Source organism: Herminiimonas fonticola (assembly GCF_003293745.1).
Classification (GTDB): domain Bacteria; phylum Pseudomonadota; class Gammaproteobacteria; order Burkholderiales; family Burkholderiaceae_D; genus Oxalicibacterium; species Oxalicibacterium fonticola.
In genome coordinates this window covers 113151-168978 of the sequence record NZ_PTLZ01000001.1, presented here as the reverse complement: position 1 = coordinate 168978, position 55828 = coordinate 113151, and the positions used below count along the sequence as shown (strand labels likewise).

General features: G+C 52.4%; 58 protein-coding genes and 1 riboswitch (2 of these 59 only partly in view). Of the genes, 32 read left to right on the top strand and 26 right to left on the bottom strand.

Features of this window, described 5'->3' with window-relative positions; genetic code table 11:
• A protein-coding gene (locus tag Hfont_RS00840) for a hypothetical protein (RefSeq protein ID WP_112990370.1) crosses the window boundary here: on the bottom strand, positions 1-129 show its 5' portion. Its footprint begins 93 nt before the window's first position; the window shows 129 of its 222 coding nt (coding positions 1-129); the start codon lies at positions 127-129; its stop codon lies off the left edge, out of view.
• Between the two features lie 10 nt (positions 130-139).
• A riboswitch (TPP riboswitch) is annotated at positions 140-240 on the top strand.
• Positions 241-314: 74 nt separating this feature from the next.
• Here Hfont_RS00840 and Hfont_RS00835 point away from each other — a divergent pair.
• A complete protein-coding gene (locus Hfont_RS00835; RefSeq protein WP_112990369.1) occupies positions 315-2507 on the top strand; it encodes a TonB-dependent siderophore receptor in 2193 nt (730 codons plus the stop codon).
• A gap of 56 nt (positions 2508-2563) precedes the next feature.
• Here Hfont_RS00835 and Hfont_RS00830 read toward each other — a convergent pair whose 3' ends face one another.
• The gene (locus Hfont_RS00830; RefSeq protein WP_112990368.1) at positions 2564-3094 is read right to left on the bottom strand and encodes an AAA family ATPase; all 531 of its coding nucleotides are present in this window, start codon (positions 3092-3094) and stop codon (positions 2564-2566) included.
• On the bottom strand, positions 3091-3699 hold the full coding sequence (pnuC, locus tag Hfont_RS00825) for a nicotinamide riboside transporter PnuC (RefSeq protein ID WP_112990367.1): 609 nt from the start codon (positions 3697-3699) through the stop codon (positions 3091-3093). Before pnuC ends, Hfont_RS00830 begins: the two co-directional genes overlap by 4 nt.
• Positions 3700-4059: 360 nt before the next feature.
• On the opposite strand from pnuC, the gene Hfont_RS00820 reads away from it, so the two are divergent.
• The 7 genes from Hfont_RS00820 to Hfont_RS00790 are packed head-to-tail and all read left to right on the top strand — an operon-like array spanning position 4060 to position 12154.
• Positions 4060-4833 carry a CerR family C-terminal domain-containing protein gene (locus Hfont_RS00820; RefSeq protein ID WP_338322763.1) on the top strand — a complete coding sequence of 258 codons (774 nt, stop codon included), beginning with the start codon at positions 4060-4062 and terminating at the stop codon, positions 4831-4833.
• Complete coding sequence (locus Hfont_RS00815; RefSeq protein ID WP_112991627.1) at positions 4833-6311, top strand: efflux transporter outer membrane subunit; 1479 nt, start codon at positions 4833-4835, stop codon at positions 6309-6311. Before Hfont_RS00820 ends, Hfont_RS00815 begins: the two co-directional genes overlap by 1 nt.
• A 25-nt stretch (positions 6312-6336) precedes the next feature.
• Positions 6337-7596, top strand: a complete 1260-nt coding sequence (locus Hfont_RS00810; protein WP_112990366.1) for an efflux RND transporter periplasmic adaptor subunit — start codon at positions 6337-6339, stop codon at positions 7594-7596.
• An 8-nt stretch (positions 7597-7604) separates the two neighbouring features.
• The gene (locus Hfont_RS00805) at positions 7605-10715 is read left to right on the top strand and encodes an efflux RND transporter permease subunit (protein WP_112990365.1); all 3111 of its coding nucleotides are present in this window, start codon (positions 7605-7607) and stop codon (positions 10713-10715) included.
• 38 nt (positions 10716-10753) lie between these two features.
• Positions 10754-11110 carry a glutaredoxin gene (locus tag Hfont_RS00800; RefSeq protein ID WP_112990364.1) on the top strand — a complete coding sequence of 119 codons (357 nt, stop codon included), beginning with the start codon at positions 10754-10756 and terminating at the stop codon, positions 11108-11110.
• 10 nt (positions 11111-11120) lie between these two features.
• Complete coding sequence (locus tag Hfont_RS00795) at positions 11121-11873, top strand: PIG-L deacetylase family protein (protein WP_241522974.1); 753 nt, start codon at positions 11121-11123, stop codon at positions 11871-11873.
• A gap of 41 nt (positions 11874-11914) precedes the next feature.
• Positions 11915-12154 carry a hypothetical protein gene (locus Hfont_RS00790; protein ID WP_112990363.1) on the top strand — a complete coding sequence of 80 codons (240 nt, stop codon included), beginning with the start codon at positions 11915-11917 and terminating at the stop codon, positions 12152-12154.
• Positions 12155-12182: 28 nt separating this feature from the next.
• On the opposite strand, the gene Hfont_RS00785 is transcribed toward Hfont_RS00790, so the two are convergent.
• Entirely contained in the window at positions 12183-12530 is a 348-nt protein-coding gene (locus tag Hfont_RS00785; protein WP_112990362.1) for an antibiotic biosynthesis monooxygenase family protein, read from the bottom strand.
• A gap of 66 nt (positions 12531-12596) precedes the next feature.
• The gene (locus Hfont_RS00780) at positions 12597-13112 is read right to left on the bottom strand and encodes a hypothetical protein (protein ID WP_112990361.1); all 516 of its coding nucleotides are present in this window, start codon (positions 13110-13112) and stop codon (positions 12597-12599) included.
• A gap of 257 nt (positions 13113-13369) precedes the next feature.
• Between Hfont_RS00780 and Hfont_RS00775 the strand changes: the two genes are divergently transcribed.
• On the top strand, positions 13370-14473 hold the full coding sequence (locus tag Hfont_RS00775) for an acyltransferase family protein (protein ID WP_112990360.1): 1104 nt from the start codon (positions 13370-13372) through the stop codon (positions 14471-14473).
• A 13-nt stretch (positions 14474-14486) separates the two neighbouring features.
• On the opposite strand, the gene Hfont_RS00770 is transcribed toward Hfont_RS00775, so the two are convergent.
• The 5 genes from Hfont_RS00770 to Hfont_RS00750 all read right to left on the bottom strand — a co-directional run bounded on the left by Hfont_RS00770 (position 14487) and on the right by Hfont_RS00750 (position 18834).
• Entirely contained in the window at positions 14487-16187 is a 1701-nt protein-coding gene (locus tag Hfont_RS00770) for a phosphoethanolamine transferase (protein WP_112990359.1), read from the bottom strand.
• 166 nt (positions 16188-16353) lie between these two features.
• Positions 16354-17592 (bottom strand): sensor histidine kinase, encoded by a 1239-nt coding sequence (locus Hfont_RS00765; protein WP_112991625.1) that lies wholly within the window; start codon positions 17590-17592, stop codon positions 16354-16356.
• Positions 17582-18265 (bottom strand): response regulator transcription factor, encoded by a 684-nt coding sequence (locus Hfont_RS00760; protein WP_112990358.1) that lies wholly within the window; start codon positions 18263-18265, stop codon positions 17582-17584. The genes Hfont_RS00765 and Hfont_RS00760 overlap by 11 nt, the downstream gene beginning before the upstream one ends.
• Before the next feature lie 61 nt (positions 18266-18326).
• Complete coding sequence (locus Hfont_RS00755; protein WP_112990357.1) at positions 18327-18521, bottom strand: DUF1653 domain-containing protein; 195 nt, start codon at positions 18519-18521, stop codon at positions 18327-18329.
• A gap of 31 nt (positions 18522-18552) precedes the next feature.
• Positions 18553-18834, bottom strand: coding sequence for a hypothetical protein (locus tag Hfont_RS00750; protein ID WP_112990356.1), 282 nt, complete (start codon positions 18832-18834; stop codon positions 18553-18555).
• A gap of 188 nt (positions 18835-19022) precedes the next feature.
• Here Hfont_RS00750 and Hfont_RS00745 point away from each other — a divergent pair, with 188 nt between their 5' ends.
• The 3 genes from Hfont_RS00745 to Hfont_RS00735 all read left to right on the top strand — a co-directional run bounded on the left by Hfont_RS00745 (position 19023) and on the right by Hfont_RS00735 (position 21873).
• The gene (locus Hfont_RS00745) at positions 19023-19745 is read left to right on the top strand and encodes a response regulator (protein ID WP_206604442.1); all 723 of its coding nucleotides are present in this window, start codon (positions 19023-19025) and stop codon (positions 19743-19745) included.
• Positions 19742-20821, top strand: coding sequence for an ATP-binding protein (locus Hfont_RS00740; protein WP_112990354.1), 1080 nt, complete (start codon positions 19742-19744; stop codon positions 20819-20821). The genes Hfont_RS00745 and Hfont_RS00740 overlap by 4 nt, the downstream gene beginning before the upstream one ends.
• A 146-nt stretch (positions 20822-20967) precedes the next feature.
• The gene (locus tag Hfont_RS00735) at positions 20968-21873 is read left to right on the top strand and encodes an EF-hand domain-containing protein (RefSeq protein ID WP_112990353.1); all 906 of its coding nucleotides are present in this window, start codon (positions 20968-20970) and stop codon (positions 21871-21873) included.
• A gap of 6 nt (positions 21874-21879) precedes the next feature.
• Here the strand turns inward: Hfont_RS00735 and Hfont_RS00730 are convergent, their stop codons facing one another.
• Both Hfont_RS00730 and Hfont_RS00725 read right to left on the bottom strand, forming a co-directional pair.
• Complete coding sequence (locus Hfont_RS00730) at positions 21880-23025, bottom strand: PQQ-dependent sugar dehydrogenase (protein WP_181666424.1); 1146 nt, start codon at positions 23023-23025, stop codon at positions 21880-21882.
• Positions 23026-23142: 117 nt separating this feature from the next.
• Positions 23143-23373 (bottom strand): DUF6139 family protein, encoded by a 231-nt coding sequence (locus Hfont_RS00725; RefSeq protein ID WP_112990352.1) that lies wholly within the window; start codon positions 23371-23373, stop codon positions 23143-23145.
• A 339-nt stretch (positions 23374-23712) separates the two neighbouring features.
• Here Hfont_RS00725 and Hfont_RS00720 point away from each other — a divergent pair, with 339 nt between their 5' ends.
• Positions 23713-23922, top strand: a complete 210-nt coding sequence (locus Hfont_RS00720; protein WP_112990351.1) for a hypothetical protein — start codon at positions 23713-23715, stop codon at positions 23920-23922.
• Here Hfont_RS00720 and Hfont_RS00715 read toward each other — a convergent pair.
• From Hfont_RS00715 to Hfont_RS00700, 4 genes are all read right to left on the bottom strand, one after another.
• On the bottom strand, positions 23905-24714 hold the full coding sequence (locus Hfont_RS00715; RefSeq protein WP_112990350.1) for a ParA family protein: 810 nt from the start codon (positions 24712-24714) through the stop codon (positions 23905-23907). The genes Hfont_RS00720 and Hfont_RS00715 overlap by 18 nt on opposite strands.
• A gap of 203 nt (positions 24715-24917) precedes the next feature.
• Positions 24918-27200 (bottom strand): TonB-dependent receptor, encoded by a 2283-nt coding sequence (locus Hfont_RS00710; RefSeq protein ID WP_112990349.1) that lies wholly within the window; start codon positions 27198-27200, stop codon positions 24918-24920.
• A gap of 79 nt (positions 27201-27279) precedes the next feature.
• Positions 27280-27504: a hypothetical protein gene (locus Hfont_RS00705; protein WP_112990348.1), complete on the bottom strand. Its 225-nt coding sequence runs from the start codon at positions 27502-27504 to the stop codon at positions 27280-27282.
• Between the two features lie 84 nt (positions 27505-27588).
• Positions 27589-27981: a DUF2946 domain-containing protein gene (locus tag Hfont_RS00700; protein WP_112990347.1), complete on the bottom strand. Its 393-nt coding sequence runs from the start codon at positions 27979-27981 to the stop codon at positions 27589-27591.
• A gap of 228 nt (positions 27982-28209) precedes the next feature.
• Between Hfont_RS00700 and Hfont_RS00695 the strand changes: the two genes are divergently transcribed.
• The 5 genes from Hfont_RS00695 (at position 28210) to Hfont_RS00675 (ending at position 30991) form a co-directional block, all read left to right on the top strand.
• The gene (locus Hfont_RS00695) at positions 28210-28872 is read left to right on the top strand and encodes a DUF2238 domain-containing protein (RefSeq protein WP_112990346.1); all 663 of its coding nucleotides are present in this window, start codon (positions 28210-28212) and stop codon (positions 28870-28872) included.
• Positions 28873-28922: 50 nt separating this feature from the next.
• The gene (locus Hfont_RS00690; protein WP_181666398.1) at positions 28923-29342 is read left to right on the top strand and encodes a VOC family protein; all 420 of its coding nucleotides are present in this window, start codon (positions 28923-28925) and stop codon (positions 29340-29342) included.
• A 30-nt stretch (positions 29343-29372) separates the two neighbouring features.
• A complete protein-coding gene (locus Hfont_RS00685) occupies positions 29373-29927 on the top strand; it encodes a DUF1003 domain-containing protein (RefSeq protein WP_112990344.1) in 555 nt (184 codons plus the stop codon).
• A gap of 39 nt (positions 29928-29966) precedes the next feature.
• Positions 29967-30419, top strand: coding sequence for a thioesterase domain-containing protein (locus Hfont_RS00680; protein WP_112990343.1), 453 nt, complete (start codon positions 29967-29969; stop codon positions 30417-30419).
• 233 nt (positions 30420-30652) lie between these two features.
• Complete coding sequence (locus tag Hfont_RS00675; protein WP_112990342.1) at positions 30653-30991, top strand: DUF3144 domain-containing protein; 339 nt, start codon at positions 30653-30655, stop codon at positions 30989-30991.
• A 104-nt stretch (positions 30992-31095) separates the two neighbouring features.
• Here the strand turns inward: Hfont_RS00675 and Hfont_RS00670 are convergent, their stop codons facing one another.
• Positions 31096-31398, bottom strand: coding sequence for an antibiotic biosynthesis monooxygenase family protein (locus Hfont_RS00670; protein WP_112990341.1), 303 nt, complete (start codon positions 31396-31398; stop codon positions 31096-31098).
• A gap of 232 nt (positions 31399-31630) precedes the next feature.
• Here Hfont_RS00670 and Hfont_RS00665 point away from each other — a divergent pair, with 232 nt between their 5' ends.
• Positions 31631-32110, top strand: a complete 480-nt coding sequence (locus Hfont_RS00665; RefSeq protein ID WP_112990340.1) for a CreA family protein — start codon at positions 31631-31633, stop codon at positions 32108-32110.
• A 24-nt stretch (positions 32111-32134) separates the two neighbouring features.
• On the top strand, positions 32135-33157 hold the full coding sequence (locus Hfont_RS00660; RefSeq protein ID WP_112990339.1) for an AI-2E family transporter: 1023 nt from the start codon (positions 32135-32137) through the stop codon (positions 33155-33157).
• 54 nt (positions 33158-33211) lie between these two features.
• Here Hfont_RS00660 and Hfont_RS00655 read toward each other — a convergent pair whose 3' ends face one another.
• The gene (locus Hfont_RS00655) at positions 33212-34462 is read right to left on the bottom strand and encodes a TIGR03862 family flavoprotein (RefSeq protein ID WP_112990338.1); all 1251 of its coding nucleotides are present in this window, start codon (positions 34460-34462) and stop codon (positions 33212-33214) included.
• A 193-nt stretch (positions 34463-34655) separates the two neighbouring features.
• On the opposite strand from Hfont_RS00655, the gene Hfont_RS00650 reads away from it, so the two are divergent.
• Both Hfont_RS00650 and sugE read left to right on the top strand, forming a co-directional pair.
• Positions 34656-35228, top strand: coding sequence for a DNA-3-methyladenine glycosylase I (locus tag Hfont_RS00650; protein WP_112991623.1), 573 nt, complete (start codon positions 34656-34658; stop codon positions 35226-35228).
• Positions 35229-35866: 638 nt separating this feature from the next.
• Complete coding sequence (gene sugE, locus Hfont_RS00645; RefSeq protein WP_112990337.1) at positions 35867-36187, top strand: quaternary ammonium compound efflux SMR transporter SugE; 321 nt, start codon at positions 35867-35869, stop codon at positions 36185-36187.
• A 59-nt stretch (positions 36188-36246) separates the two neighbouring features.
• Here sugE and Hfont_RS00640 read toward each other — a convergent pair whose 3' ends face one another.
• The 3 genes from Hfont_RS00640 to Hfont_RS00630 form a co-directional block, all read right to left on the bottom strand.
• The gene (locus tag Hfont_RS00640; RefSeq protein ID WP_112990336.1) at positions 36247-36780 is read right to left on the bottom strand and encodes an SET domain-containing protein; all 534 of its coding nucleotides are present in this window, start codon (positions 36778-36780) and stop codon (positions 36247-36249) included.
• Between the two features lie 330 nt (positions 36781-37110).
• Positions 37111-38811, bottom strand: coding sequence for a methyl-accepting chemotaxis protein (locus Hfont_RS00635; protein ID WP_112990335.1), 1701 nt, complete (start codon positions 38809-38811; stop codon positions 37111-37113).
• 115 nt (positions 38812-38926) lie between these two features.
• A complete protein-coding gene (locus tag Hfont_RS00630) occupies positions 38927-39424 on the bottom strand; it encodes a chemotaxis protein CheW (protein ID WP_112990334.1) in 498 nt (165 codons plus the stop codon).
• 433 nt (positions 39425-39857) lie between these two features.
• Between Hfont_RS00630 and Hfont_RS00625 the strand changes: the two genes are divergently transcribed.
• Positions 39858-41483: an NAD(P)/FAD-dependent oxidoreductase gene (locus Hfont_RS00625; RefSeq protein WP_112990333.1), complete on the top strand. Its 1626-nt coding sequence runs from the start codon at positions 39858-39860 to the stop codon at positions 41481-41483.
• Between the two features lie 86 nt (positions 41484-41569).
• Here the strand turns inward: Hfont_RS00625 and Hfont_RS00620 are convergent, their stop codons facing one another.
• Entirely contained in the window at positions 41570-42535 is a 966-nt protein-coding gene (locus Hfont_RS00620; RefSeq protein ID WP_112990332.1) for a magnesium and cobalt transport protein CorA, read from the bottom strand.
• Positions 42536-42695: 160 nt separating this feature from the next.
• Positions 42696-43715: a M15 family metallopeptidase gene (locus Hfont_RS00615; RefSeq protein WP_241522972.1), complete on the bottom strand. Its 1020-nt coding sequence runs from the start codon at positions 43713-43715 to the stop codon at positions 42696-42698.
• Here Hfont_RS00615 and Hfont_RS00610 point away from each other — a divergent pair.
• Positions 43714-45249 (top strand): B12-binding domain-containing radical SAM protein, encoded by a 1536-nt coding sequence (locus tag Hfont_RS00610; protein WP_112990331.1) that lies wholly within the window; start codon positions 43714-43716, stop codon positions 45247-45249. The genes Hfont_RS00615 and Hfont_RS00610 overlap by 2 nt on opposite strands.
• Positions 45250-45290: 41 nt before the next feature.
• On the opposite strand, the gene Hfont_RS00605 is transcribed toward Hfont_RS00610, so the two are convergent.
• On the bottom strand, positions 45291-45506 hold the full coding sequence (locus Hfont_RS00605) for a DUF3717 domain-containing protein (protein WP_112990330.1): 216 nt from the start codon (positions 45504-45506) through the stop codon (positions 45291-45293).
• A gap of 164 nt (positions 45507-45670) precedes the next feature.
• Between Hfont_RS00605 and Hfont_RS00600 the strand changes: the two genes are divergently transcribed.
• The gene (locus Hfont_RS00600) at positions 45671-47353 is read left to right on the top strand and encodes a SulP family inorganic anion transporter (protein WP_112990329.1); all 1683 of its coding nucleotides are present in this window, start codon (positions 45671-45673) and stop codon (positions 47351-47353) included.
• 142 nt (positions 47354-47495) lie between these two features.
• Positions 47496-48056 (top strand): DUF2062 domain-containing protein, encoded by a 561-nt coding sequence (locus Hfont_RS00595; protein WP_162845849.1) that lies wholly within the window; start codon positions 47496-47498, stop codon positions 48054-48056.
• Positions 48057-48164: 108 nt separating this feature from the next.
• Here Hfont_RS00595 and Hfont_RS00590 read toward each other — a convergent pair whose 3' ends face one another.
• Entirely contained in the window at positions 48165-48917 is a 753-nt protein-coding gene (locus tag Hfont_RS00590; protein ID WP_112990327.1) for a TerC family protein, read from the bottom strand.
• A gap of 315 nt (positions 48918-49232) precedes the next feature.
• On the opposite strand from Hfont_RS00590, the gene Hfont_RS00585 reads away from it, so the two are divergent.
• The 5 genes from Hfont_RS00585 to Hfont_RS00565 all read left to right on the top strand — a co-directional run bounded on the left by Hfont_RS00585 (position 49233) and on the right by Hfont_RS00565 (position 53691).
• A complete protein-coding gene (locus Hfont_RS00585) occupies positions 49233-49631 on the top strand; it encodes a gamma-glutamylcyclotransferase family protein (protein WP_112990326.1) in 399 nt (132 codons plus the stop codon).
• 77 nt (positions 49632-49708) lie between these two features.
• The gene (argS, locus tag Hfont_RS00580) at positions 49709-51448 is read left to right on the top strand and encodes an arginine--tRNA ligase (RefSeq protein WP_112990325.1); all 1740 of its coding nucleotides are present in this window, start codon (positions 49709-49711) and stop codon (positions 51446-51448) included.
• A gap of 10 nt (positions 51449-51458) precedes the next feature.
• Positions 51459-52100: an SPOR domain-containing protein gene (locus Hfont_RS00575; RefSeq protein ID WP_112990324.1), complete on the top strand. Its 642-nt coding sequence runs from the start codon at positions 51459-51461 to the stop codon at positions 52098-52100.
• A 26-nt stretch (positions 52101-52126) separates the two neighbouring features.
• Positions 52127-52789: a thiol:disulfide interchange protein DsbA/DsbL gene (locus Hfont_RS00570; protein ID WP_112990323.1), complete on the top strand. Its 663-nt coding sequence runs from the start codon at positions 52127-52129 to the stop codon at positions 52787-52789.
• 116 nt (positions 52790-52905) lie between these two features.
• Positions 52906-53691, top strand: a complete 786-nt coding sequence (locus tag Hfont_RS00565; RefSeq protein ID WP_241522971.1) for an SDR family oxidoreductase — start codon at positions 52906-52908, stop codon at positions 53689-53691.
• A gap of 305 nt (positions 53692-53996) precedes the next feature.
• On the opposite strand, the gene Hfont_RS00560 is transcribed toward Hfont_RS00565, so the two are convergent.
• The gene (locus tag Hfont_RS00560; protein ID WP_112990321.1) at positions 53997-54899 is read right to left on the bottom strand and encodes a hypothetical protein; all 903 of its coding nucleotides are present in this window, start codon (positions 54897-54899) and stop codon (positions 53997-53999) included.
• A 345-nt stretch (positions 54900-55244) separates the two neighbouring features.
• Between Hfont_RS00560 and Hfont_RS00555 the strand changes: the two genes are divergently transcribed.
• Positions 55245-55828, top strand: partial view of an SDR family NAD(P)-dependent oxidoreductase gene (locus tag Hfont_RS00555; protein WP_112990320.1) — the 5' portion only. The gene runs 202 nt beyond the window's last position; the window shows 584 of its 786 coding nt (coding positions 1-584); its start codon is at positions 55245-55247; its stop codon lies beyond the right edge, outside the window.

The window sequence follows — 55828 nt, the reverse complement described above, 5'->3', positions numbered from 1 at the left end:
TATGCATGCCAGTGGGATAAATCCAGCGCGGCATTCATCGCCCACCTGCATAAATTGATCTCGGTTAAGATCGGCGATATTTGCTGCAACTTTCGGTAAAAATGCCGTTCCGTACGCTACTTTTTCCATGTTAGTATGCGGTCCACGCTAGGGGTCCTGAAGACAAATGTCTTTGGGTGAGATGAAACCCTTGAACCTGACCTGGATAATGCCAGCGTAGGGAAGCGCAAAGCCACTCAAGGTTATTCCCCCAGAGACTCTTTGTTCGTTCCTTCGCGCGCTTGTCCATAACGCGATTGTTGAGTGAGCAAACTATGTCCGCATTTCCTTCCCGTCACAAACTGATAGCCTTGGCCGTTGCCTGCGCATTTGCGCCCGCTGCCTTTGCACAGACCGCTGACAAGTCCGATAACGTTTTGCCTGAGGTCGTCGTCACATCGGCACCTGCTGACGGCATCGCACGCAACGCAAGCGTAGGCGGCTTTTCCGAAGCACCGTTGCGTGAAACGCCGGCTTCGATCAGCGTCATCACTCTTGAGCAAATGCAGGAACGCAGCATTCGCACAGCGACTGATGCGGTCAAATACGATGCCAGCGTGCAGAACTCGTATAACGCCGTAGGTTTGTCTGACTGGTTTGCGATTCGCGGCTTTACGCTAGACATGGGAAGCAATTACCGCAAGGATGGCATGGTGATTCTTGCGCACTCTGCTATCCCGATGGAAAACAAGGAGCGGCTGGAAATCCTCAAAGGCCTGGCCGGTTTGCAGGCAGGCATTGCATCCTCAGGCGGCATTCTGAATTATGTAACCAGGCGTCCAACCGATACGCCATTACGTTCGGTTACGTTTGAAGTGCGCGAGCGTGGTTCGATTTACGGCGCGATCGATCTCGGTGGTCGTTCGGACAATGGCGTATTCGGCTATCGCATCAACGCTGCGGCAGAAGATACCAAGTCCTACGTGCAGGGATCGAACGGCGATCGCAAGTTTGTCTCCGGTGCGTTCGACTGGCGCTTGAGTTCGCGCGCCTTGCTGTCGGTCGACATGGATTATCAACACAAGTCGCAGCTGACCGTTCCAGGTTTTCAATTGCTGGGTCTGGATCAGCGCCTGCCGACAAGTGTGAGTGGCAAGACCATGTTGAATAATCAAACCTGGAGTTTGCCGGTTACTGATGACAGCAATAATCTGGGCGTTAAATTCGAGTATGAGTTGAATGACAACTGGCGTACCACGTTGCAGGCAAACAAATTTGAATTGCGTCGTGATGATGCGGTCGCGTTGTCTTCAGGATGTACAACGCCAGGCGAAATCTTAAATTTTGGCTACTGTGCTAACGGCGATTTCGGTTTGTACGATTTGCGCAGGGACAACGACAAACGTTCTGTGATGACCACGCAGGCCATGTTGCAAGGTAAATTTGCGACCGGAAGTATTGGCCATGAACTGACAACTGGTTTGTCGACCTTGAACAGAAGAGATAATTTTGCTGATTATTTGTTCAATCCGACAGTGGGTGGCTTGCAAGGCAACATCTACACAACACCACAAAGAGATTTGGTTCTTCAGCCAACCAATCCAGTAGGCTTGCGTCGCAAAGAAGAAGAGCAATCTTTCTTTGTGCAAGATGTGATGGCATTGAACGAACAGTTCAAATTGCATGCAGGTGCACGTTATACAAAACTCAAGCGTGTTCAGTTTAATTCTGGTGGTGGTTTGATACGCACCACGGATGATGACTATGTCTTGCCGAACGTTGCATTGGTCTATAGCCCAAGTAAAACCTTGTCGTTCTATGCATCTGCTTCACAAGGCCTGGAGCCGGGCGGCGAAGTTCCATCTGGCCTGCCTAATGCAGAATCTGTTTTGGATCCGTACAAGTCCAAACAACTGGAATTTGGTGTAAAGGCGGATATTTCGCCTGACCTGAGTGTGTCCGCTGCCTTGTTTCAAATCAAACGTCATAACGAATATGCGCATGCATCGACAAACGATGCGACGGCAGCCATTGATGCTTATCTAACCGCAGGTGAGCAAGTCAATCGTGGTATTGAATTTGCTGCGCAAGGTCGCGCTACACGCAATCTGATGTTGGGCGCAAGTTTCGTCGCTTTGCAAGCCAAGGCAGAAGGCACAGGCGATCCTGATATTGAAGGTAAACGCATTGGTAACGTGCCGAAATTCAAGTCGGCGGTTTACATGGACTACGCATTGCCGCAAATGCCAGCGGTAAAGCTGAATGCCACATGGATTTACTCGACGAGCAAGGTGTTTGCACCAAACAGTCAAATTGCATCGTTGGACAAAAAGGTCGATGGCTATCATGTGTTGAATCTGGGCGCGCGCTATGCAACCAAGTTCGGCAACACGGCAACGACCTTCCGCTTCGGTGTCGATAACGTCTTCAACAAATTCTATTGGGGAGATACCTCGAATGCATTTGGTGGTTACCTGATTCCGGGCGCGCCGCGAGTATTCCGCTTGTCGACGCAGTTCGATTTCTAAAGAGCGACTCCAGAATAAAAAACGCCGCCTTAGTGCGGCGTTTTTTATTGCCCGGTTCAAGTAACTTTGCGTTGTGTGAGATAGGCATCTACCTGTGCAATCCGTTGTTGCGTATCGCCATTTACCAGCAAGTACGTGATGCTGCCATCATCCAGTTTGCGCACCAATCTGGCGTGGATCTGTTGACGCACCGCATCTGATTCTCGCTGCAAACCATCCGGCATCCATGGTGTGGTGGGTGCCGTTACGATGGTCGCGGCATAATCATGTCGACTGGCCAGCGCATTCAATTCCGCATCGGCCTGCCCAAAATAGTATTCGCTATACACGGCGGTCATCAGCGGCGAAGTGTCGCAGAACAGAAAACGATGCGCGCGTGCTTCGTTTTCTGTTTCGCGCTCGCGTTGCGTGATGGCGATGGGTAGTTGTTCTTCGGTCCACGGCGTGCGTTGTCGCGACTCGACAAACTCGCGCAGATATTCGGGGACCCACACTGTTTGGTAATGTATGGCGAGCGCTGCTGCCAGGGTTGATTTGCCGGTCGATTCTGCGCCCAGGATGACAACGCGCTGTATGGACGTGCTCATGCTATTGGTTCTTTTGCAGTCAGCGATTTCTTCCACGCAAGCAGGCCGACGAATGCGAGGATCGCGAACAGCCCGTACAGCACGGCGGTGAGATACAAGTTCTTGTGCAGATACAAACCAATGTAGAGCAGATCGATGATGATCCACAAGTGCCAGTTCTCCAGCATCTTGCGCGTCAACAGATACTGCGCGACCAGACTGCCTGCGGTCAGGAAAGCATCGATATGCGGGACATCGGTATCCGTCAGCGTGCGCAGAATTGTGGCGACGATGGCATAAGCAAGCGCCCAGGTGAGCGCGACCATGGCCCAGGCTCTTGCGTTCAAGCGCGAAACGGTGACGCCCTGCCGATTGCTGCCGCCGAACAGCCACTGGTACCAGCCCCATACAGAGATCGCGACAAAGACAAATTGCAGCGCCATGTCGCCGTAGATTTTTGCTTCACAGAACACGATCGCATACAGTCCCGCCGATGTGATCGCAAACAGCCATGCCCACGGCGATTGCCGAATATTGAGCAACACCATTGCAATCGCGAGTGCAAACGAAAGTATTTCGAGCGGCGAGGTATCGATCAGGTTGAACAGGGAGAAGGAGTCATTCATGCAGAACTGCAGATCGAGATTGAATGTTAGTCGGCACATGCGTGCCGGGATCTCGCAGTATAGAGAAAAACATCCGGCGCAGCATGGGAATGAAATGCTGCGTTGTGCATGGATGCCGAATACATAAAATCATCAGATTTTTTTCGACACACTAGAGTTTGATTTCTACCTGCTCGCTCAAATCGGTAGGCCGGTTAGCGCAGTCAAGCACAGAAAACCACCGCGCTGACTGACGTTTCAAACAAGCAATACTAAATCCTGCCGGTTTGGCTTGGTCAAATTCCCGCCAATTGCAGGCTTCAATTGATTTAATGCAATCAGATGATTTAATTAAATCATCTGATTGATTTATGTGTTTTAATGTCGTTCATGAAACCTGCCATCAAACCCAATCCGTCTGTACCCCGTGCGCGTGCCTCTGCGAAGGCTGCTGATAGCAGTGACACACGCAAGCCGCGCTCCGATGGGGCCGAAGCACGCAGTCGGCTGCTGCTGGCGGCCTTGCGACTGTTCGCCGAAAAAGGCTTTGCCAAGACCTCGACGCGCGAAATCGCGCAAGCGGCCGGCGTCAATCTTGCTGCGATCAAATATTATTTCGGAGACAAAGCGGGCCTGTATCGCGTGGTCTTCAGCGAACCGTTGGGCACTGCTTGCGAGAGCGTTGATCTGTCCGATCCGACCTTGAGTTTGCGTGATGTGTTGCGCATCTTCTTCGAAGATTTTGTTGCGCCGCTCAAGCATGGCGACGTCGTGCAACTCGCAGTGCGCATGCATTACCGCGAGATGCTGGAGCCGACTGGTTTATGGATGGAAGAAATCGACAATCACATCAAGCCATCGCATGCGGGGTTGGTTGCTGTGTTGTTGCGTCATCTGAACTTATCCAAGGCGGATGATGACGTGCATAGACTGGCGTTCTCGCTGGCCGGCCTCGCGTTGCAACTCTTCATTTGTCAGGACGTGATCGATGCGATCCGTCCCAAGTTGATCAACACGCCGTCAGCTGTCGATCAATGGGCGACGCGTCTGGTCGATTATGGCGAAGCCATGGTCGCGATGGAAATCGCGCGCCGGCAGACCTTGGCTGGCGCTATCGCACCGGCGCCTTTTGCCAAAAAAGCAAAAAAATTATGATGAAAAAAACTCACCTCATCCTTTACGTCAGCCTGCCTGTACTGCTGAGTGCGTGCGCTCTTAATGCGCCACCTGAAAAAGTGTCAGTTACTGCGCCATCGCAGTGGTATTCGCCGTTGCCAAAAGCGCAGCCTGCGGACAGCAGCGCTGCCGGTTTGCCGCATCACGGTACGCTGACCGATTTGTCGCAATGGTGGCAACAACAGAACGATCCGTTGTTAGTGGAATTGATACAGTCCGCACAAACCGTGAGCCCGACTGTCGCTACCGCAGTGTCGCGCATCGAACAATCGCGTGCATCGCGGGTTGCTGCAGAAGCAGCATTGATCCCGAAGCTTGATGCAACAGCCAGCTCCAGTCGCAGCAATATGCAAGCGCCATTGCCAATGGGAACAACTACGCAAGCTGCCTTGCAGCCATCGTGGGAAGCGGATTTATTTGGCGGCAATCGCGCGACTAGTAGAGCGGCGCTGGCGCGTTTGCAAGGTGCACAAGCGAACTGGCATGACGCGCGCGTCTCGGTTGCAGCGGAAGTTGCAAATCGTTATTACAGTCTGCGTACCTGCAACAAGCTCGCGCTCGTCACAATGGAAGATACCGCTTCGCGTGCAGAAACCTCGCGCTTGTCTGACCTGAGCGCCAAGGCTGGATTCCAGGCGCCGGCAACTGCCGCATTGGCGCGCGCCAGTGCGGCGGAAGGTCGCGGTCGTGCGACTCAACAAACTGCATTGTGCGATCTGGATGTGAAAGCCTTGGTTGCACTGACGGCGATTGATGAGCCTGCTCTGCGCAAGAAAATCAGCGATACGCCTGCGCCGGATACTTCGGCAACGGTGCTGGATATTGCCAGTCTACCGGCACAAACACTGACACAACGCCCTGACGTTTTCATTGCAGAGCGCGAAGTTGCTGCAGCCAGTGCCGAAGTCGGTAACGCGCAGGCGCAACGTTATCCACGCTTGAGTTTGAGTGGCTCAATTGGCGTGGCGAGTTTCCGTTCAGGTGGTGTGACGACGAATATGGATACCTGGTCGGTGGGCCCGGTTTCCTTGACCTTGCCACTGTTCGATGGCGGTGCGCGTAGAGCAAACGTCACCGCAGCAGAAGCACAATACGACGCAGCAGTAATCAGCTATCGCAGCAGCGTGCGACAGGCAGTGCGGGAAGTGGAAGAAGCCTTGGTCAATCTGCAAAGCACGGCTGCGCGTAGTGAGGATGCGCGTGTTTCGGTAGAAGGCTATCGCGCATCGTTCAACGGTTTTGATGCGCTGTATAAAAATGGTCTGGCCAGTTTGTTGGATCTGGAAGATGCGCGCCGTCTGCGCCTGGCGTCGGAGTTGAACGCAGTAGCACTGGAGCGCGAACGCATGGCGGCATGGATAGCGCTGTATCGCGCTGCCGGTGGTGGCTGGGTCAATCCGGATTCTGCAGCAGCGTCAAATCCTGACTCCAATATCAGCACGAACGCACAAAAATAACGCGAAACAATAACGGAACAAAAATATGAAACGTTTCAAAACTAAAACCATCGTCATCGCCGCCATCGTGCTGGTCGTATTGATTGCGAGCATCGTCATGCTGATCGGCGGAAAAGCCGACGCGGGAAAAAAGAAGGAAGACGCTGGGCCTAAACCGGCGTTGACTGTCACCACCGCGCAGCCATCACAGGCGCGTTTGCCGATCAAGATGAGCGCCAACGGCACGATCACTGCATGGCAGGAAGCAATTGTCGGTAGCGAGTCGAATGGCTTGCGCCTGACCGATGTGCGCGTCAACGTTGGTGATGCCGTACGCAAGGGTCAGGTGCTGGCAACCTTCTTTGCCGCGTCTACGCAAGCCGATGTATTGCAGGCACGCGCCAGCGTGATGGAAGCCGAAGCCAATGCGGCCGATGCAAAGAATAATGCCGAACGTGCACGTACTCTGGAAAGCAGCGGCGCATTGAGTACACAGCAGATCAATCAGTATCTGACCACCGAACAAACTGCCAAAGCCAAAGCCGATGCAGCGCGCGCAACTTTGTCTGCGCAAGAACTTCGTTTGTCGCAAACGCAGGTACTGGCACCGGACGATGGTGTCATTTCGGCTCGTAATGCAACAGTCGGTGCAGTGGTTGGCGCGGGTACTGAGTTGTTCCGTCTGATTCGTCAGGGTCGACTCGAGTGGCGTGCAGAAGTGACCTCGACGGAGCTTGGCAGCCTGGCTGCTGGCACTGCCGCTTTAATCACGGCAGCGAATGGCACCAAGGTCAAAGGGAAGGTCAGAATGATTGCGCCTACTGTAGATACACAGAACCGTTCCGCCATCGTGTACGTCGATCTGTCACCAGCCCCAACAGGCGCATCGCCTGCGCGTGCCGGCATGTTCGCAACCGGTGAATTCGATCTCGGCATGTCGTCGGCGATTACCGTACCGCAACAGGCGATTGTGATTCGCGATGGCTTCAGCTATGTATTCCGTTTGAATACAGATAATCGCGTCACGCAAATCAAGATTCAACCAGGCCGTCGTTTGCTGGACAGTATTGAAGTGGTGTCCGGCATAGATGCGAATGCAGTCGTGGTTGCAAATGGTGCCGGCTTTCTCAATGATGGCGATTTGGTGAAAGTGGTTCCCGCCACAGCACCTGTAGCAACGCCAACTGTGGCCTCAGATGTTCCTGCTGCAGGCAAACCAGCTATTTCGCAGGATGCTGCAACTGTCAAAAAGGCCGGCAGCGTGCCAGCTGCGCCTACAGTTGGCGCACCACAGACGACTAAATAGGAGCAAGCGTGAATTTTTCTTCGCTTTCCATCAAGAATCCGATCCCGGCCATCATGCTGTTTGTGCTGCTGGGATTAGGCGGCCTGCTGTCGTTCAAATCGAGCGCGGTGCAGGATTTCCCCGATATCGAATTGCCGATTGTTACGGTTACTGCATCCTTGCCTGGTGCGGCACCGGCACAGCTGGAAACGGAAGTCGCACGCAAGATCGAGGATTCGGTCGCGACGCTGCAAGGTATCAAGAACATTTACACCAAAGTACTCGATGGTCTGGTGACCGTCACGGTCGAGTTCGTATTGGAAAAAAATATTTCCGATGCAGTGAATGATGTGCGCGATGCAGTGGCACTGATACGTGCCGACTTGCCTAGCGAATTGCGCGACCCTTCAGTTACTAAAGTATCGACCGCCGGTCGCGTCGTGCTGACCTTCACTGCTGCGCCCGCTGCGGGCAGTAAGATGGATGAACAGGAACTCAGCTGGTTCGTCGACAACACAGTATCGAAGCGTGTACTCAGTGTGCCTGGCGTCGGTGCATTCAAGCGTGTAGGCGGCGTCAATCGCGAAGTTCGGATTGAATTGGATGCCGCAAAAATGGCCGCCTTGAATGTCGCGGCCGTTGATGTGTCGCGTCGTCTGCGACTGGTGCAGCAGGAAGCGCCGGGCGGACGCGGCGATGTCAGCGGTGCCGAACAGGCAGTGCGCACCATCGGTACGGTCAAGAGTGCCGCCGAACTGGCACAAATGGATATTCCCTTGGCAGACGGTCATCACATCCGGCTCGATCAAGTTGCAAATGTGATCGACACGATAGCTGAACGTCGCTCGTCGGCATCGCAGGATGGCAAAACAGTAGTCGGCTTCGAAGTATTCCGTACCAAAGGCGCGAGTGAACTGGATGTAGCAAAAGGCACGCAAGCTGCAATCGCAGAACTGCAGGCCGCGAACCGCAACATCGTTTTCAAACAGGCCATCGACAATGCGAAACCGGTAGAAGAAAACTTCGATGGCTCAATGGAGTTGCTGTATGAAGGCGCGTTGCTGGCAGTGCTGGTGGTCTGGTGGTTCTTGCGCGACTGGCGCGCGACGCTGGTTGCAGCGGCTGCGTTGCCCTTGTCCGTCATTCCGACCTTCCTCGGCTTGAAATACTTTGGCTACACACTCAATACCGTGACCTTGCTGTCACTCGCGCTGGTGGTTGGCGTGCTGGTCGATGATGCGATTGTCGAGATTGAAAACATTTCGCGCCATCTGCGCATGGGCAAGACGCCTATGCAGGCGGCGATGGAAGCAGCCGATGAAATTGGTATGGCGGTGATCGCGACGACATTCGCATTGGTTGCGGTGTTCTTGCCGACTGCATTCATGGCGGGTATTCCGGGTTTGTTCTTCAAGCAGTTCGGTTGGACTGCAGTGCTGGCGATTCTGGCTTCACTATTGGTCGCGCGTTTGTTGACGCCCATGATGGCCGCTTACATTCTGAAGCCCGCGAAGGTACATGAAGAAAAAGACAGCTGGTTGATGCGACGCTATATGGTCGTGATGAAATGGGCATTGAATCATCGCCTGTTTACGGCGATTGCTTCTGGCGTGTTCTTTATCGCTTCCATCATGCTGGTGCCTTTGCTACCTACCGGTTTTGTACCGCCGGCCGATCGAGGACAAACGCAAATCAATATCGAACTGCCGCCGGGCAGCACGCTGGCAGAAACTACAGCGGTGACCGAACGCGTACGTCTCGCAGTATCGAAAGACAAGAACATCACCAGTATCTTCAGTTCGGTTGGTGGTGGCTCCAGTGGTGATGCATTTGCGCCAGGCGCATCAGCGGAAGCGCGCCGTGCCGTGTTGACGCTGACGACTACGCATCGCAACGACAGAAAAGAAACGATGGCGACTATCGAGTCTGGCATACGCGCCAATATTGCAGACATACCGGGTGCACGCTTCAACGTGGGTCCGCCGGATACCGGCGTCAAGATGCAATTGGTCTTGCGTAGTGAAGATCCGGTTGCCTTGCAGCAGGCTGCGCAAAAAGTCGAACGCGAGTTGCGTACTTTGAAAGGTATCGGTAACGTGAGTTCCAGTGCATCGCTGGTGCGTCCGGAAATCATCGTGCGTCCCGACTCCGCACGTGCGGCAGATCTGGGCGTGACGGCGGCCAGCATAGGAGAAACGGTACGCGTGGCGACGGCTGGCGATTACGATATGAACTTGCCCAAGCTTAATTTGAGTCAGCGTCAGGTGCCCATCCTCGTCAAATTGCCGGATAACGTACGCGCCGATCTGTCGGCAATAGAACGCTTGACGGTGCCGGGCAAGAACGGTCCTGTCATGTTGGGTACCGTGGCTAGCGTCACGATGGAAAGTGGCCCGGCGCAGATCGATCGCTTGAATCGCAGTCGTAACGTCACCCTCGATGTTGAACTCGGCAGCCGTTCCCTGGGCGATCTGAATGCCGAAGCACGCGCACTGCCATCGATGCTTAATTTGCCACCATCGGTGAAGATTGCCGAACTGGGTGATGCGCAAGAGATGTTGCTGCTGTTTGAAAGCTTTGGCCTGGCAATGCTGATAGGTGTGCTGTGTATTTACGGCGTACTGGTGTTGTTGTTCAAGGATTTCATGCAACCGGTCACGATTCTGGCCGCGTTGCCTTTGTCCATCGGCGGTGCCTTTGTCGCCTTGCTGATTACCGGTCGCGCCTTGTCGATGCCATCCATGATCGGTCTGATCATGTTGATGGGTATCGTGACGAAGAACTCGATTTTGCTGGTCGATTACGCAATTCTTGCGCGCCAGGCAGGCATGAATCGTTTCGATGCACTGGTTGATGCCTGCCACAAACGTAGCCGCCCTATCATCATGACGACGATTGCGATGGGTGCCGGCATGTTGCCGCTGGCTTTGGGTTGGGGGGCGGATCCTAGTTTCCGTTCGCCGATGGCGATTACCGTGATCGGTGGTTTGATTACCTCGACTCTGTTGAGTCTGCTGGTGGTGCCTGCAGTATTTACTTACATCGATGATCTGGAGCACTGGTTGAAACGGATGATGCGCAAGGCGCGTGGTATTAAACACGACGCATCAGCATCACCACAAATCGCGCTGGAAAAATAATTGCAGATGCTGCTTGATTAAAATTTTTAAGGAATCGCATGAATCGCCCTGTTTTAAGCTCGGACAAATTGTCGCCGGAAGTTGCTGCATACATTGCTGGCTATCATCAAAAAACCGTCAATGAAGTAGCGAGTGCAGTCACCACAAACAAGGTTGTGGTGGTTGGCATGGGAATTAATCCTTTTGTAAAAAAAGCGCGTGCGGCGTTAACGGAAGCTGGTGTAACTTTCAAATATCTTGAATACGGTAATTACTTTTCGATGTGGAAGCCGCGTCTGGCAATCAAGATGTGGAGTGGCTGGCCTACCTTCCCGCAAGTTTTTGTCGATGGAAAACTGATAGGTGGTTTCAAGGAAACAGTAGCGGCATTGAAGGCCGGTACGATCGCCAAGTGATAGAGGTGCCATGATGTTTTCATCATTACAGACAGCGACTAAAGACGTTCCGCTGAATCTGCGTCAGTTGTCTTTGCCATCGCCACTCACAATAGTGGTGCTGGCACCGCATCCGGATGATTTCGATGCAATCGCAGCGACGCTGCAGTTTTTTCATCAGCGTGGCGATGCGCTACATCTGGCGGTATTGACGACTGGTGTCAGTGGTGTTGAAGATGGTTATGCCGGTGCGCATACTGATGCGGACAAGGCGGCCTTGCGTGAGCAGGAGCAAACCGCAAGCTGTGCATTTTTTGGTTTGCCAGTGGAGCGTGTGAGCTTCCTGCGTTTGCCACCGGATGAAAAAGGTAATCCGCGCCTGGACACTGCCAATCACGAAAGCATTCGCGATTATCTGCTGCAACGTAAACCGGATCTGGTCTTCATGCCGCACGGAAACGACAGCAATGTTACTCATCAGCGCACCTACGCCTTGTTTCGCGCCGTAGCCTTGGCGGAAAATCTGCAGCTGTGGGCAGTATTGAATCAGGATGCGAAAACACTTGCGATGCGCACCGATCTTGTCACGACCTTTGATGCGGCGACTGCGACATGGAAAGCCGAGATGTTGCGCCTGCATCAGTCACAACATCAGCGTAATCTGAATACACGCGGCCATGGTTTCGACGAACGCGTGCTGACTATCAATCGAAAAAGCGCCTTAGTTCTGAATCTTGATGACGCAGAATATGCAGAATGCTTTGAGCTGGAACGTTTCGGCTAACTAAAAAATTTGCAGCAAAGAATAGCAATAGAGGATTTGAAATGGCTTGTAATCACAAAGAAGTACTCGATCTTGCAAAAGCGGGAAACTGGGAAGAGGCGCATGCCTTGGTGCAAGTGCATGGCGATGTGTTGTCGTGCCAGATACACGGCTATCTGCATAGAGTTGAAGGCGATCTGGGTAATGCCAGTTACTGGTATAGCCGCGGCAAAAGCAGTTTGCCGAAGAATACGCTGGATGAAGAATTCGATCGCTTGTACGCAAAACTTGCCGACGAGTGATAGCCGTAAGCGCCCTGCTTTTCGTGGCCTAGGCTTTATGCGCCTGACGTGAATCCGTAGGCGCTTCGGCTCTTTCATTGAGTCCGTAATCGCGCAGCACATGCGCAACACGTAGCCGGTAATCGGCAAAGATATTTGCTCTTCCGGCCGCCTGTACCTGGCGATGTTCTTCCAGATTGCGCCACTGCTTTACCGCTTCTTCATCACGCCAGTAAGACAAGGATAAAATCTTGTTGGGCTGGCTCAGGCTCTGAAATCGTTCGATGGAAATAAAGCCATCTATTTCATCCAGTAGCGGTCGCAATGATGCCGCTGCATCCATATAGTCTTGCTTGTGATCGTCGTGTGGAATGACTTCAAAGATAACGGCAATCATATGGGCGCTCCTTGATGATTTCTGTAGCAAAGTTATGCGACAGATATTTTCGCGAATTGTCTCAACTTACGGCCTGCGAAATTCGTTTTCTATCCACTGCTCTGCACTCGCACGCGTCAGCTTGAAATTGGGTGCGACACGTACTTCTGCGATTTGATCGCTGCTTTCATCGAGCGCGCTCAATACCGCATATGGATCATCTTCATCGGGCACGATATCCAGATTAACGGTAATCGTTGCCGACGCTGTATTCACGACGACACTCTTGTGCAAAGTCGCATGCAGTTGTTGTTCATGACGGCGCAAGACTTCCGATGCGGTCTTGACCAGCGTATGAAAGGCCGGTGTATCCAGCGGCTTGGGATTTTTCTTGTCGCGTCCCATAGTCCACGGACCAACCAGCGCTGGTTCGGCTTCGCCATCCTTGATCATTTCGACTGCCCAGCCTTCATCGTCATCATTCTTGATTACGCGCGCGGTCCAGCCATCGTCGCGCCACAAGCGTGCTTCGTGAATTGAGTCCTTTTGATTCTGTTCGGAATCATCCTGAATTACATCTGCATTGATTACATCGTTGCTCATTGGGCGTATTTGGTTTCGTCTGTTCAGGGTGCATATCATAGTGGCTTTTGTGCGGGCTGTATGCGAGCGTTTCAGGTCGCGGGGTATGGACAGATTGCACACAAAACAAGGGCAGAATGAGTCTGGGAGCGGCTTGGGCCTGCAAAATGCGCCAACTGCGTGTAGACTTGCGCCCTTGCGCAGCTTGTCGGTCATAAGATCAGCCTGCCACACACGCCGACGGCGTCAAGAACCATACTCCTAGAAGTCAGAATTTCATGCGTACTACCTCAAGAATGCCTTGTGTGGATGCACTCAAGGCGATTGCCTGTTTGTTAATCGTATTGCATCACCTCGCGTTTTACGGCCCGATGTCGGATGCTGCCTATACACTCGTGCCGACTTTGATCGATCTGTTCTACCAATATGGCCGGATGGCGGTGCAGGCTTTCTTTGTGGTCGCAGGATTTTTGATGGCCGCGAAATTCGCGCCGCATGGCAAGGCCTTGCCGACTCAGCCGGCGCAGGTGATTTATCAGCGCTATCTTCGTCTGGCGATTCCATATCTGGTAGCTCTGGTGTGCGCCATCGTGTGCGCCGCGTTGGCGCGGGAGTGGCTGACGCATGATTCGATTCCGGATGCGCCGACCTGGATGCAATTACTGCCGCATGTGTTTTTCCTGCAGGATCTGGCGGGGCAAGATGCACTGTCAGCTGGGGTCTGGTATGTGGCGATTGATCTGCAACTCTTTTCGCTGGCGGCATTGCTGATGTGGGGTGCCGGCCGGATGGAGGTGCGCTATGCAAAATTGCGTTTGCTGGGACCGATCGCGATCGCCTTGCTGACTGCAGCATCGCTGTTCTTCTTTAATCTGCACAAAGAGCTGGATACGACCGCGTTCTACTTCTTTGGCTCTTACGGTTTGGGAGCGCTCGCTTACTGGGCTACGCGTCGCCAGGATGGCATGTGGTGGTTGGCGCTGTTGACGACCGCGGTGATGGCGGCTTTGCTGTTTGATTTCCGCTCACGCATTCTGGTGGCAGGCGGTGTGATGCTGATGTTGGGTATTGCGCGTCAAACCGGGGCAATGGAGGCGATGCCTATGCCGCGCTTCCTGGTTTATCTGGGACGTATTTCGTATTCGGTTTTCCTGATTCACTTTCCTTTGTGCATGGTCGTGAACGCAGTATTTTTTCACTTCTTTCCGGAACAGCCGGCCGCCAATTTGATAGGCATGATGGTCGCATTAGCGGCAAGCATAGTCGGCGGTGCGCTCTTGTTCAAATGGGTGGAAAGCCGGCCGCTGAGCAACAGAAAGCGTCTGCTGGCGCCTACCGGTTTTCTGGTCAGTGGCATGCTGGCGGCGCAGCAAGTCAGTTAATTTCAGCGTTGCTTCAGGCCTTGCAGCCTGCGCTCAGATCCAGTGCTTTGTCGTAATGTTTGGATTCGATTTGCAGCATGCCCAGGATGGAGTGAAACAGATTGTCCTGGCTGACCGGTGTGTTGGCCAATTTACCCATGCAATCCTTGCTGACGCCAAAGCTGGATGCAAATCCTTGCGACATCCACATCACCATCGGAATTTGCGTCTGTTCTTTAGGCGCGATCGAGTAAGGCAAGCCATGCAGATAAATCCCATGTTCGCCCAGCGATTCACCATGATCTGACAGATACAGCATTGCCGTATCGTAGGTGGTTTGCGTTTTCAAATAATTGATGGTCTTCGCCAGAAAATGATCGGTGTACAGCACGCCATTGTCATAGGTGTTGACGATTTCTTCCTTCGTGCATTTGCTCAGATCGGCCGTATCGCAAGTCGGGGTGAAGACGCGCATAGCCGCGGGATAACGTTTGTAATAAGCCGGCCCGTGGTTGGCAAGCTGATGCAGGACGACGAACAGATTGCCGTTCTTCGCTTTCTGTATCTCTCCATCCATACCATCCAGCAGGATTTCATCGAGGCAGCGTTCGCTATCGCACAAGGCAGCGTTCTTGCTGTTGTCTAGATGTTGTTCTTCCAAACCATCGCAGACACCTTTGCAACCTGCCTGATTGTCGCGCCATAAGGTTTTTACGCCGGCGTGGTCGATGACATGTAACAGCGATTCATGTGCGCGTATGGCTGTTTCATCGTAGTTGTGACGGCCATAGGTTGAGAACATGCATGGCACTGACACTTCGGTGTTGGTGCCGCATGACGTTGCGTGCGCGAAGTTGATGACATCGAGCTTACTTAACTCAGGTGTTGTTTGATGCGCGTAACCGTTCATGCCCCAGTTCGCGGCGCGCGTGGTTTCGCCGACAACCAGCACAAAAAGCATAGGCTTGCTACGTTGCTTCCAGCCAGCGGCCATATGCGCATCCGCGCTGATAGGAATTTTAGGTGTGTTGGCCTGTGCGGTGTCGGCTGCGACAACGCGTGCCAGTGAGAACAGGTAATTACTCGGCGTGATCAGGAAACGCACTTCTTTTTGATTGCGCATCAACGAAGAAAAATCCTGAAATACCAGCATGATGGAACCGCCGGTGATGACGAGTGCGCCGACAAGGTAAGCGATGCGTATCAGTGTGGCTCGGCGCAATGGTGTTCTCTTCAAGCGCAATTTCCAAACCAGCAATGACGGCAAGACGCCATATACCAGCATATGTATACAGAAGTTCAGCGAGAACAGTTCGCTGGCTTCCTTGACGTCAGTGCGCAGGATGTTTCTGACCATTTCCGAGTTGAAGAAAACGGTGTACTTGTCCATGTAATACGTCGCGGCTGCAGTGACGATCAGCAGCACAGTCAAGAACGGCTTCGCGCTCCAGCGATTGAGTGCGATGAACAAGCCTATGCTTTGCAAAGCCGTGATCGCGACGAAAATCACAATAGCGAACAGCCATGAAGCAGCATGCGACCAGTCGCGCTGCGCCAATGCGGCGGAGAAAAAAAGATGATTGCAGGTGATCGAAAAAAACAGACTAGCAAGAATCGCTAGTCTTTCAACGCCTACGGCGGGGAGACGATCAAACAGGGAAAAGGACGCGTGGCTGCCATCGCGTGGAATGGCAGTCGGGCTACTTGCAACGGGAGAGGTTTTCAAGGCGCACACTGACTTCTGTAATAGAAGTCGCTACGCTATCGAGGGCGCCGTTAAGTGTGCGTTAAGAGTCAAAAGCGGGGCAAAACTACCGCGAGCAAAGTGATATTAAAAGAATGGATTGCCGTAAAACTTGTCTGGATGGCCAATTCTTGTCATTTTAAGCAGATGTTGCGCGCTAATTGGCTGGAAAAGTCAGAATGAAACGACTGCCACCATTCTCAGGCGCTTCATGCTCAATTTTCCAGGCAAGATGGTCGGCGACACGTTTGACTATCGCCAGACCGAGGCCAGAGCCGACGTAAGGATTTTCCTTGCCGCGCACGAAGCGTTCGAATAATCGTTCGCGCACGTTTTCCGGAATGCCGGGGCCATTGTCTTCTATCGTCAACTGTTGCGGAGTCAGCACGATTTTCACCGTGCCTTGCTCGGTGTACTGGCAGGCATTGCGTAACAGATTGCCGATCGCGACCCCAGCCAGTTCGGTGCGCGCATAGACCCATACGTCACCCGCATCTTCGAACACTATCTGCACCGGTTTATCGCCCAATAATTGCTGGCAGCGTTCAATCTCGCGTTCGATCAAATGCGTGAGAGATAGCTGACTGCCCCCTAATGTTTCCGGCGATTGCGACAACAGCAGTAATGCGCCTACGCGTTCGGCTGCTTCTGCGGCAACGCGGCGTATGCGTTCGGCGACTGCTAGTTGCTCCGGTGATTCTGCGAGTTGCACTTTCAACAACTCCGCCGCGCCCAGCACGATGGTCAGGGGGGTGCGCAGTTCGTGGCTGACATCCCCGGTAAACAATCTTTCATCAGCGAGAAAATGCTGTAGCTGATCAGTACGTTTGGCGAAGGCGCGTGCCAGTGTACCGATTTCATTTGGTGTATCCAGCGAGGGTAATTTGGATGGTTCATCATTGCGCTCCACCGCTTCGGCCAGTGCCGTCACTGGTGCAATGATGAGTTTTGAAGAGGTCAGCCCCAACAAGACGGACAACAACATACTGGCGAAAAATCCTGCTGTCACCGCACTGAAAATCAATAATTCGGTATCTTCAAAATCGGTAGTGTCATCGCTGAGTGCAAAGCGATGCGCATTCATGGTGCGCACGACGACATGAAATCTCGTTTCGCCAATTTCAATTTCATGCGTGCCATTAGGCAGTTTGCGGAAGGTCTCGGGAATATCGTCATCGACATAAAAATTCATGTCGGGCGGCAGTTCGTATTCTTGCTTGCTTAAATACTGACCGATGATCTGGTTTGTTAATTTATCGAGGTTGTGATCGATCAGTTTGGCTTCTGCCATTTCGACGGCCACATAAGATGCAAGCGAAAAAAAGCTGCATAAAATGAATGCCATCAAGATGAATGCGCCGGCGATGCGGCGTCTGAGCGATTGCTTACTTTTCATTTTCATTCACCAGGCGGTAACCGCTGCCGGGCAAGGTGCGCAGCATAGGCGTAACAAACGGTCTATCCATGGCCTGGCGCAGCGCATGTATATGCGTACGCAATGCATCGCTATCCGGTGGATCATCGCCCCAGATTTCGCGCAGTAATTCTTCGCGCGTGATCAATGCCGGTGCCTTGCGCATCAGCGATTCGAGTAATTTGTAGCCGGTAGGTGTGAGTACAAGTTTATGACCGGCGCGCGTGGCTTCATAACGACTGAGATCGAAACGCAGTTCGCCGAATTCGAGGATGTGTTCTACCGTTTCATTGCGGGCGCGGCGCACGAGTGCCTTCAAACGTGCTTCAAGTTCAACCAGTGAAAATGGTTTGACCAGATAGTCATCGGCACCCACTTCAAAGCCAGTCAGTTTGTCCTTGACCGTGTCGCGGGCAGTCAGCATCAGGATGGGGGTGGCGAGTCGTCTATCCTTGCGCAATTGACGACAGACTTCAATGCCGTCGAGGCCGGGCAATTCCAGATCCAGCACGATGACGTCGTAGTGCGACTCGATGGCACGCGCGACACCGGCTGGACCTGTGAGTGCCACATCCAGTGTGTAACCCAAAGGTTCGAGAAAGCCATACAGATTGGCGACGATGTCCGGATTATCTTCGATGATCAGTGCGTACACGTTATCTTTCCATTCAAGCGATTCATTGAAAGTCGCGCTGCCCAGGTATCTGCCTATCTGTTTATGCGTCGATTGCGATAAAGCGTTGCACGGTTTTGCCGTCGTGCTCGATCATTTCAAAAAACACTTCTTCCGGACGCGTCCAGAATGAGCCGTCGGCCGCGGTGTACACGATCATGACTGTTTCCGGATTCGATTCGAGTTTGGCGGCGCAGACAAAATCATAGATGCCGCCTTTGTAATGTCTGAATTGCATAATTTTTATCCCCGAAATTGATGACAACACGTCATTCCATTTTTGCGATCCAGCTGCCAACAACCAATACCAGGCCGATATTGATAGGGATATTGATACCCTTCGTCGCGCGACCATACGCCTTGAGTAAATTCATTACTGCAAAGCCGCCCCACAAAAGCAAATTGCCACCACCGCGCAGCCAGTCGGCTTGCCCGGTACCAGTCAATAATTGATGCGCGCCAGCCAGTGCCAGATACACGCAAAGTGCGGCAAGAACCAGGCGTGTGCTCTTCTTTTGAAGAATTTGTTCGAAAGTTTGTCCAGAAAACATATGAGCTCCATTTGATGTGCCGTTATTGTAAGTGAGTAAGGCGACAGACATCATTTATCAGCATATTTTTATCTGCGTGCGCTGCAAAAAATTGGCAGGCGGTTTGGCAAGCCGAACGCGCTTGTGAGATTATCCGCTCCATTAATGCTCGGCAAAATATGTCGGCACAACAGAAGATGGAATGTGGAATGAGCGAAACGACAACTGTGCTGATCGTCGATGACGACGAGGAAATTCGCGATTTGCTGGCGAACTATCTGGCTGGATTTTCCATCCAGGCGCAGGCGGTGGGCGACGGCGCAGCGATGCGCAGTGCGATGGAGACAGGCCACTTCGATGCCATCATCCTCGATCTGATGTTACCTGGCGAAGATGGTTTGTCACTGTGCCGTCAACTGCGCGCGAGCACAGATATTCCCATCATCATCCTGACCGCACGTGGCGAATCGATCGATCGCGTGGTAGGCCTGGAACTGGGTGCTGACGATTACGTGATGAAGCCGTTTGACCCTAGAGAGCTGGTGGCACGCATACACACGATTTTGCGCAGGACCAAGGATGGCAAAAAGCGCGAACAGGCAGCGGACGGCAGTGATGATCAATGGCATTTCGAAGGATGGACCATCAATCGCCTGGCACGTCAGCTGGTCACGCCGCAAAAAATGGTGGTGCCTTTATCGAATGCAGAATACCGTTTGTTGAGCGTCTTCATCGAGCGACCGCATCGTGTGTTGAGTCGCGATCAACTGATGGATGCAGCGCGCGGCCATAACGCGACTGCGTTTGATCGCAGTATTGATTTGCTGGTTTCGCGCCTGCGACAAAAGCTGGAAGAAGACCCGAAAGATCCGAAATTTCTGAAGACGGTGCGTGGCGAAGGTTATCTGTTTGATGCCAAGGTCGTACGATGAAACGATTGCTGCCCAACACCATTTTTTCGCGCTTGTTTGCGTTGATCGTGCTGGCGATTATCGTCAGTCACGTGATGACTTTTATTTTGGTCGTGAATTTTTTTGGCCGCGATTTTCCACCGCCGCCACCACCGCAGTTCAGTGCACATGCGGATTCCAGATCGGTAGAGTTCTCTGTGAATCGCCCGCCGCCGCCAAGCTTGCAGATTGCCGGATATAACGTGCCGCACTTGCCGCCGGGACTATGGATAGGCTTGATCATGCAGCTATTGACGTTGACCGCGACTGCATGGTTTGGCGCACGATTCCTTGCGCGGCCTATGCAGCAGATTGCGCACGCGTCGGCTCAGTTGGCGAACAATTTGTACAGTGTGCCTATGGCCGTGCAAGGCCCTGATGAAGTGCGCCAGACTGCGAGTGTGTTCAATGACATGCAGCGTAAAGTACGGGAGCAGATCGAAGAACGTGAGCGTTTTCTGGCCGCGGTGTCGCACGACTTGCGTACGCCACTGACGCGTATGAAGTTACGCATAGAAAATCTGGCCGAAAATTATGCCAAGCCAAAATTGCGCGACGATATCAGTGAGATGGCGGTGATGTTGGACGCGACGCTGGATTATTTGCGCGGACGAGTGTCGAACGAAGATTTGCAATTGCTAGACGTGCAGGCCTTGATAGAAGTCATCGTGGAAGATGCACGTGCAAACGGCGATAGCGTGCGCATGCTGGGTAATACCGAACCTTTGTTCACCAAGCCGATCGCCTTGCGCCGTTGCTTGATGAATCTGGTGGAAAATGCCTTGCGTTATGGCGGTGATGCCGTGGTGTCCTTGATCGATACGCCGACTACGCTGCTGATTGAAGTGCGTGATCACGGCCCGGGTATTCCGCCTGAAAAAATGGAGGCGGTATTCGAACCTTTCGTTCGGCTTGATCCTTCGCGCAACAAGGCGCTGGGTGGTGTCGGTCTCGGATTGTCGATTGCGCGCGAAGCCGCCATTCAATGCGACGGTCATCTGACTTTGCGCAATGCGCCTGACGGCGGATTGATAGCCAGCATTGCAATCACGCGCTGAAGCGACTAGCGCTTCTTTGTTGTTGCTTTGCCGAATGTATCAATCTCGATACAAAGTGCACATGCCATGGATACATTAACCTGACATCCTGAGTTCGCCTGCATGGGAATAGCTGTCTCTGCCGGCGTCAATCAAAGGGGAATCACATGGCAATCAGCGGCTTAGGTGGAAGCAGCAGCGGCAGCAGCGCATGGACAGTGCAGCGTCCTGACGCGACAAAAATAGCGAACGACTTGTTCGCCAAGGTGGACACCACCAACCAGGGTTATATCGACAAAGCAAGTCTGCAATCGGCGCTGGGGTCGAGCGCCGCGGACTCTGCGTCTGATGTCGATGAACTTTTCAGTCAGATTGATTCCGATAGTGATGGCAAGATCACCAAGCAGGAACTGACCGATGGCGTGAAGCAGCTGGCCGATGCGCTGGATGCGCAATTCGACAGTTCGCGTATCGCGCGCGCTGGTGGCGATCAACCGCCGCCACCTCCACCTTCGACTGATGATATTTTCGCCAGCCTGGATACCAAGAATCAAGGCTATCTCGACAAGGAAGAATTGCAGGCGGCTTTCGATGCCAAATCAACTGATACGGCTGCGAATGCAGAGAAGGTTGATCAAATTTTCAAAACGCTGGATGCGGATGGCGATAACAAGATCACCAAGGCTGAACTGGGCGCAGGCCTGCAACAAATGGGCGGGCCAGAGCAGCAGGCCGACAGTGCAGTCGGTGGTGTAGATGCAAGCGCAGCGACCGCATCGGCGAAGCCGGCCGGTGGTGCACGGCCATCCGGCTCCGGCTCGGGTGACGCATCCGAATCGGACAGTACTTCTTACGAAGCTGCTGATGCGAACAAGGATGGCACTGTCAGCTTGCAGGAACTGGTGGCGTATCAGGCGAGTCATCCGACTGCAACAACGACAGAGAGCGATGCACAAAACAGTATGAAGGCCGTCATGAAAATCATGGCGCAACTGACGCAGACTTACGGCCAGTTCGATCAGAGTGTCGCGAGTACGGCGAGCAGCCTGAATACGATTTCAGAAACCGCTTGAGCGTATTTATTGCACGGGTAGCAAACGCAACAGCTGCCCGCGTCCCTCATCCGTTAATACATACAGCAATCCATCCGGTCCTTCACGCACATCGCGTATGCGTTGCTCAAGATTCTGCAGCAAGCGTTCTTCGCGCACTACCTTGCCATCCTTGATTTCCAGTCGCGCCAGATAACGGAACTTGAGCGAACCGACGAACAGATTTCCCTGCCAGGCCTTGCCGTATTTATCGCTGCGCAAAAATGTCATGCCGGAAGGTGCAATCGATGGCGTCCATTGATGCAGCGGTTGTTCCATGCCAGCCTTGGCCGTCAGCCCTTCGCCTATTTTCCCGCCGCCGTAATTTTCGCCGTAAGTAATCACCGGCCAACCGTAATTCTTGCCTGCTTGCGGCTTATTGATTTCATCGCCGCCTTGCGGGCCATGTTCGTGCGTCCATAGCTGTCCATCAGTGCCCAGCGTGGCGCCTTGTACGTTGCGATGGCCTATGCTCCAGATTTCCGGTAGCGCGCCAGCCTTGCCTACATACGGATTATTCGATGGCGTTGAACCATCCTTGTTGATGCGTATGATTTTTCCGTGATGCGTGTTCAGGGTTTGCGCATCCTGCATGCGACTGAAGCGATCACCCAGCGTCAGAAATAAACTGCCATCGGTATTTTCAACAATGCGACAACCGAAGTGCGCACGGCTGTTGAACTTGGGCTGCTGGCTGAATAGTACTTTTATCTGTTCCAGCTTCTTGGCATCGTCAGACAAGCGTGCAGATGCAAGCGCAGTTGAATTGCCATTGCCGCCAGTTTTTGCATTCGCTTCTTCGCTGTAACAAAAGTAGATGGTGCGGTTGCTGGCGAATTTGCTATCGGTAATCACGTCTAGTAAACCGCCCTGGCTACCTGCATCTATTCTTGGTAAACCGGTAATCGGCGCGGATGGTGGTGAGCCAGCCTGCACCACGCGCAGATTGCCGGACCTTTCTGTGACCAGCATGCGCTGTTTGTCGATGAATGCAACTGCCCATGGATGATCGAGATCCTGCGCAATGACTTCGGTGCGCACGCTGCTGGTGTTGGCTTTGCCGGCATCTTGCGCCGTTGCAGAAATGATGGTGGCGTACGTAATTAGCAGCACTGCGCTTTTGCACATGCGCATGCAGACTGACGCACTAATCGTAGCGGATGCGTGCATATTTTTATCAGCGATAGCTAAAACCCGGCTGCTCATGTGCATGAGCTATGGCCGGTTGTGAACTAACAATACTGCGTAGATCTATAGATCTTTGATGCTGGTGATTGCGTATCCCTTGGCTTTGATTTGCCCTAGCGGATTGTTAATCGCGAAATCCTCCAGATGCGTTGCGCCATCTGCCAGATCGACTGCGCGATCTGTGGGTTCCCAATCCGTGTTGACGACTTCTTCCGGAATCAGCTTGCCTTCGGGTACTGCGAGATAGGAAAAGTGACCGGCGTGTTCTGCTCTTCTATAAATATCTATGCGCATGAGAAATCCTTGGAAAAGTGGAGGATGACCTTTTGTGACTGTACATCGACAGAATGATTGCGTGAAGCCCAAATCGAAATTTGTATGGATGACATGCAGTGGCCTGGATCTTGCCTTAGAGCCAGCGCTGACATTAATTTGTTGTCACGACTGCGTGAAAATCCGGGAAATGTGACGAATTTCATACATTTTGCACGTAGATGGACACTTTATATGACAAAAATGGTGTCTTTTTATAAAGAAACGTTACATCCAGACAATGAAAGTCTTGCACCATAGTGGTGTTGCTGACATTCTAGGAGGGGTAATGCGAACTATTCGATTCTGTGAGAGGTATTCATGTTGAAATTTGATTTTTCAGTGAAGACGCGCGAAGGTCAGAAAATAGAAAGTATCGTGATCGGTGGGATGGATCGCGCAGATGCCGAACGTAAATTAAAACAGATGTATCGTCATTGCGAAATACTGCGCTGCGATATCAAAGGGCAGGTTATGCGCCCGGGAATAGCTCATTCAGTTGACGATATTCTGTCACTCATCTCGCGCTAATTCGGATTCTTCTGTTTCTTTGATTTTGATAAAGCCGTCCGCCAGTAACTCATCGAGCAGGGTGTCATAGTCCTGCGCGCCGCGGCTGTTTGGCGCGTGTTCGAAAATGGTTTTGTTATGCGCAGGGCTCTCCGCCAGGCTGACATTTTCCGAGATATGCGTGCGACATACGTCTGCACCAAATTTATCTTCCAGTATCTTCAACACTTCCCACGACATCTTGCGCCTGCCGTCGAAACGCGTCAGCAGATAACGCCTGTTGATACGACGTTTTAATACCGGCTCCAGTGCCTTCAAGGTCTTGTCGATCTGCATCGCGCCTTTTGCCGATAGATGGTCGGCTGACACCGGCACGATCATGCAATCGCAGGCGAAGATTGCGTTCAGGGACAACACGCCGATTAACGGACAGCAATCGATCATCACCGGCGTGAGTTCGTTATCCAGTTTTTCAGCGCGCAAATGCGCGTTCAGCATATTGACGACGTCATAGCCTTTGCCAAACAAGGTATCGACTTTAGATAATTCAAGATGGGCGGGAATAATGCGGATATCGTTATTCGGCGAGATACGTACCAACTCGCGCAAAGGTCGATTGCGCTGAAACAAGCTGAGTATCGTGTCGTCGCCAGAACTGGCTACGACGTTGGCGATGGAGCTCAAATGCGCTTGCGGATCCAGATCGATGCCGTAGGGTAAGCATCCGCGGCGCATTAATGCAGCGGCGAGATTCAGGGCTGTCGTGGTTTTCCCCACGCCGCCCTTCTGGTTGAATACCGTGACTATCGTCATAAGCTTCCTGAGTTCGACGCTTGCGCATCAACATCTATAGAGGCGATACCGGATGGCTTATGCCAGGTTTCAACTACAGGATTACAACGTCGCACTATTCGTGTGATGGACGACGACGCACAGGTAGTTTCAGAATAGTAACATCCTGACGCTAGCGATTTGGCATTCTTGATTGGGAGCTTGTGGCTCCCATTTTTTGCGGTTTAATCCAGATCAAATTTCAACTCGGCGAGGATGGTACGTTGCGGGTAGGGATGAAAATTCCAGTATTTCTTGTTGTTGAGATTGTCGATTCCAAGTGATGCGCTCCATTGCTTGGCGATTTGATAGCGCACGCGTATATCGGTCACGAAGAAGCTGCTGACACCGGTGTACGCAAAACCGTTAACGTCACTGTTATCGAGTTGGCTGTATTGACGGCCGCTGTAACGCGCGCCAAAAGTGTAGGCCCAGCGCTCGTCAGGACGATAAGTAGCAAGCGCACTGGCGCGCCATTTCGGCACACGCGGTTGCCATTTGCCGACGCTTGCAGGATTGTTGGCATTCTTGATGGTTTTCGAATCGGCAAAGGTCACGCTGCCTGATAAATCCAGTCCGAGTAGTGCGACATCGTTTTCCTGATACGCGACTTCCAGCCCGGTGGTGCGCATCTGATCGACGTTTTGAATGTTGGTAACGTTGGTTGCGACATTGAGCTGGGAATATAGTGCGTCTTTCGTATCTTCATGAAAGATGGTCGTGCGCAACAATCCCTTGCCTAGATCGCGCTCTGCAGTGAGTTCGCTGGTCCAGGATTTTTCCGGTTTTAGATTTGGATCATTTCTAGACAGTATGTTTGTCGCGGGATCCAACGAGCCTTGATAGAGCTCGGAAACAGTTGGGAAGCGTATCGCTCTACCTAAAGACGCCTTCAATGCCCACTGCGGAGTAGCTTGATAGGCAACTGCAGCTTTGGGTGAAAAATAATTTTCATTTCTATCGCTGAAGGCGACCGTCGTATTGCTGTTTGACAGAGAACCATTGCTTGCCTGCCATTGTTCAAGTCGTCCTCCCAACGTTGTCTTCCAGTCTTTTGCAATGCGCCATGAATCTTGTGCATACAGACTTTGCAAATTCGTATCGCCATTAAAAGACGATGAGCGAGCGCCGGCATTTGCAGTTATCCAATTACTGGTACTGAAAGTCGACGTGCGCAATTGGTAGGCATCGCGTTGGTAACCGAAGTCGACGATATGTGCACCCTTGGTGCCGTCAGGCCGCCATGTACCTTTCAACGCAAGCGTATTCCATCCGGTGCCGCTCATATCTGTCAGCGTTCCTGCGCCGCCAAATGCCGCATTCGGATAGGCAGTGCCGGATGCCCGGACTTGATCCTTCTGATAATCGTACACGCTAGCCGCTACTTCCCAATCCCATGTGCTGCGTGTATTGCTTTTGACCGACAGCGCCTGCATGACGTGATTCTGATCGGCGCGGCTTGCCGAAAAGTCGGTTTGCCCTAGTGTGTATGCACGGCCGTCAATGCTGACGGGGCCGCTGTAGACAGGATTGCCCGCCGCATCACGCAGATAGGTTTCGGGTGTTCTGGTCGTATTGTTTTGCCACCAGCCGAGCAGATAGCTGGCGCGCAGTGTCGGCGAAAAATCGTAAGCCAGCTTGATCTTGCCCTGATCCTGCGTCGTCTGCGTCTGGCCGGTGGTGCCGAGAATCTGCGTCGGATTATTCTTTGTATCCTTGCCGGCCACTGCACCGGTCACCGGGTTCGCCGCACTCGCCGTTGTGCTCAGCGGTTTGCTGACGATCACTATCGGTTGGCCGTCGCTGTCGAGATGGCTGGCGTTGATCCACCATGACCATGCACCGCGCCGATCGCCCAGCGATACGCTTTCCTGATGGCCAGAAAAAGTCGAATGCGTGCCATACAGATCGTAGTTTTGCGTAAAGCCGCTGACCTTGGCATGTCCTTCAAACTTGTCCGGCATGCGTGTCACGTAATCGACGACTGCACCGGCCGAGTTCCCTGGATATGCGGCAGAGAACGGTCCGTACAGCACATCGACGCGTTCAATTTCTTCCGGCGTCACCATGCCCCATCGCGGTGTGAAGCTGGCACCGTTGCCGAGCAGGTTCGATAACAGGATGCCATCTGCATATACCAGCGAGCGTGCACTGTTGCCGGTGCCGGATGCACGGCTGGCGAGCACCGCATGATCGTAGTCGCCGATATAGCGCTTGCGCACCAGTAGACTCGGAAAATATTTCAACGCGTCTTCGCTGTCGGTGGCGTTGATCGTTTGCTGGATTTGCTCCTTGGTGATGCTTTCAAACGTAGTTGGTATTTGTGTCGGCAGCGATGTCGGCCGGCCACTGGTAACGGTAATCGTGCCGAGTGTTTTGACTACCGAGTCTTGTGCATCTTCGGCATAAGAGCCAGTCGAGAGTGCAACTAGCAAGGCTGTGTAAATTGGATTGAATCGAAATCTCATTTTTATCTCTTGGCTGTTCGGAGTGGGCAACGGCTTGGCGCAGTTGCGGAGCGTACGTTTGAGCGACAGTCGCGTTTCATCAGTGCGTGATGCCGAGCGCAGAGCGGCTCGTGATTACGCATGACAGCCCGCATGTGGAATGCTGCGCAGCAGTCAGGTTCTGGATAGGAAGCAACTGCATTTCAATTGCAGGTGGCGCAGCCGGAGTTTGCATCTGCACGTAGCGATGTACAGCGTAAGACAAAGATGCAATGCAGACGGCAATGACATTCAGGGCGATGACAAACTTGCGTCGGGTAGACATGACAAGCTCCTGTTTCGATAGAGACAAACGCCGACAGGCGGCTGCTTGCCATCGGCAAGCGCGACTATCGGTACTCAGCGAAGATCAGGAGAAAGCTGGAGGAGCGCGAGGTTGTGCAACGGCCCATGCAAACAGCGGGCGCGATGACTGATAAAACAGGGAAGGAAGAACGTGATCGCCGGCGACTACCGGCATGATGAAATCTGGTGAAGGCGGCATGCCTGCCGACACAGCATGGTTCAGGCAAAACGGACAATGCTCGAAGTGCATCGCCTTTTCTACAGGTGCCTGTGTCTGGGTATTCTGCTCTGCATCGACCATTACCATCTTGCTGCCGGTAACGGTACAAATTTCCATCCACGCATTAGGTACATTTTTTGCCGCGGCTACTGCGTGAGAAATCGAAGGCGCAAGCGATGCCATCAGGATCGCAAAACAGGCGATCCAGCTAGCAAATCTATGCGTGGCTTTCGTCATTCTCATTGCAGCGGTTTACCCGGATGAGTGTTTAATGGAGGCTATGGATTAGCTTCACGTATGTACAAATGCATGGGCTACTGGTGTGTCTCCGCGGCCGATTATAGCCGGGCTTGTATGCAAAATGGCAGGACGAATTGTCCAATGTGTCGCGTGATTGCTGCACTATCGTAATATGAACGCTAACGATTTATCGTTCCTGCCCATATTTTCTGGAAACCTGAGCTCATGCAAATCGAATCATCTAATCCTGCCGATCCTGCACAACGCAAGCAATTGCTGATTGCTGCGGCGATTCTGATTATTGCCTTATGTATTTCGGCGATTCGTCCCTACGATAGAGCGACGTGGCTTATGGAAGTCATGCCTGTGCTGATCGCACTGCCGGTGTTGGCATTTACTTACCAGCGTTTTCCGCTGACGACATTGTTGTACTGCCTGATTTTTTTGCATGCGCTGATCCTGATTGGCGGCGGCACGTATACCTATGCGCGCGTGCCGATCGGTAATTGGGTGCAGGACTACTTGTCGCTGGCGCGCAATCCCTACGACAAGCTAGGACATTTTTGGCAAGGTTTGGTGCCGGCCCTGGTAGCGAAGGAAATTTTCGTGCGCGGCAATTATGTGGTTGGCAAAAAAATGGTCGCCTTCCTGTCCATCTGCGTCGCGATGGCAATCAGCGCCTGGTACGAACTGATCGAATGGTGGGCGGCGCTGATCATGGGGCAGGGCGCTGATGAATTCCTCGGTACGCAAGGAGATCAATGGGATACGCAATCCGATATGTGGCTGGCATTCCTTGGCGCAACGGTTGCGATGGTGTTGCTCGGTCGTTTGCACAGCCGACAATTGCAGCGCTACTTGCCGATATCCGGAACTGTTGAAAAGTGATGATGTCGCATCGTATGTAGCGTAATACTTATGCATAAAAGGAGATCGCCATGTCATTAGAAGAAACGAAATCCAGCATCATCCCCTGTCTGCGTTACCGTGATGCGCCGGCCGCGATTGAGTGGTTGTGTACAAATTTCGGTTTTGAAAAACACGCGATTTATCCAAACCCGGACGGCAGCATCGCGCATGCACAGCTGACTTTGGGTAGCGGGATGATCATGATTGGATCGGTCGGCTCTGAAGGTGAATGGGGGAAATTCATCAAACAGCCGGACCAGATTGGCGGTGCGGAAACGCAAAGTTCCTATCTGGTCGTGAAAGATGCCGATGCTGTTTACGAACGGGTAAAAGCTGCAGGCGCAAAAATTGTCATCGACATCAAGTTCGAGGATTATGGCGGACGCGGTTTTAGCTGTCTGGATCTGGAAGGTCGATTGTGGAGTATCGGTACCTATGATCCTTGGTGATTGCCTAATAAAGAACATCAGGAAAAAACCATGCACAAGCACGATGAAGCCGCCAAGAAATTATTTGGCAAGCCTTACGAGCAGTTGGATGAGAGTGCCCAGAAAGTTACGCATCACGTCGCTGCGCGCACTCACATCGCGCGCGATACCGGTAAGGATTATGACGAGAAGGCCAGTCGGGGCCAGCGCGCTGCTGATGCGGTAGCTGCATTCGGCGGCTCATGGGCTTTTATCGGCTTGTTTGGCGCGATCATGTTCACATGGGTATTGTTGAATTCCTTTATCCTGCTGCACTACGACAAGGCCTTCGATCCCTATCCGTATATTTTATTGAATCTGGTTTTATCCATGCTGGCCGCGATTCAGGCACCTGTGATTCTGATGTCGCAAAACCGGCAGGCAGAAAAAGACCGCCTGAATGCAAAACACGATTACGAAGTGAACTTGAAGGCCGAGTTGGAAATCATGTTGCTGCACGAGAAGCTGGATGTGCTCAGAGAAGGACAATGGAATACCTTGCTGGAACTGCAAAAAGAACAGCTAGCCTTGTTGATTCGTTTGACCGAATCCAGAAAATTGAAGTAGCCGCAAAACCAGTGCTCACAGAGTGTAAGGAGACAGACTTTGAACGAACAGGCAGTGCAACAGTATTTGCATGATCACATCCCGCTATCCAAAGCGATGCAGGTAGAAGTCTTGAGTGTTCTGGCTGATGAAGTTGTCCTGAGCGCACCGCTCGCACCTAACATCAATCACAAGGAAACCGTATTTGGCGGCAGCGCTTCTGCAGTGGCAATTCTGGCTGCATGGTCCCTAGTACATACAAAATTGAAAAGCACTTCCATCAACAGCCAACTGGTCATTCAAAGCAATACGATGAATTATCTATTGCCTATCAACGGCACTTTCACCGCACGCTCTTTTATAGAAGATGCCGGCGATTGGTCGCGCTTTGTACGCACGCTGGAGCGCAAAGGCCGTGCGCGCATCGCGGTAACGGCGGTGCTGGAATATGAGGGGCAGCAGGTTGGGCGTCTGACGGGCGAATTTGTTGCGCTTGCAACGGAAACTCACTGAGGGTTGATTGCGACTGCTTTTACAACTTTGGTCAAACGCGGCCGAGGTCAATTAAGTCATTTTAGTTTTGCGCTATAGTGCTGCAAACGCAAAAATGCAGTGCTATGTAAGTCCTTTGGTAACTTCGTTTAAGGCGAACTTGTACAAGCTGTCGCATCTGAGCATGTGCTGCACGTCAAGCCATTGATCCTGTTGCATACAATTTTTATTAATTTTTATTTCATACATTCATCATGAGCGACGACAACTTCAAAGCCAAAGACATTTCTCGTAAAGCACCGGCACCGCCAGATCCAAATCAAAAATTTTGGGATATGGCTGATACCTTCATCCAGCTGGCGAACGAGAATTCCAAACGTGCGGTAGCGGGCCAGGTATGTGCTTCGATGATGTACGCGAGCGCCCGTTTCGGTGCGTTCGTCGCTTCCGGCGATGCGCCTTCGGAAGCGACATTCAAAGACCAGATAGAAGGTGCGGTTGCGTATTTTCGTACTGAATATGAAAAAATGTTGCGTGAGAATTTCCGTGACTATGCAGAAAACTTCAAGAGCTATCATCCCGAGAAAAAATAATGCTCTAAGCTGTTTGCCTTAATAAAAAAACCTCGCACCTGCCTTGGCAATTGCGAGGTTTTTTATGTCTGGTTTAAAGCGACTGGCGCTTTACACAGTTTGCATCAAGCTGATTTCGACAATTGATTGAAATGTTCAACGGCAGGCGGGCTGGCGAAGAATGGACCAACGATGGCGCGCCATTCCTGGAATGCCGGCGATTCACGGAAATCGACGGTGTGATTCTCCAGCGTTGCCCAGTAAATCTGAACTACATAGCGCTCAGGCGTCTCTATACATTTGTTGATGACGTGTCCCTTGTAACCTTTTGCCTTGGCAATGACTTGTTCCAGCCCACGCTGCACGGCGGCGTCAAATTCGGTTTGCTTGCCTGGCTGGATGCGGATATCAACGAGTTCGAGAATCATGATCGGTTCCTGTAGAGATGAATGGATGCGGAATTATTACATTTTGGCTCAGACGCTGCATCCGATTCCTGCATTGCCCGCCGCAGCGCTGCGGAAGAATTTGTTTGGCTGCACTACTGGTCAGTTGCCGACTATATGCGTAATCTGTCTGCTTTGATTCACAGGTATTGTTCTGCTGGGCGCTATGCAGCGTCTGCACATGTTAAGTGACTTGCAAGGACGGAGAAAAACCATGCGGAAAATTTTTGCTGTAACCATCTTGATCGCGGCCACATGTGCCTTGCCTTTGCATGCGGAAGAGATAGGCGAAGTCAGCACAGTGTTTCGTTTCCTCGGCAAAAATGATCGCATCGTGATCGAAGCCTATGACGATCCAAAAGTAAAAGGCGTGTCCTGTTTTGTATCGCGTGCACGTACCGGCGGCATCAGTGGCACTGTCGGGCTGGCGGAAGATACGGCAGATGCATCGATAGCCTGTCGTCAGGTTGGCGACGTCATCACGTTCAATGGCAAATTACCCAGGCAGGAAGAAGTGTTTTCCGAGCGTCAATCGATTTTATTCAAGCGCTTGCATATCGTGCGGGTAGTTGATCCGGTGCGTAATACTTTGGTTTATCTGACGTATTCCGACAAATTGATTGAAGGCAGCCCGAAGAATGGCGTGGCGGCAGTGTCGGTGCCAAACAATAATCCTATTCCTTTGAAAAAATAATTCTCTACCTGTATCGGCGCATTCATGTCCGTCCCATCAAAATCCAATCTGACTCACGTTGAAATTGCTTCTTATGTCATGGCCGGTGCAGCCTTGCTGCTCGTCATGTATCAGGGTTTGCTGGCGGCATTGTTCTCCGGTTTGCTGGTGTATTCGCTGGTGCAGTTGTTGGCACCCAAGCTGGGGAAAACGCTGGTGGGTCGCAGAGCGCAGGTCGTCGCAGTGGCCTTGTTGAGTGTATTGATTGTGGCCGGACTGACAGGCGTGATCTGGGGTGCGATTACTTTTTTCAGTAGCGATGCCGGACGCATATCCGTTCTTTTGCAAAAGATGGCGGACATTCTGGAGGCATCGCGCAGTCAGATTCCGGCATGGTTGGCGACATATATTCCAGTGGATGCAGCAGCCTTGCGCGACATGATTACCAACTGGTTGCACACGCACGCACTGGAAGCGCGTTCTATGGGACGTGAAGCGGGTCGTATTCTGGCGCACATATTGATAGGCATGATCATAGGCGCGATGGCCGCCTTGTATGACACCACCTCGACCACGCATGTCTACCGGCCGCTTGCTGCTTCCTTGCATGCACGCGTGCTTGTCTTGCATGATGCATTTCGCAATGTCGTCTTTGCGCAGGTGCGTATCGCTGCGATCAATGCAGTGTTGACCGGCATCTACCTGATCGTGATTTTGCCTATGGCAGGCGTCGAGCTGCCTTTGCGCAAAACCATGGTTGCGGTTACTTTCTTTGTGGGCTTGTTGCCGGTGCTCGGTAATCTGATTTCCAACACCATACTGGTGGTCATCGGGCTATCGCATTCCTTCCATATAGCGATGACTTCTTTGTTGTTCCTGATGACGATACACAAACTGGAATATTTCCTGAACGCGAAAATCATCGGCCACCATATCAATGCCCGTACCTGGGAATTGCTGGCGGCGATGCTGCTAATGGAATCGATCTTTGGTATCCCGGGCGTGATCGCAGCGCCGGTGTTCTACGCCTACATCAAGAAGGAATTGTCGGATAAGGGAATGGTGTAATCTTGTGCTGTGCGACGTAACTACTCGTGCTGATAGAGATCTGGATGCAGATGATCAATCAGCTTTTGCTTGCAGCCATGCTGCAGCACCCAAGCCAGCATTGCGGCCGGTGGCAAAACAAGCCGTAAGCAGATAACCGCCGGTCGGTGCTTCCCAATCCAGCATTTCACCGGCGCAGAATACGCCTGGCATCTTTTGCGCCATCAGATGTTTATCCAGCGCTTCAAACAGTACGCCACCTGCACTGCTGATCGCTTCGTCTATCGGACGTGTCGCCATCAGCTTCAAGGGTAAAGCCTTGATTGCCTGAGCCAGTTTTTTCGAATCGGCATAATCTTCCTTGCTGGCGCATTCACGCAGTAATCCCGCCTTCACGCCGGTAATGCCAACCTTGCTTTGCAAATGACTGGACATCGAGCGTGAGCCACGACCCGCAGCAACTTCGGCCAATACACGTTCGTATGCTTTGCCCGGAGCCAGATCAAGATGCAAGGTTGCACTGCCGTTTTTTGCAATTTGTTCGCGCAGAGGTGCCGACAACGCATAAATCAAGCCGCCTTCAATTCCTGTCGATGTGATGACGCATTCACCCTGACGTTTGATTTCCTTGTCATCGATATCGGTGCAGCTGGCGATGACGGACTTGACGGGTTGTCCGGCAAAGCGTTCCTGGAAGTGCGTGCTCCATGCGATATCGAAACCGCAGTTGGCTGGTTTTAACGGCGCGCTATCTATCCCATGCTGTGCCAGCAATGGCAGCCACGCACCATCGGAACCCAATCGCGCCCAACTAGCGCCGCCTAGGGCGAATACGACGGCATCGGCCGGCACGGTCATTTCACCTGCTGGTGTGGAAAAACGCAGCGTCTGTTTATCGTCCCAACCCAGCCAGCGATGGCGCATGTGAAAAGTGACACCGGCATCGCGCAGGCGCTTCAGCCATGCGCGCAACAGCGGTGCAGCTTTCATATCTGTCGGGAACACGCGACCTGAAGAACCGACGAAGGTTGGAATGCCCAGCTCATGTACCCACGCGCGCAAGGCTTCAGGGCCAAAGCTGTCCAGCATCGGTGCAATCTGCGCTGCGCGTGCACCGTAGCGCGATAAAAAGGGTGTGCTCGCTTCGGTATGCGTCAGGTTCATGCCGCCCTTGCCGGCCAGCAGAAACTTGCGACCTACTGATGGCATGGCATCGTATAAATCTACCTTGATGCCTTGCGCAACCAGCACTTCAGCCGCCATCAATCCGGCGGGCCCGCCGCCTATGATGGCTACTTTGTGTGTTGCTGATGGTGTGGAAGACATGCGTAAATGATTTGATGGTAGCGGGCAGAATGCTGCGTGCAGATGAATGAGGGCCTGCTCGAACGGGACTCTTTCGAATCAAGGCGTCATTCTTGATCAAGGCAGAAATTTGTACAAGCGATTAAATGCGCATGCATTGCCGCAGCATGCCTGGGTGATAATGTTTGATCCATTCATTCGGCACATTCCAATCATGACGATTAAACGCTGCAGCTGGGCCAATCCCGATAATCCTCTTTATCTGAAATATCACGATGAAGAATGGGGCGTGCCCTGCCACGATGAAACGCGCCTGTTTGAGATGTTGAACCTGGAAGGCGCACAAGCCGGTCTGAGTTGGTCAACCATATTGAACAAACGCGATAATTATCGCATCGCCTTCGATCAATGGGACGCAGAAAAGATCGCACGCTATGACGCTACCAAGGTCGCCGAATTATTGGGCAATGCGGGCATAGTCCGCAATCGCCTGAAAGTGGCAGCGACTATCAATAATGCGCAGGCCTATTTGCGCTTGCGAGAAGAAGTCGGCGGTCTGGATCCATTTTTGTGGGCCTACGTGGCTGGCAAGCCGCTCCTGAATACACGCAAGAGCATCAACGAAACGCCGGCCAAGACATCTTTGTCGGATCAATTGTCGAAAGATCTGGCCAAGCGCGGCTTCAAGTTTGTCGGCTCGACCATCATCTATGCGTATATGCAGGCGATCGGCATGGTGAACGATCATGCGAAGGATTGCTTCTGCTACCAGGCACCCAAGATATAAGTCTGGACGCAGGTGAGTTTGTTCGCGGGCAAAAAAAAAGCCCGCTACGGGAGCGGGCTGAATCTATATCAAAGGAGGAGACATAGAGGAGACAACCGAAGTATAGGGCTGCGCCCCTGACCAAGGCCAATTCTCATTTCTGATATCCGATATGCGATTGATGAATACCATTTTGAAAATAGTATTGCCTTGGTATTGCGGCTGCGTCAGGTAAAATCTGCGCTGCACAAGAAATGGGCAAAAAAAAGCCCGCTCAAAAAAGGCGGGCTAAATCTATATCAAAGGAGGAGACATAGAGGAGACAACTGAAGTATAGGGATTGTTGACGCGACGCACCAATTCCGATTTCAAATATCAGGTATTCAATTTATGAATATGATGTCTTTTCTTGCCGCTCTATAAACAAAGATGCCTGATTTCAGGCGCTTTCCCTCGTTGAAATTTCAATTGTGGCAATATTTTTTCGCTCAGCCAAAAAAATCGTTCTTTGCTAAGATTTGATTGCGCGTCGGTAACGTCGGTTGCCGTAAAGCAAACATCACGTTTTCTGGTTCGCGTATTTCTTTCAAGGACGTGGGGACGACCTCACCTCTCCATCATCAATCGGGGACGGCCTCGGCAATGTGGGGAATCAAAATATGCCTTGGCTAATTCTGGTAATTGCAGGTCTGTTCGAAGTGGTGTGGGCCATCGGGCTTAAATACACGGATGGTTTTACGAAGTTGTGGCCGACTGTCGGCACCGTGACGGCGATGGTGATCAGCATCGTGTTGCTGGGCTTTGCGATGAAAACACTCCCGGTGGGGACTGCTTATGCGGTGTGGACCGGGATAGGCGCGGTGGGTACGGTCATTCTGGGGATGGTGTTGCTGGGTGAACCGGCTACGGTAGCGCGCATTATTTGCATACTGTTGATTGTCAGCGGAATTATCGGGCTGAAGGTTTTTAGTCCGGGCTAATTGTTGGAAGTAAAACTAAAAAGGCGGATGACTGTGAAGTCATCCGCCTTTTTATGTCATCAGTCCTTCTTGTTCTTCTTGGCTTTGCTTTTTTTCTTGCTCTTCTTTTTTTCTGGCGGTGCCAGCATCGTGTGGCGGCAAGTCTCTGCGCCGCAGCGGCATTCGTAGGCTTTTTTCAAAGCCTTGGTCTGGCGATCTTCCACCACCAGGCCATAGTCGTAGTTCAATTCTTCACCACGTTTGATATCGCGCAGCGCGTAAATATTGACGCGCTTTTTCTCTTCGCGTGCTTCGCAGTTTGGTTCGCATGCGTGATTGATCCAGCGTGCATCGCTGCCATCGACGCCGCCATCGATCATCTTGCCGCTTTCCAGACTGAAGAAAAACGTGTGATACGGATTTTCCGGATCCAGGCCATGCCGTTTCGATGCTTCCTTGTCGCTGATACGCTCGCCTTCGTACTCGATCAGGAAAGTATCGGCTGGAATATTGCGGGTCGCAAAGACGCCGCGTCCGTGTACGGGAGAATTTCTGACGATGATCGCTGGCTTGGCGGAGGATGGTGTGGCGGTTTTCTTGCTCGGTGATGTCATGTTCAATTCAGTGAAAAATGAGAGATGTGAGGAGCGATTCAAGTTCAACAGTCATTTGCAAGAAGCGTTCCACTTGCATTGTCTATCAAAGCCAGTACAAGAACAATTGTTCCACGGTTTTTATCTGCAATTACAGCAAGCGCTTGTTACGCGCTGATGACAGCTTAGCGACGGTATTGGCAAAGCGCAGTCAATACATCGCAAATTCAGCGCTCCAATGAAAAATGCATGCAAGCCAGGCTGACTGGATTGCATGCATCTTGTGTTTCGTCGAAGCTTGCGAACGGTGCGAAGAAGAATTCGTCTTCGGCCCTTGGCTAGTTATTCGATTTAAAACTCTTCCCAGTCGTCGCCGTTTTTCTCGGTACTCATGGTTTTTTGAGCTTGGGCTGGAGCCGGTTTCGCTGTGGTGGTTAATCTGGCTGCTGGTTTTGCCTGCGTCAAAGTCGGTGTTGCACGCTTTGCGATAGCTGCCGGAGGAGCGCTGTTGCCGTTCAGGCGGAAGATGCTGACGGCGCGTGACAACTCGACCGCCTGATCCTGCATGCTTTGCGCCGCGGCGGCAGCTTGTTCGACCAGCGCAGCGTTCTGCTGAGTCATCTCATCCATCTGGCTGATGGCTTGATTCACTTGCTCGATACCGTCGCTTTGTTCCTGGCTGGCAGAGGTGATCTCGCTCATGATGTCGGCCACGTGCTTGACCGAGGTGACAATTTCATCCATCGTGCTGCCGGCCTGGTCGACCAGCTTGCTGCCGACGTCTACCTTGTTCACTGAATCATCGATCAAGGCCTTGATCTCTTTTGCGGCGCTGGCGCTACGCTGTGCCAGATTGCGCACTTCGCTCGCCACTACGGCAAAACCTCTGCCCTGTTCGCCGGCACGCGCAGCTTCTACTGCAGCATTCAACGCGAGGATGTTGGTCTGGAAGGCGATGCTGTCGATGACGCCGATGATGTCGACTATCTTGCGCGAACTATCCTTGATCGAGCCCATGGTGGTGACGACTTCGCTGACTACGCTGCCGCCCTTGACTGCGACTTCGGATGCAGAGACCACCAGTTGGTTTGCTTGTCGCGCGTTGTCGGCATTCTGGCGTACGGTCGATGTCAGTTCTTCCATCGAGCTGGCGGTTTCCTCCAGTGAGCCGGCTTGCGATTCTGTGCGGCTCGACAGGTCGGCATTGCCGGAAGCGATTTCGCCGGAAGCAACGGTGATGGTTTCCGTACCGCGGCGCACGCTAGACACTGTGTTCGCCAGACTCTCGTTCATGTCCTTGAGCGCTTGCAGCAATTGTCCGGTCTCATTGGTGGAATCCACATGGATCTGCTGCGTCAGATCGCCGCTCGCGACACTCTTTGCAATTTGCACTGCTTCGGCCAGCGGGCGTGCAATCAGGCGTATCAGCCAGAAAGCCATGAAGCTGGCCAGCAATACGCCAAAGATGATGGTGGCGATGGAAATATTACGCACCATGACGAAACGCTTTTGCGCATCCTCGAATTCCTGTTTTGCGACACGCAATTGCAGGTCGATCAGCGCGCTGACGCCGGCACGTACCGGCAAGATCAACTCTTCCATCGGGCCGTTGACGATTTCTGTCACGCGCAACACATTGCCGCCACGTGATGCTGCAATTGCCGGCAACAATGCCTTGTCGAGGAAGATCTTGCGATCGGCGGCAAATTTATCCGCAAGAATTTTTTCTTCCGGCGTCAATGTGGTCGCCATGTAGCCGTCGAATGCCTTGTTGATTTCCTGCGAGCGTTTTTCAATCGCATCCATTTTGGGCAGTACCAAACCGGGATCGCCATAGATGGATGCTGCAATATCGAGTTGATTGATGGTTGACAGTGTGATGATGGTATTCAACTGTCCTATGGGAACAGTGCGATCTTCATACACGGTTTTCAATGACTTGTTGGTTGTATCCAGCGAAGTCAATCCCAGGACACCGGTTGCCACCAGCAAGATGGAAAGTATGGCCATGACGAACAAGAGCAGCGATTTGATGGTGATATTTTTTAGCATGTCAGTCTCGAAACAAACAGATGTGAATCAATGCAATCAGGGATGTATATCTTTGATTGTTGTGCGGGAGCCTTGCGGATGATCTGCGTTGTAATCTTGTGATGCGGGCGCGTTGTCAGGCGAGGCTGGGATCAGCCAGGCCCATTTCGGCGCTGGACATCAATTTGTCGATATCGATCAATATCAACATGCGTTCGTCTATCGTACCCAGACCGACCAGATAATCGGAGGTCATAGTGCTGTTCATGTCAGGCGCGGGTTTGATTTGTTCGGGCGTTAAGGTGATGACGTCCGACACACTATCGACCACCATGCCGACCACGCGGTCGGTGACGTTCAGGATCACGACGACGGTGAATTGATCGTAGGTCGGCGTGCCCAGATTGAACTTGATGCGCATGTCGATGATAGGCACGATGATGCCGCGCAAATTGACGACGCCTTTGACAAACTCCGGCACGCTGGCGATGCGGGTGACGGTATCGTAACCACGCAACTCCTGTACCTTTTGAATCGAGATGCCGTACTCTTCCTTGCCCAGCGTGAAGGATAAAAATTCCAGTGAGCTATTTGCTGCAGTGACAGATTGTGCGTTGTTCGCGGTTGCGTTCATATGCACTCCTTTCCCAGTCTCCGTTATGCGTTCTAAGAACGTCTCTTTTATTGAGTGGATGAACACCGACAACTCAGTGCAGGACTTCGATGTCGTCATTTACCATAATCAATTAGTTTCCGGGAGTCAATGCAACATAGGCTAATTACTGCATATATGAAGGCATGCGTTGCGCGGACGATAAAGCGACGTTGTCTCAGAAGAAACCTTGCGCTATTTCAGCGCAAATCTGATTGGAGAAAAGCAGGATTGCAAGAAATTGTTAAATGCAGCGAGGGCACCCGAAGTCATTTATCCCATTCAATTTTCCCGGCCGCTAGGTCAGTGTTGAGCAAGGTTTATTTGAATAAAAATGACTGGAGTAAAATAGCGCGCTGTCGACCGCCCCAACCCTGGCGGCAGATGATTTTTACAAGATTGGCTAGAAACAAGCATGCTGCGACTCACTGACGTTCAACTCCCTTTAGACCATGCCGAAGAAGATTTGCTGGCTGCGATCATCGCGCGCCTCGGCATCAATGCCGACGAGCTGATCAATTACACGGTATTTCGTCGCGGTTACGATGCGCGCAAGAAAAACGCGATCATCATGGTCTACACGCTGGACGTCGAGATACGCAATCAGGATAAACACGCGCAGCGTTTGCAGGGCAATCGCCACGTCACCATTGCGCCCGACACCAGCTACCATTTCGTCGCGCAGGCACCGGCTGATCTGGCGATGCGTCCGGTCGTGATCGGCTTTGGGCCTTGCGGTATTTTCGCTGCGCTGATTCTGGCGCAAATGGGTTTTCGCCCCATCATTCTGGAACGCGGCAAGGAAGTGCGTGAACGCACCAAGGATACCTTCGGCCTGTGGCGCAAACGCGAACTGAATCCGGAATCGAATGTGCAATTCGGTGAAGGCGGCGCCGGCACTTTTTCCGACGGCAAGTTGTGGAGCCAGGTAAAAGATCCCAAGCATTACGGCCGCAAAGTCTTGATGGAATTCGTGAAGGCCGATGCGCCACCGGAAATCATGTACGTCAGCAAGCCGCACATCGGTACCTTCCGTCTGGTGAAGATGGTCGAGCTGATGCGCGAAGAGATCGTCAGGCTGGGCGGCGAATTCCGTTTCGAAAGCAAGGTCGATGACATCGAGATAACAGACGGCAAGGTCTGCGGCCTCAAGCTGGCTGACGGTTCGCATATCGCAACTGATCACGTGGTATTGGCCATCGGTCACAGCGCACGCGATACCTTCAAGATGCTGCATGCACGCGGCATTTACCTGGAACCTAAAGCGTTTTCCATCGGCTTCCGCATCGAGCATCCGCAATCGCTGATCGACGCCTGTCGTTTGGGCCCGAATGCCGGCCATCCGGTCCTGGGCGCAGCCGATTACAAACTGGTTTATCACGCCAGCAACGGTCGTTCGGTCTACAGCTTTTGCATGTGCCCGGGTGGCACAGTGGTTGCTGCTGCATCTGAGCCGGGCCGCGTCGTCACTAACGGCATGAGCCAGTATTCGCGCAACGAGCGCAATGCCAATGCCGGTATCGTGGTCGGCATTACGCCTAAAGATTATCCAGGCGATCCTTTGGCCGGTATGGAATTTCAAAGGCAATGGGAAGAGCGCGCGTTTGAGCTGGGCGGCGGCAATTACGATGCGCCTGGCCAATTGGTCGGCGACTTCATCGCAGACCGCCCTTCAACTGAATTCGGCTCTGTACTTCCATCCTACAAGCCGGGCGTCAAGCTGGGTGATTTGAATACCTCGTTGCCTAGCTACGTAATCGAGGCAATACGCGAAGCATTGCCTGCGTTTGAGAAGCAGATCAAGGGCTTCTCGATGAACGATGCTGTGCTGACCGGCGTGGAAACACGCACCTCCTCACCTATCAGCATCAAGCGCAACGACGACGATTTGCAAAGCATCAACACGCGCGGCTTGTTCCCTGCCGGTGAAGGCGCCGGTTATGCAGGCGGCATCATGTCGGCGGCGATCGATGGCATACGCGTAGCGGAAGCACTGGCGCTCAGCATGCTGGAAGACGTGAAGCGCGACACGACGAAGTAAGTAGTGAATAAATAAGCGAAGGAATAAGCAGCATTAATAAAAAACGCCGCAATCATGCGGCGTTTTTTATTCGCTATCGGCTTAATCTACAGCCAGCCGGATTTTTTGAAGCGGTAGTAAAGGTAGCCGCACACGCTGCCTACCATCAGGACGGAAACCGGATAACCATACTTCCATTCCAGCTCAGGCATGAACTTGAAGTTCATCCCCCACAAACCGAAGAAGGCGGTGGCCACCGCAAAAATCGCAGCCCAGGCAGCGAGACGTTTGTTCACTTCGCTTTCTTCAATCGTCACCATGGACAGATTGACCTGGATTGCCGTGGCGATGGTTTCGCGGAAGGCATCGGCCATGGCATTGATGCGATACAGATGATCGCCGATGTCGCGGAAGTAATCGCGCGTGCTTTCGCACAGATTCGGTACGCGGCCGCCATACAGCTTGGCGACTGCTTCCATCAGCGGTGCGACCACATGTTTGAGCATGACGACTTCGCGTTTGAGTTCGTATAGCCGTTCGATGTTGGCGCGCTGTGCGCCCTTGTCGAAGATCTTTGCCTCGATCAATTCGAGCTCCGTTTCCAGCGCTTCGACTACCGGGAAGTAGCGATCGACTACGGCATCCATCAAGGCATACAGGACGAAGGCCGAGCCTTTGCGTAATTGTTCCGGCTCCTGTTCGCAACGTGCGCGCACGCCGAGGAAGCCCTGTGCGCTGCGATTGCGTACCGACAGAATGTAGTTGGGGCCGACAAAGATATCGAGCTCGCCGATGTGGACTGTGCCGCCGACCATTTCCGCCGTTTTGACGACGGCAAACAAGGAGTCGCCGTATTCTTCTACCTTTGGTCTTTGATGACCGTTACGTGCATCTTCGACTGCCAGTTCATGCAGATTGAATTCTTCCTGCATCTGTTCGAGTTCAAGCGGATCTGCATCCTTCAGCGCAACCCAGACAAAACAGCCTGGACGCTTCAGGTAATCGCTGATTTCGCCTATCTGTATATCGGATAGTTTATTACCGTCCTGATAAGCGACGCAGTTGATAAGCATGGGCAACAATCTCCGGAATGGGTGCGACTTTGATTAGTCGTCGATGTGCGAGTGTACACATGCTCGCGATCTGTTCGTCAAGCTGCCATGCAGTGCAGCTTGCATAAAACGCGACAGACATGCCTACCTAACGTCGCTGCGCGCAGATGGTTGACGAGTCCTAAGGCTTGTCGACGGCGTTCACGCATCTTGCTTTCACTGTGTTTGCTTTTGCAATGTTGTTATCTGCTAGACCTGCTGCGGTTTTTTTCGTTCGTGTGCAGTTGCGGTAATTTTTTACATAGTCATTGAAAACGACTTGCGCCTGCGCGACCGGCAAAGCCGCTAATTTTTTGGCTAGCGAGCGACTGATCTGGAAGTGCTGGTAATCGATGGGTGCGTCCCAGTCGCCGCCCCAGATCAGAAAGCCGTGTTCTGCGAACACATCCACCACTTCTTCCGCCATTCCTTTGCGCGTAGATTTGCCCGGACGTACCGCGAGACGATTTGCATAGGTGCTGCCGGCGGCAGGCAAATAACTCGCTTTGCCCGCATCTTCAAATTGCACAAACGGATTTTGTATCGGGTTGATATCGATGGCGGCACCGTAGGCGTGCAGCGAGTGCGCGCCGCCATTCGTGATCGCGCGGTCGTTGAAGGCGGAGGTATTGTTGGCGCGCATCGCCGCCAGGTCGTCACCGCGATAGTGCTGCATCAATTGCGCGCCGGCGAGCGCGAATTTTCTTTGCAATAGCGTGGCGAAGATCGCTTGCACATGGTCGGCCAGCGCCGCCATCACCATCACCGCACCATCGTCGTGTACCTTGCCGTCAAATCCCAGATAGGAAAAATGCACGACGCGCAGTTGTGTACAACTGACAGGCGCGCTTTTATGCAGTACGTCCATCTCGCGCATGGTCTGGCACATGCCAGCATCGACTTCGGCGATATGTGATGCCGGGCGTGTGTTCTCTGCATGACTTGCCATCGCAGCAAACATCAGCAGGCAAGATCCGGTGAGTCGAAATAATGAAGACATGAATAAAGATGGCATGAATTGTTCTTTTTGAAATGGATCGCGCTGAATGACGCGTGCGGCGCGAAAGAATTGTCCATTATAGGAAGAGACGGCGGCCAATCCGAATGATTTTAAGGTCGGGCAGCGTAGAATGATGGCTTCCCCACCTGTTGTCGTTGCCATGACCATCCTGCTTTCCACTCTCAACGCCCGTTATACGCATGCCTCGCTGGGTTTGCGCTGTCTGCTGGCGAATATGGGAGAGCTGCAAAGTGTGACGCAATTGCAGGAATTCGTGCTCGGTGCGCGCGCCACCGATATGGTCGAAAAGTTACTTTCACACAAACCGCGCATCATCGGTTTCGGCGTCTATATCTGGAACGTGGAAGAAACCACCAAGCTGGTCGCGCTGCTCAAGCGCGTCGCCCCCGAGGTCGTGATTGTGCTGGGCGGGCCGGAAGTTTCCTACGAATCAAACGAACAAAGCATCGTGCAGATGGCCGACTATCTGATCACCGGTTGGGGCGATGTCACCTTCCCCGATTTGTGCAAACAGATTTTGAACGGCCCCAAGCCTTTGATGAAAACGCATGCCGGTGTGCAGCCGCCATTGTCTGAATTGACTATGCCGTACCAGTTGTACACCGATGAAGACATTGCACATCGCACGCTGTATGTAGAAGCATCGCGCGGCTGCCCCTTCAAATGTGAGTTCTGCTTATCGGCGTTGGACAAGACTGCATGGCCTTTCGATATCGATATCTTTCTCGGCGAGCTGGAGACTCTGCATGCACGTGGTGCGCGCCTGTTCAAGTTTGTCGATAGAACCTTCAACCTGAATATCAAAACCAGTTTGAAGATCATGGATTTCTTCCTAGCTAAACTGGCGGCCAATCCTGACGATCCGGTCTTCGCGCATTTTGAAGTGGTGCCCGATCATCTGCCCGATGCCTTGAAGGAAGGCATCATGAAATTCCCGCCAGGGACGCTGCAGTTCGAAATCGGCATTCAGAGTTTCAACCCTGAAGTGCAGGCGCTGGTCAGCCGCAAACAGAATAATGAGAAGGCTGCAGAAAACATACGCTGGTTGTGCGAACACTCGCACGCACATATGCACGTCGATTTGATTGCCGGTTTGCCGGGTGAAGATATCGCCAGCTTTGCACGCGGCTTCGACAAACTGATCGCGCTGCAGCCGCATGAAATTCAATTCGGCATTTTGAAGCGCTTGCGCGGCACACCGATTATTCGTCACACCAAAGAATACGGTCTCGTCTTCGACCCGCATCCGCCCTACACAATTCTCGCAACCGATCGCATCTCTTTCAATGAGATGCAACAGCTGGTGCGTTTTGCGCGTTACTGGGATCTGGTTGCCAACTCCGGACGTTTCACGAATACCTTACCGCTGATACTTGGTGCGGCCATGTCGGATTCGCCCTTCGCCAATTTCATGCAACTGTCGAACTGGCTGTATGCAACGACCGATGCGACCAATCGGATTGCGCTGGAGCGCCTGGCCGTGCTGGTCGCGAAGTGGCTGGTCAGTATCGGTATGGATGAAGAGCAGGTCGCGGCCGTGTTGCGTAGCGATTACGCGGGGCAGGCGAATACCAAACTGAAGGCGCAGGCGAGCAAGAAGGCGGAGCATACGGCAGAGAAAAAAGCCGAGCATGCAGCCTTGCCGCAACGTCAGGCACGGCATATGGCAGCTTAATGGTTTGATGCGATTGTCGAAGTGATGGGTACGGCGAGATTTCAGGCAGCTTGCTTGCGCCAGCCTTCTACCAATTGACGGCAGACGGGATCGAGTGCTTCAAGCGGCGTGGTTTTTTGCTTATGGAAAATCATCAGCGCATACAGCTTCGCCAGATCATTTACTTCTGGCGATAGCGCGCGTTCTTCGCCGGTCGACGGGCGTTCGGTGCGCCAGTAATTGATGACCTGTTCCAGCTCGGGCAAGGTGATATCCATGCGCTTATTGTACGCGCGGAGAAAGTTGCGGTAAAACGGTAATCCATAGCTTGCACTGAAGAAAAACTGCGAGCAATCTTGGTCAGCTTTAGCTGCAGCTCACTTACAATTTCCCAGTGGTTTTGGAACGATAGCTTCTGACATTGCCTTGATCTTCTATTTACATGAATTCTGCTTTCGATATCAAACGATTCTTCCCCTTCCTGCGCTGGCCGCGTCCAACTCTGGCGTCGCTGAAAAGCGATGCGTGGGCAGGATTGAGCGTAGGCATGGTGTTGATTCCGCAAGCGGTTGCGTATGCAACGCTGGCCGGTATGCCGGCCGCAACCGGTTTGTACGCCGCCTTGATTCCGAGTTTGATCGGTGTGTTGTGGGGCTCGTCTGCCTTGCTCGCAGTCGGTCCTGCTGCACTATCCAGCTTGCTGGTATTCGGTTCGCTGTCGTCACTGGCGGCGCCGGCATCCGAGCAATGGGTGGCGCTGGCGATCTGGCTGTCTATCTATTCCGGTGCGATACAGTTTTTGCTGGGCGCATTCCGTCTCGGTCGCCTCAGCAATCTGGTGTCACAACCTGTGATCGTCGGCTTTATCAATGCGGCGGCGATCATCATCATGATGTCGCAATTGCCCACGCTGTTTGGCGTCGTTGATATTTTCAGTGTGCACCCTGTCAATATGTTCGAGCGTGTGGTGGCTGATCCATCGCATATGCTGATGACGAGCGCGTTTGGTTTGGGCACGCTGGCTTTGCTCGCACTCAGCAAGCGGTTTTTCCCCAGTTTTCCCAGTCTGTTGTTCATTACGATATTCGCGACTGCACTCAGTTGGGCACTTGGCTATTCGGCAGCTGGCGGTGAAGTGGTCGGCGAAATTGCACGCGGCTTGCCGCCGCTGGTGTTGCCGTCGGCTATCTCGTTCGAAAACCATAGAGAACTCTGGTCGGCCGGTTTGGTGCTGGCCTTGATCAGCTTCACGGAAGCGATGTCGAGCTGCCGCGTATTGGCACGCAAGCGGCGCGAGCGCTGGGATGAAAATCAGGAATTGATAGGTCAGGGTTTGGCAAAAGTAGCCAGCGGTTTTAGTGGTGCTTTCCCGGTCAGCGGCTCCTTCTCGCGCTCGGCACTCAATTTGTATGCCGGCGCAACCAGCGCATGGGCCACCGTGTTCACGCTGATTTGCGTATTGATCTGCCTGCTGTTTTTCACCGATCTTTTATATTACGTGCCGCGCTCGGTATTGGCGGCATTGATCATCATGCCGGTGTTCAGCCTGTTTGATTTTGGCGCCTTCAAAAGACTGTTCACCATTTCGCGTCACGATGGTGTGATTGCGATCGTGACTTTTGTTGTGACGATCGCTGCGATGCCGCGTTTGCACTGGGGCGTGATGGCAGGCATCGTGCTGACGATGGTGTCGTATCTGTATCGTCATATGCAGCCGCGCATCATTGAGGTCAGTGAACATGCGGACGGCACCTTGCGTGATCGTCAGCGCTTCGATTTGCCGCGACTGGCGAATGATTTGCTGGTGGTGCGTATTGATGCTGCGCTGAATTTTTTGACTGGCGGTGCGCTGGATCATTTCGTGGTCGAGCAATGCAGTCGCGATCCGCATATCAAACGCTTGTTATTATGTGTAGGTTCGGTCAACGATATCGATGCAACCGGCGTCGATACGCTGGAGTCCTTGCAGATCACGCTGAAGAGCATGGGCATCGATCTGTATGTTTCAGCGATCAAAAAGCAGGTGTGGGACGTACTGGAAGATGCAGCCTGGATAGAGGGATTGAAGCAGGACCATGTCTTCATGACTGATCGCGAAGCCATCGCGGCGCTGCGTTCTGCGTAGTAAGGCGCCAGGTTGTTTCATTCGACTATTGCGTATTTATCGAGAATTCCATCAGTATTCAGGGTTCAACTTTTATCAATTTATTTTGCTGACTTAATGCCTTCTGGCATATTTAATGTTTTGCAACAGGAGCAGTGTTTACATGCGTCGCAGCCGTTTCTTCAAGCATATTCCGACCTCAGAGAGTATTCAGCAAAATCGTTTCCTGAAACCTTTTAGCCGCTACCTGCATCACCATTTCCTCTGGCAGTTCAACCGGCGCGGCGTGGCTGGCGGATTGGCAGTAGGCTTGTTTGTCGGCATCCTGATTCCGTTTGCACAAGTATTGTTCGGCGCAATTGGCGCCATTCTGATGCGCGTCAATTTGCCGGTCGCCGCATTCGCCACTTTCGTGACCAATCCGTTTACCGTACCACCGCTTTATTACGCTGCCTACAAGCTGGGTAACGCCATTATTGGATCGAATGAAGTTGCCGCTGGCGTATCGCTGAATAGCGGCATGTTTAATAAAGTCGTCAACGAGCAAGGTGAAGTCAGTCACTGGTATGACAACCTGATCGCCTGGGTACAAACCGTAGGCCCGGAATTGATGACAGGCCTGGCCATCATCGCGGTGGTGTCGGCATTGTCTGGATATGTGCTGGTCAATGTGATCTGGCATTTGCAGGCGCGCTACCGCTGGCACAAAAGAAGGTCGCGCTAGTTTCCGGACTACGCTAAAAGTGATTAAGCAGCTGATTAAATAAGAACGTAAAAAGGGGCGGCATCTTTCGATGCCGCCCCTTTTCATTTACTACTCTTACTTATCTTCTCATTCGCTTTTTTTATCGTCCGAATAAGACGCATGTAAATGCACAGGTTTGGCTTTGCGCATGCGGATATTGATCAGCTCCACGACCAGTGCAAAAGCCATCGCGGTATAGATAGTCGCTTTTGGCACATGGTAATCAAAACCTTCGGCAATCAGTACCACACCAATCGCCACCAGGAAGGCCAGCGCCAGTATCTTGATCGATGGATGGCGCGACACAAAGCGGCCGATAGGTCCGGCAAACAGCATCATCATGCCGACCGAAGCAATCACCGCTGCCACCATCACTTCGATGTGATCGACCATGCCGACTGCGGTAATGATCGAGTCCAGCGAGAACACCATGTCGACTACCATGATTTGCAAAATAACTGCAGTGAAGGTTGCCTGCACCGCGCTGGATGCATGGCCTTCTTCGCCTTCCAAAGATTGATGGATTTCGCCGGTGCTCTTCCATATCAGGAAGAGTCCGCCGCCTATCAAGATCAAGTCTCGCCCCGAGATTTCCTGCTTAAGCACAGTGAACAGCGGTTCGACCAAACCGACTATCCATGCCAATACCATCAGCAAGCCTATACGCATGAACATCGCGATGAACAGTCCCAGCTTGCGTGCGAACTCGCGACGCTCGACCGGCAGTTTATCGACCAGGATGGAAATAAAGATGATGTTATCAATACCGAGTACCAGTTCCAGCGCGGTCAGGGTAATGAAGGCCAGCCAGATTTGCGGGTCTGTGATGAGTTCGATCATGAGCAATTCTCCAGTGACATTCGAGATGAAAGTGGCAGAGCAGATTCTGTGCTACAGCGACGGTATGCGTGTAGTCTGCTGTCTCCAGCATTTCTAATTTTTGTTAACGCTTTCTTGATGCTTGTAATAATCGATAACGCATTTGAACATTAGCAGTGCATTTGAATATTAGCAACGACCATCAAGCAGATGATGTTTGATTGATGACGAAGTCGAACTTCTATCGAATGCCTGAAGTCGCTTCCACATGCAGCCGTCGCATCGCCACTTTAAAATAAGCGCTCATATGCAAATGGCATTTCAACAAAGACAGGCATGCATATCTTCACTTACGGTTCATTGATGTTCGCGGAAATCTGGCAGCACGTCGTGCGCGGCGATTACCGCTCCGCGCCGGCCACTGCGTCAGGTTACGCACGCTATGCGCTGGCCGACGACACTTATCCCGGCATGATCGCCAGCCCGCAAGCTGCGGTCGAAGGCGTGCTGTACTTCGATGTGGACGCGCAGGACGTCGCCGCGCTGGATGCTTTCGAAGGCAGCGAATATAGGCGCGAACCGATAGCTGTTGTGGTAAATTCAGGTGAAATCGCGATAGCGTGTACTTACATCTTTACGGTTGAGCAAAGACTTTCCGGTTTGCCGTGGGAGCCGCAGTCCTTCCAGATGTCGCGTTTCATAGGTTCGTATTGCAGCGACAAATTGGGCGGTTGAACGCTGGCTAGCCAGTATAATTCTGCCTACGTTTATTCCAATTCAAGGCGCGGTCTTGCACCGTCAGAAACAAATCCATGCTCGCAGCACAAAAACAACGTCTTACCGAAATCTTCCAGGCCGCAGTTGCACCCTTGGTCGCCGGCACTGAACTCAATCCGACCGTCACGCTGGAGCGTCCGCGCGATCCCACGCACGGCGACGTCGCCTGCAATCTGGCGATGCAAATTGCCAAGCCGCTCAAAAAGAATCCTCGCGAAGTCGCGCAGGCGCTGGTCGCCGCCCTTCTCGACAATCCGGCTAATCGCGATCTGATCGAATCGGCTGAAATCGCCGGCCCCGGTTTTATCAACCTGCGCTTGAGCGCCGCGTCACGTCAAGGTGTAGTCAAAGCCGTGTTGCAGCAAGGCGCGCAATACGGCAAAAGCAATCTGGGCGCAAATAAAAAAGTCATTATCGAATTCGTCTCCGCCAACCCGACCGGCCCGTTGCACGTCGGTCACGGTCGCCAGGGCGCATTGGGCGACGCGATGTCCTCGCTGTTCGACGCGCAAGGTTATGCCGTCACCCGCGAGTTTTATTACAACGATGCCGGTGTACAAATCGCCACCCTCGCCACTTCGGTACAAGCGCGCGCCAAGGGTTTGAAGCCTGGCCTTGAAGGCTGGCCTGAGTCGGCTTACAACGGCGACTACATCCAGGACATCGCCAACGATTTCATCGCTAAGAAAACGGTTTCCGCCAGTGATGGCTTGCCGGTCACTGCCAGCGGCAATATCGATGACATCGAATCGATACGCGCCTTCGCTGTCGCTTATCTGCGCCGCGAACAGGATCTGGATTTGCTAGCCTTCGGCGTCAAGTTCGATAACTACTATCTCGAATCGTCCTTGTACAACGACGGCAAGGTTGAGCAGACAGTCAATGCATTGATCAAGGCCGACAAGACCTACGAACTCGATGGCGCGCTGTGGTTGCGCACCACCGATTATCGCGATGACAAAGATCGCGTGATGAAGAAATCCGACGGTACTTACACCTACTTCGTACCTGACGTCGCGTATCACACCGTCAAATGGCAACGTGGCTTTACACAAGCGATCAACGTACAAGGCAGCGATCACCATGGCACCATCGCGCGCGTGCGCGCCGGTTTGCAGGCGCTCGATATCGGTATTCCACAAGGCTATCCGGATTACGTGCTGCACAAGATGGTCACCGTGATGAAGAACGGCGAGGAAGTGAAAATTTCCAAACGCGCCGGCTCCTACGTCACCTTGCGCGATTTGATCGAATGGTCGAATGGCGAAACCGCTGAAGGCGAAACCAGAGATTTAACCCGCGGCCGCGACGCCGTGCGCTTCTTCCTGATCTCGCGCAAAGCCGATACCGAGTTCGTGTTCGACGTCGATGTCGCACTGACGCAGTCGGACGAAAATCCGGTCTACTACGTGCAATATGCACACGCCCGTATCTGCTCGGTGCTGAAGCAAGCTGAAGGCGCTGACTTTGATGAAGCCGCGCTGGTGAATGTCGATCTGTCGCCATTGACCGCACCGCGCGAAGCATCGCTGCTCGCCAAGCTCGCCGAATATCCAGAGACCTTGCAAAAAGCCCTGGAAGAACTCGGCCCGCATCAAGTCGCATTTTATTTGCGCGACTTAGCAGGCGAATTGCATAGCTACTACAATGCAGAACGCGTGCTGGTAGATGACGTCGCATTGAAGATGGCGCGCATTGCCCTGATGCATGCAACACGACAAGTATTACGTAACGGTCTGGCCTTGATCGGTGTTTCGGCACCGACCCGGATGTAACAGGAAATTTATGACTAAGAATAGTAAAACCAGCAGCAAAGCGAATAGCAAGGCTAAGAGTAAAAAGCAGGCAGGTGGCACGATAGTCGGTTTGATCATCGGTCTGATTCTCGGCCTGGGTATTGCAATCGGCGTCGCGATGGTGATTTATAAAACGCCGTTGCCGTTCACGAACAAGGCCGGCACAGTCGATAGGGCAGCGCCTGCCAGCAACGAGCTGAGCGATCCGAACAAACCTTTGTACGGCAAAAAACCGCCGGCCAAAGAACCGGTTGCGGGCGCACCAGCACCTACCGTTGCTGAAGAAACCATCAAGCCACCAGTTGTCGACAAGGCAACGGCAGCAAAAGAAAAAGCGCAGCAAAAAGTCGAGGCTGCCAAAGCGGAAGCCGCCAAGGCTGAGAGCGCAGATGAAAAATGGATCTACTATCTGCAAGCTGGCGCATTCGGCGCAATGGCCGATGCAGAAAGCATGAAAGCCAAACTGGCATTGATGGGTTTTGAAGCTACCGTTTCCGAACGTCAGGCAGAAACCGGCACGCTGCACCGCGTCCGCATCGGACCTTTCGGCCAGCTGGAAACAATGAACCGAGTTCGCACCAAGTTGTCTGACAATGGCGTCGATGTTGCAGTTGTACGTATAGGCAAGTAAGTCGAAAAATAATCGAAAGGAATACCATGCGTTTTATTCAACACCTGTTGGCCGTAGCAACCCTGAGCTTGATGGCAGCAACCGCGGGCGCATCGCCGACCGCACCGGTCAATGGCACCGATTACCGCACGCTTGAAAAAGCGCAGCAAACCGACAGCGGCAAAAAAGTCGAAGTCACAGAATTCTTTTGGTATTCCTGCTCGCATTGCAATGCGTTTGAACCATCGCTAGAAGCATGGGTAAAAAAGAACGCTGACAAGATCGTCTTCAAACGCGTACCGGTTGTCTTCCGCGATTCCTTCATCCCGCAACAGAAGCTCTACTACACGATCGAAACATTGGGTCTGGTCGACACCATGCACGCGCGCATCTTCCGTGCGATCCATGTAGAACGCCAAACCTTGGATACTGAAAAACAAATCCTCGACTTCATCGCCAAGCAACCAGGCGTAGATATCAAGAAATTTACCGAGACCTACAACTCCTTCGGCATCCAAACCAAAGTCAGCCGCGCTGCGCAACTGCAAGCTGCGTACAAGGTTGATGGCGTACCTATGGTTGCCGTCGATGGTCGTTACGTTACATCGCCATCCATCATCGGTGCAGCCCTCGGTAATCGTCCGGAATCTGTATTGCATGAAGCAACTCTGCAAGTGATGGATCACCTGATAGCCAAGTCGGCCAAGTAATTCGTCGTATTTAAATAAATGCCATTGCTGAATTTTTCAGCAGTCAAGTAAAAAAGAAGTCCGCAACTCGCAAGAGGGCGGACTTTTTATTTGGTTTGGAAATGATTGGAGTTGCCATGCAAGCAAAACGAGTCTTCATCACCGGCGCATCCAGCGGCCTGGGCGCAGCACTCGCGCGTCAGTACGCGAGCGAAGGTGCAACATTGGGTCTCGTCGCACGACGCGGCGAAGTATTGCATGAACTCGTCGCCAGCTTGCCTAACGCAGAACGCCATCGCGTCTATGCACTCGACGTCAACGACAGTGCCGCACTTGCCACTGCCGCCGCCGACTTCATCGCTGTCGCACAAGGGATAGACATCGTCATCGCCAACGCTGGCATCTCGCGCGGCACGCTGACTGAATATGCAGAGGACCTGCAAGTCTTCGAACAAATTTTCGCCACCAACGTCACCGCAACCGTCGCTACCTTTGCACCCTTCATCGCGACCATGAAGGCGCAAGCCGCAGCGGGGCGAACTGACGCTCGCTTAGTTGGCATAGGCAGCGTCGCCGGCATACGCGGTTTGCCGGGTGCAGGCGCCTACAGCGCATCCAAAGCTGCAGTCATGACCTATTGCGAATCGCTGCGTGTGGAATTGAAAAAGGACGGCATCAAGGTTGTGACGATTGCGCCTGGCTATATCGATACGCCTATGACGCAGGTGAATGATTATGCGATGCCGTTTTTGCTGCCGGGGGAGAAGTTTGCGGAGCGGGCGGTTGCGACTATTGACGCTGGTTGCAGTTATCGGGTGATTCCTTGGCAGATGGGAGTGGTGGCTAAGGTGTTGAGGTTGCTGCCGAATTGGCTGTATGACTTTTTGTTTGCTAATGCGCCGCGGAAGAAGCGGGATCTTTGATTTGTTCGGGTTGTTCTTCGTGGTGAGTTGCCGGGGGTAGCCCGGCGGCTACTCACTTTTCTTGCTTCGCCAAGAAAAGTAAGCAAAAGAAGGCGACCGCGAAGCCGCTGCCCTTCGGGTTCCCGATTTTGCAGCACCTGAAATGGGAAATGAAAAAACTCGCTGCGCTCAGACAGTTTTCATTTCTTATCCATTTCACGCACCGCAAAAATCGGCAGCGTCAGAGCGGATTTTAAAAACATGCCTCGGAATAGTGATGAGTTACAAGTATCGGCTGATCGCTATAGAGGGGAGCTCTTCTGTGCTCATTGTTCTTCCGGTTTTTCAAGTTTATTTTTTTGACGTTTAATTGCTGCTGCGGCAATTGAAACGGCTTGATCTTTTTGAAGTGCTAAATCGAGTTGCTCAATAAAATGTATAAGCACGACTCTGACATTACCTGCTGCTTCAAGGCATTGAACATCAGTTTGATTGTGTAATCCATCACTAAGAGCGTCGTGAAGCAAAGTCAAAGGGTTCTCACCATTGATTAACAATGATCGAGGCATAGCACTTCGTAATGTTCGAGTGGCCTCTGTGAATCGAGTGGCTTTCTTAGCCGTTGTCAGTTCTTGAATTAGTGCAGGTTCTGCACCAAGCTCATTTGCAGCGGCGATTACCTTATCAAATAGCAAGTCCTTTTTCGCATCAAGTACACGCCGATAATAAGCATATGCAGCAATTCCTAGTGCTTGATTCTCAGCTCGGCGCCCTTTCAGAAAAAGATCAGCTTCTTTCCCCAAAGCTGCGAGAAATTTCTTTGGCGTTCTCGGGCCAAAAGCTGGGTTTTGCCCATACTTCTGAATGTGCGTAAGCGACTCGTTTTCGACGATGAATTGAATCGCATATGTCACTGAGGCTTTTTTGCAATTGCGACAGGTATAGGTAATAAACTTATCTGAACGCTTGCCTATGAAATCGCACTGATTTGAATGATGCTCGTAATTCGTCAGTTTTTCGCAGGTATCACAGTGTAATTCTATAGGGGGGAGAGCAACTACTCGCCTAGTGTCTTGGCCATATGCTGAACTCCGATAACTTATGGTTTCAAATTTTCCCGGAGCTGTATGTTCGAGAAAATCTTTCATTAAAATAAATTTTTGTTGAGAGGCATCTGTAGTTAAATTATGCGTGAGTTTAGCAAGCGCATTTGTTGGTTCGGTAGTCATTCGCGAGATATCCTAAATTTTTAGCTTTGAGTTAAATTCATGCGCATTAATACTTATTAACTTAATACGTTTGAAACCTAATTACTCCGTCCCTACCAATAAGCCGATTCAGCACCCCATCAAACCAAAGCTTATGCAAATGTGCGGCGTATATGTAATCCAGCGAATAATTCTTCCATTCAGGATCAACAGCTTACACCGAGAAATTGTTGATGCCGTGGCAAAAAATGCGTACGCCATTGCATGTGACCTGGAAATCTAGAATGCACAGCCGGCACCAGCGCCGAATTGCTTGTTGTCGTAGACTGCACCACATCACTGCGTCAATCAACTGGAGAAAACATCATGGATTTAGGCTTGAAGAATAAACTGGCTTTGGTATCCGGTTCAACCAAAGGCATTGGCTTTGCCATCGCGACGGGGCTGGCGCGTGAAGGCGCGCAGGTGATTATCAATGGCCGTTCACAACAATCGGTTGATGCCGCATTGGACACCTTGCGCAAGGCTGTCCCGAACGCACAGGTCTTCGGCTTTGCGGGTGATCTTTCCGATCCGCGCCAGATTGATGCATTGGTTGCTGCGTATCCCGCGGTCGATGTGTTGATCAACAATCTCGGTATCTTCGATCCCAAATCGTTTGAAGAAATTCCGGATGAAGATTGGCAACGTTTCTTTGACGTCAACGTCATGTCCGGTGTGCGTCTGTCGCGTGCTTATCTTGCCGGCATGAAGAAAAAGAACTGGGGGCGCGTGGTCTTTATCAGTAGTGAGAGCGGCATACAGATCCCGCTGGAGATGATTCATTACGGTGTGACCAAGAGTGCGCAGATCAGTCTTGCGCGTGGCTTGGCAGAGCATTGCGCCGGAACTGGCGTGACAGTGAATTCGGTGTTGCCCGGCCCGACGAAATCGGAAGGCGTATCCGATTT

Bases quoted from the DNA above. Each gene is read 5' to 3' on its own strand.
- Hfont_RS00835 (WP_112990369.1), top strand. From the start codon at position 315: ATGTCCGCATTTCCTTCCCGTCACAAACTGATAGCCTTGGCCGTTGCC.
- Hfont_RS00830 (WP_112990368.1), bottom strand. From the start codon at position 3,094: ATGAGCACGTCCATACAGCGCGTTGTCATCCTGGGCGCAGAATCGACC.
- pnuC (WP_112990367.1), bottom strand. From the start codon at position 3,699: ATGAATGACTCCTTCTCCCTGTTCAACCTGATCGATACCTCGCCGCTC.
- Hfont_RS00820 (WP_338322763.1), top strand. From the start codon at position 4,060: ATGTCGTTCATGAAACCTGCCATCAAACCCAATCCGTCTGTACCCCGT.
- Hfont_RS00815 (WP_112991627.1), top strand. From the start codon at position 4,833: ATGAAAAAAACTCACCTCATCCTTTACGTCAGCCTGCCTGTACTGCTG.
- Hfont_RS00810 (WP_112990366.1), top strand. From the start codon at position 6,337: ATGAAACGTTTCAAAACTAAAACCATCGTCATCGCCGCCATCGTGCTG.
- Hfont_RS00800 (WP_112990364.1), top strand. From the start codon at position 10,754: ATGAATCGCCCTGTTTTAAGCTCGGACAAATTGTCGCCGGAAGTTGCT.
- Hfont_RS00795 (WP_241522974.1), top strand. From the start codon at position 11,121: ATGATGTTTTCATCATTACAGACAGCGACTAAAGACGTTCCGCTGAAT.
- Hfont_RS00790 (WP_112990363.1), top strand. From the start codon at position 11,915: ATGGCTTGTAATCACAAAGAAGTACTCGATCTTGCAAAAGCGGGAAAC.
- Hfont_RS00785 (WP_112990362.1), bottom strand. From the start codon at position 12,530: ATGATTGCCGTTATCTTTGAAGTCATTCCACACGACGATCACAAGCAA.
- Hfont_RS00780 (WP_112990361.1), bottom strand. From the start codon at position 13,112: ATGAGCAACGATGTAATCAATGCAGATGTAATTCAGGATGATTCCGAA.
- Hfont_RS00775 (WP_112990360.1), top strand. From the start codon at position 13,370: ATGCGTACTACCTCAAGAATGCCTTGTGTGGATGCACTCAAGGCGATT.
- Hfont_RS00765 (WP_112991625.1), bottom strand. From the start codon at position 17,592: ATGAAAAGTAAGCAATCGCTCAGACGCCGCATCGCCGGCGCATTCATC.
- Hfont_RS00755 (WP_112990357.1), bottom strand. From the start codon at position 18,521: ATGCAATTCAGACATTACAAAGGCGGCATCTATGATTTTGTCTGCGCC.
- Hfont_RS00750 (WP_112990356.1), bottom strand. From the start codon at position 18,834: ATGTTTTCTGGACAAACTTTCGAACAAATTCTTCAAAAGAAGAGCACA.
- Hfont_RS00745 (WP_206604442.1), top strand. From the start codon at position 19,023: ATGAGCGAAACGACAACTGTGCTGATCGTCGATGACGACGAGGAAATT.
- Hfont_RS00740 (WP_112990354.1), top strand. From the start codon at position 19,742: ATGAAACGATTGCTGCCCAACACCATTTTTTCGCGCTTGTTTGCGTTG.
- Hfont_RS00735 (WP_112990353.1), top strand. From the start codon at position 20,968: ATGGCAATCAGCGGCTTAGGTGGAAGCAGCAGCGGCAGCAGCGCATGG.
- Hfont_RS00730 (WP_181666424.1), bottom strand. From the start codon at position 23,025: ATGCGCATGTGCAAAAGCGCAGTGCTGCTAATTACGTACGCCACCATC.
- Hfont_RS00725 (WP_112990352.1), bottom strand. From the start codon at position 23,373: ATGCGCATAGATATTTATAGAAGAGCAGAACACGCCGGTCACTTTTCC.
- Hfont_RS00720 (WP_112990351.1), top strand. From the start codon at position 23,713: ATGTTGAAATTTGATTTTTCAGTGAAGACGCGCGAAGGTCAGAAAATA.
- Hfont_RS00715 (WP_112990350.1), bottom strand. From the start codon at position 24,714: ATGACGATAGTCACGGTATTCAACCAGAAGGGCGGCGTGGGGAAAACC.
- Hfont_RS00710 (WP_112990349.1), bottom strand. From the start codon at position 27,200: ATGAGATTTCGATTCAATCCAATTTACACAGCCTTGCTAGTTGCACTC.
- Hfont_RS00705 (WP_112990348.1), bottom strand. From the start codon at position 27,504: ATGTCTACCCGACGCAAGTTTGTCATCGCCCTGAATGTCATTGCCGTC.
- Hfont_RS00700 (WP_112990347.1), bottom strand. From the start codon at position 27,981: ATGACGAAAGCCACGCATAGATTTGCTAGCTGGATCGCCTGTTTTGCG.
- Hfont_RS00695 (WP_112990346.1), top strand. From the start codon at position 28,210: ATGCAAATCGAATCATCTAATCCTGCCGATCCTGCACAACGCAAGCAA.
- Hfont_RS00690 (WP_181666398.1), top strand. From the start codon at position 28,923: ATGTCATTAGAAGAAACGAAATCCAGCATCATCCCCTGTCTGCGTTAC.
- Hfont_RS00685 (WP_112990344.1), top strand. From the start codon at position 29,373: ATGCACAAGCACGATGAAGCCGCCAAGAAATTATTTGGCAAGCCTTAC.
- Hfont_RS00675 (WP_112990342.1), top strand. From the start codon at position 30,653: ATGAGCGACGACAACTTCAAAGCCAAAGACATTTCTCGTAAAGCACCG.
- Hfont_RS00670 (WP_112990341.1), bottom strand. From the start codon at position 31,398: ATGATTCTCGAACTCGTTGATATCCGCATCCAGCCAGGCAAGCAAACC.
- Hfont_RS00665 (WP_112990340.1), top strand. From the start codon at position 31,631: ATGCGGAAAATTTTTGCTGTAACCATCTTGATCGCGGCCACATGTGCC.
- Hfont_RS00660 (WP_112990339.1), top strand. From the start codon at position 32,135: ATGTCCGTCCCATCAAAATCCAATCTGACTCACGTTGAAATTGCTTCT.
- Hfont_RS00655 (WP_112990338.1), bottom strand. From the start codon at position 34,462: ATGTCTTCCACACCATCAGCAACACACAAAGTAGCCATCATAGGCGGC.
- Hfont_RS00650 (WP_112991623.1), top strand. From the start codon at position 34,656: ATGACGATTAAACGCTGCAGCTGGGCCAATCCCGATAATCCTCTTTAT.
- sugE (WP_112990337.1), top strand. From the start codon at position 35,867: ATGCCTTGGCTAATTCTGGTAATTGCAGGTCTGTTCGAAGTGGTGTGG.
- Hfont_RS00640 (WP_112990336.1), bottom strand. From the start codon at position 36,780: ATGACATCACCGAGCAAGAAAACCGCCACACCATCCTCCGCCAAGCCA.
- Hfont_RS00635 (WP_112990335.1), bottom strand. From the start codon at position 38,811: ATGCTAAAAAATATCACCATCAAATCGCTGCTCTTGTTCGTCATGGCC.
- Hfont_RS00630 (WP_112990334.1), bottom strand. From the start codon at position 39,424: ATGAACGCAACCGCGAACAACGCACAATCTGTCACTGCAGCAAATAGC.
- Hfont_RS00625 (WP_112990333.1), top strand. From the start codon at position 39,858: ATGCTGCGACTCACTGACGTTCAACTCCCTTTAGACCATGCCGAAGAA.
- Hfont_RS00620 (WP_112990332.1), bottom strand. From the start codon at position 42,535: ATGCTTATCAACTGCGTCGCTTATCAGGACGGTAATAAACTATCCGAT.
- Hfont_RS00610 (WP_112990331.1), top strand. From the start codon at position 43,714: ATGACCATCCTGCTTTCCACTCTCAACGCCCGTTATACGCATGCCTCG.
- Hfont_RS00615 (WP_241522972.1), bottom strand. From the start codon at position 43,715: ATGGCAACGACAACAGGTGGGGAAGCCATCATTCTACGCTGCCCGACC.
- Hfont_RS00605 (WP_112990330.1), bottom strand. From the start codon at position 45,506: ATGGATATCACCTTGCCCGAGCTGGAACAGGTCATCAATTACTGGCGC.
- Hfont_RS00600 (WP_112990329.1), top strand. From the start codon at position 45,671: ATGAATTCTGCTTTCGATATCAAACGATTCTTCCCCTTCCTGCGCTGG.
- Hfont_RS00595 (WP_162845849.1), top strand. From the start codon at position 47,496: ATGCGTCGCAGCCGTTTCTTCAAGCATATTCCGACCTCAGAGAGTATT.
- Hfont_RS00590 (WP_112990327.1), bottom strand. From the start codon at position 48,917: ATGATCGAACTCATCACAGACCCGCAAATCTGGCTGGCCTTCATTACC.
- Hfont_RS00585 (WP_112990326.1), top strand. From the start codon at position 49,233: ATGCATATCTTCACTTACGGTTCATTGATGTTCGCGGAAATCTGGCAG.
- argS (WP_112990325.1), top strand. From the start codon at position 49,709: ATGCTCGCAGCACAAAAACAACGTCTTACCGAAATCTTCCAGGCCGCA.
- Hfont_RS00575 (WP_112990324.1), top strand. From the start codon at position 51,459: ATGACTAAGAATAGTAAAACCAGCAGCAAAGCGAATAGCAAGGCTAAG.
- Hfont_RS00570 (WP_112990323.1), top strand. From the start codon at position 52,127: ATGCGTTTTATTCAACACCTGTTGGCCGTAGCAACCCTGAGCTTGATG.
- Hfont_RS00565 (WP_241522971.1), top strand. From the start codon at position 52,906: ATGCAAGCAAAACGAGTCTTCATCACCGGCGCATCCAGCGGCCTGGGC.
- Hfont_RS00560 (WP_112990321.1), bottom strand. From the start codon at position 54,899: ATGACTACCGAACCAACAAATGCGCTTGCTAAACTCACGCATAATTTA.